Origin of the sequence: Azospirillum sp. TSH58, from assembly GCF_003119115.1 — a bacterium.
GTDB lineage: Bacteria > Pseudomonadota > Alphaproteobacteria > Azospirillales > Azospirillaceae > Azospirillum.
Window position 1 is genome coordinate 2276261 of record NZ_CP022364.1, and the last position, 57335, is coordinate 2333595.

At 69.7% G+C, this 57335-nt stretch carries 47 protein-coding genes and 1 other RNA gene (2 of these 48 running past the window's edge); 19 read left to right on the forward strand and 29 right to left on the reverse strand.

Going from position 1 to position 57335, the window contains the following annotated elements; all coding sequences use genetic code 11:
- A protein-coding gene (locus TSH58p_RS14285) for a DUF3095 family protein (protein WP_109068110.1) crosses the window boundary here: on the forward strand, positions 1 to 56 show its 3' portion. 1102 nt of this gene lie to the left of the window's left edge; the window shows 56 of its 1158 coding nt (coding positions 1103-1158); its start codon lies off the left edge, out of view; its stop codon occupies positions 54 to 56.
- Here TSH58p_RS14285 and TSH58p_RS14290 read toward each other — a convergent pair.
- On the reverse strand, positions 50 to 499 hold the full coding sequence (locus tag TSH58p_RS14290; RefSeq protein WP_109068111.1) for a YccF domain-containing protein: 450 nt from the start codon (positions 497 to 499) through the stop codon (positions 50 to 52). The two genes, TSH58p_RS14285 and TSH58p_RS14290, sit on opposite strands and share 7 nt — an antisense overlap.
- Before the next feature lie 232 nt (positions 500 to 731).
- Between TSH58p_RS14290 and TSH58p_RS14295 the strand changes: the two genes are divergently transcribed.
- Together TSH58p_RS14295 and TSH58p_RS14300 are read left to right on the forward strand one after the other, a co-directional pair.
- Positions 732 to 1292, forward strand: coding sequence for a hypothetical protein (locus TSH58p_RS14295; protein ID WP_109068112.1), 561 nt, complete (start codon positions 732 to 734; stop codon positions 1290 to 1292).
- A 211-nt stretch (positions 1293 to 1503) separates the two neighbouring features.
- Positions 1504 to 2271 carry an alpha/beta fold hydrolase gene (locus TSH58p_RS14300; protein ID WP_146205813.1) on the forward strand — a complete coding sequence of 256 codons (768 nt, stop codon included), beginning with the start codon at positions 1504 to 1506 and terminating at the stop codon, positions 2269 to 2271.
- A 27-nt stretch (positions 2272 to 2298) separates the two neighbouring features.
- Here TSH58p_RS14300 and TSH58p_RS14305 read toward each other — a convergent pair whose 3' ends face one another.
- Positions 2299 to 2988 (reverse strand): response regulator transcription factor, encoded by a 690-nt coding sequence (locus TSH58p_RS14305; protein WP_247873828.1) that lies wholly within the window; start codon positions 2986 to 2988, stop codon positions 2299 to 2301.
- Between the two features lie 218 nt (positions 2989 to 3206).
- Positions 3207 to 3896 (reverse strand): response regulator transcription factor, encoded by a 690-nt coding sequence (locus tag TSH58p_RS14310; protein ID WP_109068114.1) that lies wholly within the window; start codon positions 3894 to 3896, stop codon positions 3207 to 3209.
- 563 nt (positions 3897 to 4459) lie between these two features.
- Here TSH58p_RS14310 and TSH58p_RS14315 point away from each other — a divergent pair.
- The gene (locus tag TSH58p_RS14315) at positions 4460 to 6799 is read left to right on the forward strand and encodes an ATP-dependent helicase (RefSeq protein WP_109068115.1); all 2340 of its coding nucleotides are present in this window, start codon (positions 4460 to 4462) and stop codon (positions 6797 to 6799) included.
- Positions 6800 to 6935: 136 nt separating this feature from the next.
- Positions 6936 to 8132 (forward strand): hypothetical protein, encoded by a 1197-nt coding sequence (locus TSH58p_RS14320; protein WP_109068116.1) that lies wholly within the window; start codon positions 6936 to 6938, stop codon positions 8130 to 8132.
- Between the two features lie 16 nt (positions 8133 to 8148).
- Here the strand turns inward: TSH58p_RS14320 and TSH58p_RS14325 are convergent, their stop codons facing one another.
- The gene (locus TSH58p_RS14325; RefSeq protein WP_109068117.1) at positions 8149 to 9288 is read right to left on the reverse strand and encodes a PDZ domain-containing protein; all 1140 of its coding nucleotides are present in this window, start codon (positions 9286 to 9288) and stop codon (positions 8149 to 8151) included.
- 320 nt (positions 9289 to 9608) lie between these two features.
- Between TSH58p_RS14325 and TSH58p_RS14330 the strand changes: the two genes are divergently transcribed.
- The 10 genes from TSH58p_RS14330 to TSH58p_RS14375 all read left to right on the forward strand — a co-directional run bounded on the left by TSH58p_RS14330 (position 9609) and on the right by TSH58p_RS14375 (position 21562).
- Positions 9609 to 10523: a 50S ribosomal protein L11 methyltransferase gene (locus tag TSH58p_RS14330; RefSeq protein WP_109068118.1), complete on the forward strand. Its 915-nt coding sequence runs from the start codon at positions 9609 to 9611 to the stop codon at positions 10521 to 10523.
- A 67-nt stretch (positions 10524 to 10590) separates the two neighbouring features.
- Positions 10591 to 11052: a TerB family tellurite resistance protein gene (locus TSH58p_RS14335; protein ID WP_014241242.1), complete on the forward strand. Its 462-nt coding sequence runs from the start codon at positions 10591 to 10593 to the stop codon at positions 11050 to 11052.
- 104 nt (positions 11053 to 11156) lie between these two features.
- Positions 11157 to 13202 carry an aminopeptidase P family protein gene (locus tag TSH58p_RS14340; RefSeq protein ID WP_109068119.1) on the forward strand — a complete coding sequence of 682 codons (2046 nt, stop codon included), beginning with the start codon at positions 11157 to 11159 and terminating at the stop codon, positions 13200 to 13202.
- A gap of 367 nt (positions 13203 to 13569) precedes the next feature.
- The gene (locus TSH58p_RS14345; protein ID WP_014241240.1) at positions 13570 to 13935 is read left to right on the forward strand and encodes a chemotaxis response regulator CheY; all 366 of its coding nucleotides are present in this window, start codon (positions 13570 to 13572) and stop codon (positions 13933 to 13935) included.
- Between the two features lie 3 nt (positions 13936 to 13938).
- A complete protein-coding gene (locus tag TSH58p_RS14350; protein ID WP_109068120.1) occupies positions 13939 to 15057 on the forward strand; it encodes a protein phosphatase CheZ in 1119 nt (372 codons plus the stop codon).
- Positions 15058 to 15258: 201 nt separating this feature from the next.
- Complete coding sequence (locus TSH58p_RS14355) at positions 15259 to 15996, forward strand: protein phosphatase CheZ (protein ID WP_109068121.1); 738 nt, start codon at positions 15259 to 15261, stop codon at positions 15994 to 15996.
- Between the two features lie 153 nt (positions 15997 to 16149).
- Positions 16150 to 16968 carry an outer membrane protein assembly factor BamD gene (locus tag TSH58p_RS14360; protein ID WP_109068122.1) on the forward strand — a complete coding sequence of 273 codons (819 nt, stop codon included), beginning with the start codon at positions 16150 to 16152 and terminating at the stop codon, positions 16966 to 16968.
- A gap of 8 nt (positions 16969 to 16976) precedes the next feature.
- On the forward strand, positions 16977 to 18647 hold the full coding sequence (recN, locus tag TSH58p_RS14365; protein ID WP_109068123.1) for a DNA repair protein RecN: 1671 nt from the start codon (positions 16977 to 16979) through the stop codon (positions 18645 to 18647).
- Positions 18648 to 18916: 269 nt separating this feature from the next.
- Positions 18917 to 20779 (forward strand): carbohydrate-binding domain-containing protein, encoded by a 1863-nt coding sequence (locus tag TSH58p_RS33975; RefSeq protein ID WP_247873829.1) that lies wholly within the window; start codon positions 18917 to 18919, stop codon positions 20777 to 20779.
- 108 nt (positions 20780 to 20887) lie between these two features.
- Complete coding sequence (locus TSH58p_RS14375; RefSeq protein ID WP_109068124.1) at positions 20888 to 21562, forward strand: hypothetical protein; 675 nt, start codon at positions 20888 to 20890, stop codon at positions 21560 to 21562.
- A 70-nt stretch (positions 21563 to 21632) separates the two neighbouring features.
- Here TSH58p_RS14375 and TSH58p_RS14380 read toward each other — a convergent pair whose 3' ends face one another.
- Together TSH58p_RS14380 and TSH58p_RS14385 are read right to left on the reverse strand one after the other, a co-directional pair.
- A complete protein-coding gene (locus TSH58p_RS14380; RefSeq protein ID WP_158282553.1) occupies positions 21633 to 22967 on the reverse strand; it encodes a globin-coupled sensor protein in 1335 nt (444 codons plus the stop codon).
- A gap of 379 nt (positions 22968 to 23346) precedes the next feature.
- Entirely contained in the window at positions 23347 to 23889 is a 543-nt protein-coding gene (locus tag TSH58p_RS14385; RefSeq protein ID WP_109068126.1) for a hypothetical protein, read from the reverse strand.
- Positions 23890 to 24136: 247 nt separating this feature from the next.
- Between TSH58p_RS14385 and ligA the strand changes: the two genes are divergently transcribed.
- Both ligA and TSH58p_RS14395 read left to right on the forward strand, forming a co-directional pair.
- Positions 24137 to 26524, forward strand: a complete 2388-nt coding sequence (gene ligA, locus TSH58p_RS14390; RefSeq protein WP_109068127.1) for an NAD-dependent DNA ligase LigA — start codon at positions 24137 to 24139, stop codon at positions 26522 to 26524.
- Positions 26525 to 26647: 123 nt separating this feature from the next.
- Positions 26648 to 27046 carry a bacteriohemerythrin gene (locus tag TSH58p_RS14395; RefSeq protein ID WP_146205814.1) on the forward strand — a complete coding sequence of 133 codons (399 nt, stop codon included), beginning with the start codon at positions 26648 to 26650 and terminating at the stop codon, positions 27044 to 27046.
- A gap of 385 nt (positions 27047 to 27431) precedes the next feature.
- On the opposite strand, the gene lpxC is transcribed toward TSH58p_RS14395, so the two are convergent.
- From lpxC to TSH58p_RS14515, 23 genes are all read right to left on the reverse strand, one after another.
- Positions 27432 to 28376 carry a UDP-3-O-acyl-N-acetylglucosamine deacetylase gene (gene lpxC, locus TSH58p_RS14400; protein WP_109068128.1) on the reverse strand — a complete coding sequence of 315 codons (945 nt, stop codon included), beginning with the start codon at positions 28374 to 28376 and terminating at the stop codon, positions 27432 to 27434.
- A 360-nt stretch (positions 28377 to 28736) separates the two neighbouring features.
- A complete protein-coding gene (gene ftsZ, locus TSH58p_RS14405; RefSeq protein WP_109469233.1) occupies positions 28737 to 30500 on the reverse strand; it encodes a cell division protein FtsZ in 1764 nt (587 codons plus the stop codon).
- A 141-nt stretch (positions 30501 to 30641) separates the two neighbouring features.
- Positions 30642 to 31904 (reverse strand): cell division protein FtsA, encoded by a 1263-nt coding sequence (ftsA, locus tag TSH58p_RS14410; RefSeq protein ID WP_199230260.1) that lies wholly within the window; start codon positions 31902 to 31904, stop codon positions 30642 to 30644.
- An 82-nt stretch (positions 31905 to 31986) separates the two neighbouring features.
- Positions 31987 to 32949 carry a cell division protein FtsQ/DivIB gene (locus tag TSH58p_RS14415; protein WP_109469235.1) on the reverse strand — a complete coding sequence of 321 codons (963 nt, stop codon included), beginning with the start codon at positions 32947 to 32949 and terminating at the stop codon, positions 31987 to 31989.
- A complete protein-coding gene (locus TSH58p_RS14420) occupies positions 32934 to 33881 on the reverse strand; it encodes a D-alanine--D-alanine ligase (protein ID WP_109469236.1) in 948 nt (315 codons plus the stop codon). The genes TSH58p_RS14415 and TSH58p_RS14420 overlap by 16 nt, the downstream gene beginning before the upstream one ends.
- 208 nt (positions 33882 to 34089) lie before the next feature.
- The gene (gene murB / locus TSH58p_RS14430; RefSeq protein ID WP_109469237.1) at positions 34090 to 34998 is read right to left on the reverse strand and encodes a UDP-N-acetylmuramate dehydrogenase; all 909 of its coding nucleotides are present in this window, start codon (positions 34996 to 34998) and stop codon (positions 34090 to 34092) included.
- An 11-nt stretch (positions 34999 to 35009) separates the two neighbouring features.
- Positions 35010 to 36425: a UDP-N-acetylmuramate--L-alanine ligase gene (gene murC, locus TSH58p_RS14435; protein WP_014241223.1), complete on the reverse strand. Its 1416-nt coding sequence runs from the start codon at positions 36423 to 36425 to the stop codon at positions 35010 to 35012.
- Positions 36426 to 36432: 7 nt separating this feature from the next.
- Positions 36433 to 36699, reverse strand: coding sequence for a hypothetical protein (locus tag TSH58p_RS14440; protein WP_109469238.1), 267 nt, complete (start codon positions 36697 to 36699; stop codon positions 36433 to 36435).
- A complete protein-coding gene (gene murG, locus TSH58p_RS14445; RefSeq protein ID WP_109469239.1) occupies positions 36696 to 37835 on the reverse strand; it encodes an undecaprenyldiphospho-muramoylpentapeptide beta-N-acetylglucosaminyltransferase in 1140 nt (379 codons plus the stop codon). Before murG ends, TSH58p_RS14440 begins: the two co-directional genes overlap by 4 nt.
- 5 nt (positions 37836 to 37840) lie before the next feature.
- Positions 37841 to 38962, reverse strand: coding sequence for a putative lipid II flippase FtsW (gene ftsW, locus TSH58p_RS14450; protein ID WP_199230261.1), 1122 nt, complete (start codon positions 38960 to 38962; stop codon positions 37841 to 37843).
- The gene (gene murD / locus TSH58p_RS14455; protein WP_109469240.1) at positions 38962 to 40365 is read right to left on the reverse strand and encodes a UDP-N-acetylmuramoyl-L-alanine--D-glutamate ligase; all 1404 of its coding nucleotides are present in this window, start codon (positions 40363 to 40365) and stop codon (positions 38962 to 38964) included. The genes ftsW and murD overlap by 1 nt, the downstream gene beginning before the upstream one ends.
- A 13-nt stretch (positions 40366 to 40378) precedes the next feature.
- Positions 40379 to 41464, reverse strand: coding sequence for a phospho-N-acetylmuramoyl-pentapeptide-transferase (gene mraY, locus TSH58p_RS14460; protein ID WP_014241218.1), 1086 nt, complete (start codon positions 41462 to 41464; stop codon positions 40379 to 40381).
- A gap of 10 nt (positions 41465 to 41474) precedes the next feature.
- Positions 41475 to 42971 (reverse strand): UDP-N-acetylmuramoylalanyl-D-glutamyl-2,6-diaminopimelate--D-alanyl-D-alanine ligase, encoded by a 1497-nt coding sequence (locus TSH58p_RS14465; protein ID WP_109469241.1) that lies wholly within the window; start codon positions 42969 to 42971, stop codon positions 41475 to 41477.
- Entirely contained in the window at positions 42968 to 44380 is a 1413-nt protein-coding gene (locus TSH58p_RS14470) for a UDP-N-acetylmuramoyl-L-alanyl-D-glutamate--2,6-diaminopimelate ligase (protein ID WP_247874324.1), read from the reverse strand. The genes TSH58p_RS14465 and TSH58p_RS14470 overlap by 4 nt, the downstream gene beginning before the upstream one ends.
- 37 nt (positions 44381 to 44417) lie before the next feature.
- Positions 44418 to 46223, reverse strand: a complete 1806-nt coding sequence (locus TSH58p_RS14475) for a penicillin-binding protein 2 (protein ID WP_109469242.1) — start codon at positions 46221 to 46223, stop codon at positions 44418 to 44420.
- Positions 46220 to 46915 carry a hypothetical protein gene (locus TSH58p_RS14480; RefSeq protein ID WP_109469243.1) on the reverse strand — a complete coding sequence of 232 codons (696 nt, stop codon included), beginning with the start codon at positions 46913 to 46915 and terminating at the stop codon, positions 46220 to 46222. The genes TSH58p_RS14475 and TSH58p_RS14480 overlap by 4 nt, the downstream gene beginning before the upstream one ends.
- Entirely contained in the window at positions 46912 to 47922 is a 1011-nt protein-coding gene (gene rsmH / locus TSH58p_RS14485) for a 16S rRNA (cytosine(1402)-N(4))-methyltransferase RsmH (protein ID WP_109469244.1), read from the reverse strand. The genes TSH58p_RS14480 and rsmH overlap by 4 nt, the downstream gene beginning before the upstream one ends.
- Complete coding sequence (locus tag TSH58p_RS14490; protein WP_109469245.1) at positions 47919 to 48419, reverse strand: division/cell wall cluster transcriptional repressor MraZ; 501 nt, start codon at positions 48417 to 48419, stop codon at positions 47919 to 47921. The genes rsmH and TSH58p_RS14490 overlap by 4 nt, the downstream gene beginning before the upstream one ends.
- A gap of 554 nt (positions 48420 to 48973) precedes the next feature.
- Positions 48974 to 49391, reverse strand: an RNA gene (gene rnpB, locus TSH58p_RS14495) — RNase P RNA component class A.
- A 62-nt stretch (positions 49392 to 49453) separates the two neighbouring features.
- On the reverse strand, positions 49454 to 50164 hold the full coding sequence (locus TSH58p_RS14500) for an N-acetylmuramoyl-L-alanine amidase (RefSeq protein ID WP_109469246.1): 711 nt from the start codon (positions 50162 to 50164) through the stop codon (positions 49454 to 49456).
- Positions 50165 to 50187: 23 nt separating this feature from the next.
- Complete coding sequence (locus tag TSH58p_RS14505) at positions 50188 to 51066, reverse strand: DMT family transporter (protein WP_109469247.1); 879 nt, start codon at positions 51064 to 51066, stop codon at positions 50188 to 50190.
- Positions 51063 to 52886, reverse strand: a complete 1824-nt coding sequence (locus TSH58p_RS14510) for an ATP-binding cassette domain-containing protein (protein WP_109469248.1) — start codon at positions 52884 to 52886, stop codon at positions 51063 to 51065. Before TSH58p_RS14510 ends, TSH58p_RS14505 begins: the two co-directional genes overlap by 4 nt.
- Positions 52887 to 53105: 219 nt before the next feature.
- Positions 53106 to 53843, reverse strand: coding sequence for a TerB family tellurite resistance protein (locus tag TSH58p_RS14515; protein WP_014241207.1), 738 nt, complete (start codon positions 53841 to 53843; stop codon positions 53106 to 53108).
- A 321-nt stretch (positions 53844 to 54164) separates the two neighbouring features.
- Between TSH58p_RS14515 and TSH58p_RS14520 the strand changes: the two genes are divergently transcribed.
- Together TSH58p_RS14520 and TSH58p_RS14525 are read left to right on the forward strand one after the other, a co-directional pair.
- Positions 54165 to 54719: a GNAT family N-acetyltransferase gene (locus tag TSH58p_RS14520; RefSeq protein WP_109469249.1), complete on the forward strand. Its 555-nt coding sequence runs from the start codon at positions 54165 to 54167 to the stop codon at positions 54717 to 54719.
- 125 nt (positions 54720 to 54844) lie between these two features.
- Positions 54845 to 57335: the 5' portion of a hydantoinase B/oxoprolinase family protein gene (locus tag TSH58p_RS14525; protein ID WP_109469250.1), read on the forward strand. The gene runs 1118 nt beyond the window's last position; only the first 2491 of its 3609 coding nucleotides appear in the window; its start codon is at positions 54845 to 54847; its stop codon lies beyond the right edge, outside the window.

Sequence of the window (57335 nt, forward strand, 5' to 3'; positions counted from 1 at the left end):
GGCGGGCCTCGGTCATGCTGAAGCGGATGGCCGGGACGGGGACCTCCGCTCAATAACTCCCACGGCTCAGCAGGCGGCGGCGGGACTCCGCCTCGTCCACCGTCACGATCTCGGTGCCGACCGGCCACAGGGCCAGCAGGGCGAGCTTCAGATGCGCCCAGGCGAAGGGCAGGCCGATGATGGTGATGGCGAGGCCGACCGCGGCCACCAGATGGCCGAGCGCCAGCCACCAGCCGGCCAGCACGAACCACAGGATGTTGCCCAGCGTGCCGAGCAGGCCGGTGCCGATGTCCTCGCGGCCACGGAACTCATCCCGGCGGACGGCGGTTTGTCCAAAGGGCAACAGCGTGTACCAGGCGATCGTGACGGCCGACCGCGCCCACGGAATGCCGACGATGGTGATGACCATCAGGATGGCCGCGAGAAGCCATCCCGCGGCCATCCAGATGCCGCCGGTCACCACCCACAGGATGTTGAGAAGAAGGCTGAGGAAGGGCATCGGGTGTTTCTCCTTTTGCCCGCAGATGTGGGGATGGTGGGTGGCTTCGCCCAGAGGAGGGATCGGCGAAAGTGGCGCATCGAAAGATTCACCCCCTCCCGGCGTCCGGCGGCTTGAATGCCCTCCGGAAAGGCCACAGATCGAACGAGGGACCTTTGAGCAAAAAGCGGTTCCGCAGGGAACCGGGGTCCGCGCCGCACGCCATCCAGGGTATCACCGGATCGGAGGCCGCATGAACGAGGTCCAGAACCACGAAGACTCCACCGACGCCGCCGTCATGGGCGACGACGCCGAAAGCATGGCGCCGGTGGTCACCGCCATCCTTGGCACCGCCATCGCCGCGGCGGCCAAGCGCGCCGGCACCGCCGACGTCGCCCACGGGGTGATCGCGGGCTTGCGCCTGCTGCGCTCCGCGGCGGAGTCGGAGGCCGGCTACACCATGGGGGCGGCGATCGACACCGCCATCCGCACGCGCCTGCTGGTGGAGAACCTGTCGGCCCTGCGCACCACCGGGTCCGCCCCGGCGCCGGTGCCGCTGCCCGCGCCGGGGCCGGGGGTGGCCGTCGCGTCGGCCATCTTCGTCAGCGCCGCGGAATCCTGCCTGACCGTCAACGCCCACGCCGAGGACAACGGGCCGCTGGAGATGGCCGTCTTCGCCTTCTCCACGCAGTTGATCCAGCAGCTCGGCGGGTCGCCGGACTGGCGGGATCTGATGCGCGAACTGCACCGTCCGTCCGAACCGCGCGACGACCGTCCGGTCGAGGCGCTCCCCGACGGCAACACCATCCACTGACGGCTCCCGTTCTTGTGCAGGGTCCGCCGGCAATGGCGGAACTGCACAACAATTGGGGTAAAAACCTGCGATTTTCGGGATTTACGGCCACCGTTCGCGCCATTTCGGGCCTTTTTATGGTACGGGACAAGGCCGCGAACCCTCCATTAGGCTCCCTGTCAATCGGCGGAGACGATCTCCGCGCCATGTTCGGGAATCGGGGAGCGGAGCCTTGACCATACACAGCAGCGCCGGGCGGCCCGCCGGAGCCGCGTTCGGCATCGTGCCGTCGTCGCCCGGCGAGGCGCCAACCGCACGCTGCGGCGCATCGCGGGAGGTGGGGCCGGGCTGCATCGTCGCCGGCGATCCCGCCGGGCGGCGGATCATCCTCGTCCACGCGGCGTCCAGCGAATCCCGGGCCTGGACCCGCCTGTTGCGCGCCGTTCCGGCGGGGCAGGAATGGGTGGCCGTGCCGCGGCCCGATCCGGCGCCGATCAACGGCTCGTCCCGCCTGCGCGGCGACCCGGGCGTGCCGGCGGCGGCGCTGCGACCGCTTCTGGCGCTCCGCCGCTCGCGCAAGCCGCTTCTGATCGGCTGCGGCAGCGGCGTTTCGGTGGCGCTGCGGGCCGTGCTGGATTTTCCGGAGCTGGTCGGCGGTCTTCTGCTGATCGACCCGATGACCGGGGAGGCCGTCCGGCCGGGCGTGTTCCGCCGCATCGCCGCCCGCATCCTGCCGCCGGTCGTCCGCGACAGCGCGGCGGAGCTTCAGGCCATGGCTCCCGTGCTCGACGCGGTCCGCGTGCCGGTCACGCTGGTGCAGGGGAAGGACGTGCCGGACGGCCTGCCGGGCGCGTCCTTCCTGGAGCAGCGCCTGACCGGCTGCCGCAACCTGACCGTCGTGACCGTTCCCGGCCAGCAGGTTCTGCCCGCCAAGCACGAATCGGCCATACGCGGCGCTCTGGCCGCGCTGGTCGCCTCGGTGGAGCGGGGAGGGGCCTGATCGGGAAGGATCGGGGAGGGCGTCCGGTCAGAGACCGTTCGCGGTGATCGCCGCCTGGGTGCGGTTGCGGACGCCGAGCTGGCGCAGGATCGCGGTGACATGCACCTTCACCGTGCCTTCGGTCAGGCCCAGCTCATGAGCGATCTGCTTGTTGGACTTGCCGTCGCGCAGGCGGTTCAGCACGTCGCGCTGGCGCGGGGTCAGCTGGTCGCCCGTCCCGTCGGCCAGGGAGCCCATCGGATCGCAATCGCCCGCCCCGTTGCCGGCCTGCGGCGCGCTGTCGGTCATCCGGTCGCCGCGGATCGCCTGTTCCGGCAGATACACGCCCCCGGCCAGCACGAGCTGGAGGGCGCCCATCAGCACCTTCGCGCTGCTCGACTTCGGGATGAAGCCGGCGGCGCCGTTCTCCAGCGCGGCCAGCAGGTCCGACCGCTTCTCCGATCCCGACACCACGACCAGAAGCGCCTTGGGGAGCCGCTGGTGAATCTCGCCGAGCAGGGAGAAGCCGTTCCATCCCGGCATGCCGAGATCCAGGAGGATCAGGTCGAAGGCGATGGCGCCGTCGCACAGGCGGCGGACATCGTCGAACGTCCCGGCCTCGTGAAACACCATGCTGTCGTCCGACTGGGCGAGCAGACGCCGCAGCCCGTCCCGGAACAGCAGGTGGTCGTCGGCAAGCAGAACGTTCAGGGTCGGCTTTTCCGCGCTGGATTCCATGATGCTCATCGTGTCGGGGCTGCGATCCAACCAAATTCGGAACGTATTGCCGAAATAGCCATCATCATTTCGAGGCGGAAGAGGGCCTTTGGTCCTATGGCGCACCACCTATGGCGTGTCGCCGCACCCAAAACGGGTGCTCCGAACGCCACGACGCCGGCCGCGGGATGGCGCGGCCGGCGTCGTGGGTGCCGGGGAGGCGGAACCGCGGGGATGTATCAGACCACGCCGGCGCTGACCCCGGCGGCTTCCGCCGGCTGATCGCCGATGCCGTTGTTCAGCGCCCAGATCGCCGCCTGGGTGCGGTTGGAGGCGTTGATCTTGCGCAGCAGGCTCTTCAGATGGACCTTCACCGTGGCCTCCGTGATGTGGAGGTGGTTGGCGATCATCTTGTTGGAGTTGCCGTTCAGCAGGCAGCGCAGGATCTGGATCTCGCGCTGCGACAGGCCCTTGCGGCGGGCCGGGACCTCGGTCGCCAGCTCGTCGCTGCGGCCGTTGATCAGAAGCTCGGCGAGGTGGGTGGGGAACACCTTCTCGCCCATCATCACCAGCTTCAGCGACTGCATCAGCGCCTCGCAGGCGATGTCCTTCATCAGGTAGCCGTGGGCGCCGGCGCCGAGCGCGCCCGACAGGCGGCGGGTGCACAGGTCGGTGGTCAGGATGACGACGCGGATGCCGGGGTGCCCGTCGCGCAGGGCGCGGAGCTGGTCGGCCTCGTCCTCGCCGCCGTTGACGAGGTCGATGAGAACCAGGTCGGGCTGGGTGCCGGCCGCCTCGACCGCGGGGACGCCCTCGCGCAGGGTGCCCGCCTCGCCCATCACCTTGAAGGGCGTGTTCTCGAACAGACGCTTCATGCCTTCGCGGAAGAGCTTGTTCGCGTCGATCAGGAAAACGTTCACGGGGTCCATTGTTCCTACCCGCCCTCTGTTTGTTTCAATTCGGTCGTTCGTCTGGCGCCTCCGTGGACATCCGGTCCGGGGGGAGGGCCGCTCTCCGCGGCTGTCCGTTTGGTTCCGGGGTGCCACGATCTGATTGGACCTTACCCCGGATTTGCGGAACAGAAAATTTCCCCAAAGGAAAAATTATGTCTCGCAATGGGCATATGCCCTAAGCCGAAATAAGACAAACCGTCCAACGAACCGTTCACGAATGTCCCGCGTGGAATAATCAATCGGTCAAGAATTCGGATCTGCCTGTGATTTGTCTGTGACTGCGGGTGATTCTTGGGAACCTATGGCCGATGTGACTTCGGGCTATTGTGATAAGACCTGCGCCATGGGGTGGGGCATAGGGCCGGCCGCGGCCATCCTGGCCCATGGGCCTAGTCCCATGCCCATTGGCGGAGCGCCCCGGCCGTTCCGTCAAGGGAAGGGGTTCGATGCGCCGGGGGGCGTGCTATATACGGTGTCCTCTTTTCGATGAAGGGCGTCTCCCGGCCGCGGGGGAGCCCGCCCAGGAAATCCGGTGCCGCATGTCCGATCCCTACGCCTACGACGACCCGCTGGGCCATGATCCCCTCAGCCACGCGGGCGCCCCGGCCCCCGCGCCGGTCCAGCGCTTCGCCTATCTGGACGGGCTGAACCCCGTGCAGCGCGAGGCGGTGGAGGCTCTGGACGGTCCGGTTCTGGTGCTGGCCGGCGCCGGCACGGGCAAGACGCGGGTGCTGACGACGCGGCTGGCCCATCTGCTGATGACGCGCCGAGCCGCCGCCTTCCAGATCCTGGCGGTGACCTTCACCAACAAGGCCGCCCGCGAGATGCGGGAGCGCGTCGCCCATCTGGTGGGGATCGAGCCGGAGGGCTGGTGGCTGGGCACCTTCCACGCGCTGGCCGCGCGCATCCTGCGCCGCCACGCGGAGCTGGTGGGGCTGAAGTCCAACTTCACCATCCTCGACACCGACGACCAGATCCGCCTGATCAAGCAGCTTCTGGAGGCGGCGAACGTCGATTCCAAGAAGTGGCCGGCGCGGCAGGTGCTGGGCGTGATCGAGCGCTGGAAGGACCGCGGCCTGACGCCGGACCGGCTGAACGAGGGCGACGGCGGCGACGTGGCCGGCGGGCGCGTGGTGGCGCTCTACCGCGCCTACCAGGAGCGGCTGCGCACGCTGAACGCCTGCGACTTCGGCGACCTTCTGCTGCACAACATCACGCTGTTCCAGAAGCACCCGGACGTGCTGGCGGAATACCACCGCAAGTTCAAGTACATCCTGGTGGACGAGTATCAGGACACCAACGTCGCCCAGTATCTCTGGCTGCGCATCCTCTCGCAGGCCCACAAGAACATCTGCTGCGTCGGCGACGAGGACCAGTCGATCTACGCCTGGCGCGGCGCCGAGATCGGCAACATCCTGCGCTTCGAGGCCGACTTCCCCGGCGCCAAGGTGGTCAAGCTGGAGCAGAACTACCGCTCCACCGGGCACATCCTGTCCGCGGCCTCCGGCCTGATCGCCAACAACAAGGGGCGGCTCGGCAAGACGCTGTGGACCCAGGCGGACGGCGGCGAGCCGGTGCGCGTGCGCGGCGTCTGGGACGGCGAGGAGGAGGCCCGCTGGGTCGGCGACGAGATCGAGGCGCTGCAGCGCCAGGGCGTCTCGCTGGCCCAGATCGCCGTGCTGGTCCGCGCCGGCTTCCAGACCCGCGAGTTCGAGGAGCGCTTCATCACGCTGGGCCTGCCCTACCGGGTGATCGGCGGCCCGCGCTTCTACGAGCGGCAGGAGATCCGCGACGCGATGGCCTATCTGCGCGTCGTCAACTCGCCCGACGACGATCTGGCCTTCGAGCGCATCGTCAACGTGCCCAAGCGCGGCGTCGGCCCGGCGGCCCTGCAATGCCTCTATCAGGCGGCGCGCTCGCGCGGGATGCCGCTGACCGAGGCCGGCTGGGCGCTGACCGAGACGGACGAGCTGAAGCCCAAGGTGCGCGGCGTGATGCGCAACCTGCTTCAGGACTTCTTCCGCTGGCGCACCCTGTCGGCGACCATGCCGCACACCGAACTGGCCCGCATGGTGCTGGACGAGTCCGGCTACACCCGCATGTGGCAGGAGGACAAGACGCCCGAGGCGCCGGGCCGGCTGGAGAACCTCAAGGAACTCATCACCGCCATGGCGGAGTTCGAGAACCTGTCGGGCTTCCTGGAGCATGTCGCCCTGGTCATGGAGAACGCCGAGGCCGCCGGCGTCGATCAGGTCACCGTGATGACCCTGCACGGCGCCAAGGGGCTGGAGTTCGACATGGTCTTCCTGCCCGGCTGGGAGGAGGGCGTGTTCCCCAACCAGCGCGCGCTGGACGAGACCGGCATCGCCGGGCTGGAGGAGGAGCGCCGCCTCGCCTATGTCGGGCTGACCCGGGCGCGCAAGCGGGCCTACATCAGCCACGCCGCCAACCGGCGGCTCTACGGCAACTGGGTCAGCGCCATCCCCTCCCGCTTCGTCGACGAGATCCCCGGCGGCGACGTCGAGGCGGAGGCGGCGAGCGGCCTCTACCCCGGTGGCAACGCCGGTGGCGGCTTCGGCGGGGGAGGGAGCTTCCGCGACTCGTCGAGCTACGCCGCCTTCCGCGCCGGCCAGCAGGCGGCGGGCCGGCAGCAGCCCCCGTCGCCGCGCACCATCACGCTGGACAGCGGCTCCTATCAGGTCGCCCCCCGCGCCCGCCCGAACGCGCCCTTCCCGAAGGGGGCGCGGGTCTTCCACCAGAAGTTCGGCTACGGCACCGTCACGGCGGTCGATCAGGACAAGCTGGAGATCGACTTCGATCAGGCCGGCAGCAAGAAGGTGATGGACAGCTTCGTGGTGCCGGCGGAGAAGGCGGGCTGAGGGTCATGGGGCGCTGAAGGCGGGGTGACCGATTGCCGCAGCGCCCCGCCGCGGTGACGGTCGTCACAGGTTCGGCGGCGGCGTTCGGCTACTGGTGGGGTTCAGACAGCGCACCCACAGCCACGGAACCCGCCCAGTGTTCGGCAAGAGCAGCACCGCGTTCGAGGTCCAGATCCGCCGCGAGGGACGCTGGACGATCGAGGGGACCTACGACGAGGAGCGGCGGGCTCTCGCCTCCGCCCGCAGCTGGCTGGCGGTCAGCGGGGTGGAGGAGGTCAAGGCCCTCAGGTTCCGCACGCTGGCCGGGCTGTCGCTGGAAACGGTGATCTTCCAGAAGGCCGTTCCGGTGGTGAAGGACAAGCCCATGACGCTGGGCGGCACGGCGGAGGGGGCGCCCTACTGCACGGCGCCCGGCGATCTCGATGAATTCGAGGCGCGGGTGGTCACCGGGCGGCTGCTGCGCGCCTTCCTCGACAAGTTCCGCATCACCCCGACCGAGCTTCTCCACAGCTGGACCTACCTGCGCAAGCTCGACGAGCAGGGCCTGCTGCTGGGCGCGGCGCTCCAGGCGGCGGCTCGTCATCACGCGGACCGCCATGGCGTCGCGGTGCCGGCGCGGGCGCGCGAGTTGCGGGGCTTCGCCGACGCGGCGATGGCCCGCGCCCGCGACTTCCAGGCCGAGCGCAAGGCGCTGCCGGCCTTCGATCCCGCCGACCTGTCCCGGTCGAGCCGGGCCCTGGTCATGGCGTTGGGGGAGGAGGCGCACGATTTCGCCTTCCTCAGCCAACTCACCGTCCATCTGGCCGACCGCAATTCGCTGGCGGGCAAGCTGGAGATGCTGCTCGACCTGATCGGGCCGGAGGTCGAGCCGCGGCACCTCGCCTTGCTGGACGGGGTGATGGCCGACGCGCTGGGCTCCGCCGAGCTGGTGAAGGAGCTTCTCGGCGCGCAGCCGAACCTCGCCCTCGGGCTGTGCGCCCTGGCCGACCTGATCCTGGGCCGCGACCCGCAGCCGAAGAGCGAGCCGGTGAGCCCCCTGCTGGCCCATGTCGGCGCGCTGATCGTCCAGGGGCGCGCGCCGTGCTGCCGCGCCGTTCTGCTGGAGCGCATCCGGCAATCGCTGAACGGCACCCAGCCGCTCGACCGCCGCGACCCGAAGAAGGAGGCGCTGCTGGCCGACCACCTCGCCACCCATCTGCGCGATCCGCAAGGGCGCCTGCTCGGCGGCGCCGAGGTGGAGAAGGCGCTGGCCCGCCGCCTGATCCGTCACCGTCAGGCGATCCTGCGCGAGCAGGGAATGCACGACATCGCGGACCGGCTGTCGGGACGGTGACCCCGCCGGCTTCGCGTCACGACGCCGGCGGCGACCAGGGCAGTTCCGTCAGCGGCTGGCCCTGCCGCAGCGAGTCGTAGATCGCCACACCCTTCTCGCGCTCCGTCTCGCACAGCATCATCAGCACGTCGGAGTCGGCGCTGGCCGATGTGCAGACCTTCGAATCCCGGTTGCAGAGCGGCCGCGCGTGCGGCGCCGTCCATTGGCCGGGTTGAGCCTTCTGCGCCGCCTCCAGGAAGGCCGTCACCAGCTTGGCGCTCTCCGCCTCGCTGCCATCGTTGCGCACGGTGAAGAGCGGCGAGCGCACGCCGCCCGCGAACAGGCCCGAACCGGCCAGCTGGGCCACGCAGAAGCGTTCGCGCACCGGTGCCGCCGCCAGGACCGGCGCATCGGCGTACACCGCGCCCGGCGGCAACGCCGGGGTGTTGCTGACGATGGGGCCGACGATCAGCTCGCGCAGCTCGCGGGCGCGCCACAGCTTCACCAGCACGCTCTGCCCGCTGGGCACCACGCCCAGCGTCCGGCGCATCTGCGCCGCATCCTCCACCGCAACGCCGCGCACCTCCAGGATCACGTCGCCGCCGCGGATGCCCGACAGCTCGGCCGCCTTGCCCGGTATCAGCGCCGTCACCACGAGGCCGCGCGGCGCCTCCAGCCCCAACGCCTGCGCCAGTTGGGCGGTCAACGGGCCCACAGCCGCTCCCATCGCTCCCTGCGGTTCGCTCGCCGGTGCCGCGGCGGGAGCGGCCGTGCCGGCCACCGCTCCGCTGATGCCATTGGGGCCGGTGGTGACGGTCGTCGCCGGTGCGGAGCCCGCACCCGCCACCGCGCCGCCACCCGCCGCGCAGCGCTGCTCCGCCATGACTTGACGCACCGCCTTGATGTTGACCACCACCGCCTCGTGGTACGCCGGGTCCACCGTGGGCAGTTGGTCGATGTACCCTTTCTGGAGCGACGCCAGGGCTTGGCAGCCGGTGCCCCGGTAGGAGGGGACCATATCGGCCACCAGGGACGCTTCCGACGGCATGCTCGCCGCGTTCATCGCCCCGATCGCCAACCCGACCGGATCGAGCGCGCAGCCTGACACCATCGCCGCCCCTGAAACCGCCACCAGCGCGGCCATCCATGCCCTGACCGCCTTGCAAACGCGCTGCATCAAGCCCGTCTCCCCCGTGTGCCCACAAAACAGCCTTTTGCGGACCCCTGGCCCGCTTATCTCCAGGTGCAGTGTGCCCGCTCAAAAGTGGTAAGAAAAGCGGCGGCAAGCCTGTGACGTGCTTTCGCCGGCCGAAATGTCGCACGCCGCGGCCGATCCAGCGTGGCGGACCCGTTTCCGGATGTGGCAGCCCGGTGCCGCGACGGGGGCGTGCGCGCGGTTGCAGGACGTCCCGGCTGCAGGAAATCTTTGTGTCTCCGCGTCTCTGTGGTTAAGTCTCCCACCAGACAACGACCACCCCATCATCGGCGACCTTTCCCATGTCCTCCTCCAAGCTCTGGCGCATCGCGCTCGTCATCCCCGAAGCCCACGCCCCCGCGTTCGCCGAGGCGATTGGCGATCATGCCGACGCGGTGTCCACCTTCGAGCTGGAGGAGCACGGCGACTGGCTGGTCGAGGCGACGGTCTACGGGCAGCCGGACGAGCCGCGGCTGAACGCCCGCGTCGCCGTCCTGGCCGAGGCCGTGGGCATCCCCGAGCCCAAGCTGATCATCGAGGAACTGCCCCTCATCGACTGGGTGTCGCACAGCTACCAGGGCTTCCCGCCGATCCAGGCCGGGCGCTTCTTCGTCCACGGCTCCCACCATGAGGGCATCGTCCCGGCGGGCAGCATCCCGCTGCTGGTCGACGCCGCCACCGCCTTCGGCACGGGCGAGCACGGGTCGACCAAGGGCTGCCTGATGGCGCTGGACCGGCTGGCCCGCCGGATGAGCCTGCCGCGCGTCGGGCGCGGCGGGGCGCTCGACATGGGCTGCGGCTCGGGCATCCTGGCGCTGGCGGTGACCAAGCGCTGGCGGGTGCCCGTCACCGCCGTGGACATCGACCCGGAGGCGGTGCGCGTCACCCGCGTCAACGCCGCCCTCAACGGGGTGAAGGCACGCATCCGCTCGCAGGGCGGCGACGGCTACCACACCGCCATCGTGGGCAGGCACAAGCCCTACCGCCTGATCACCGCCAACATCCTGGCCCGCCCGCTGGCCCGCATGGCGCCGCAGCTGAAGCGCCACCTGCAGCGCGGCGGCGTGGCCGTCCTGGCCGGCCTGCTGAACCGGCAGGAGCGCCACGTCATCCAGGCGCACCGCACGCAGGGCCTGCATCTGGTCGCGCGCATCCCGGTCGGCGAATGGACCACCCTTGTGGTGAAGCGCCCGAAGCGGAAGGCCGTAAAGGGCTGACGCCCCTGGATTTCGGTCCTCCCGTCGCCATCTCCTTCCGGACATGTGGACGACCCGTGGAGGACCGATGCTGAACCGGATCAGGGCGCTGTTCCAGGAGAACGACCCCGGCGACGACCGCCACAGGCTGGAGGCCGCCGCCGCCGCCCTTCTGGTCGAGGCCGCACGCACCGACAACACCATTTCCCAGGCGGAGCGCGAGCGCATCCTCGACGTCACCCGCCGCCACTTCCACCTGAGCGAGGAGGAGGCGCAGGACCTGCTGTCCGCCGCCGTGTTCGACACGGAGGGCGCCTCGCCCTACTACCGCTACGTCACGGTGATCAACGACCACTGCCCGCCGGACAAGCGGCTGTGGATCATCGAGATGCTGTGGGAGGTCGCCTACGCCGACGGCGAGCTGAACGACCTGGAGGCCAATCTGCTGCGCCGCATCGGCGGCCTGCTGCATGTGCCCGACGTCGACCGCGGCCTCGCGCGCAAGCGCGTCCTGGAACGGCTGGGCCTGCCCGACGATTCGGGGCTGTAGAGGGTTCGGCGTTTCACGCGGCTATGCCCTTTCCCGCGCTTGCGCGGTGCGGCGTCCCTGCCTAGCCTGTCGCGGACGGCTTCACCGGATGAGGATCAGCCCCCGTGTCCAGCGCTTACCGCGGCGACGAAACCCTGGCGCAGCTCTTGGCCCAAGCGGGCCTGCCCCAAACCCCCGCGGACATCCGCAGCCTCGTCGCCGGGGTGCTCGCCGCGCCGGAGGGGGAGGACCCCGACGGCTGGATGGTCCTGGTCGGGGCGCGGCTTCCGGACGACCTCGCCACGCAGCTCCGCGCCCTGAAGGCCGACCTCGCGGACAGCCGCGCCGCCGATGGCCATATTGCCGGGGCACCGGATTATGCCGCCCGCATCGCCGCCCTGCGCGGCGTCCTGGCCCGCGCCGATCTCGACGGCTTCATCGTGCCGCGCGGCGACGAGCATCAGGGCGAGTATGTGCCGCCGCGCGCCCAGCGTCTCGCCTGGCTGACCGGCTTCACCGGATCGGCCGGCCACGCCATCGTGGGGCGGCAGCGCGCCGCCATCTTCGTGGACGGGCGCTACACCCTGCAGGTCCAGGCGGAGGTGTCGGGCGATCTGTACGAATACCGGCATCTGGTGGACGATCCGCTGACCGAATGGGTGGCGGAGGCGCTGCCGCGCGGCGGTCGGCTCGGCTACGACCCGTGGCTGCACACCGCCGGCTGGGTGGAGCGCACCCGCCAGCAGCTGGAGCGCATCGGCCTGTCGCTGGTGCCCTGTCCGGACAACCCGGTGGACCGCGTGTGGACGGACCAGCCGCCGCCGCCGCTCGCCCCGGTGGTCGCCCAGGACCTCGTCTTCGCCGGGGACAGCGCCGCCGACAAGCGCGCCCGCATCGCCGGCGACCTGACGCGGAACGGCATCGGCGCCGTCGTGCTGACCCAGCCCGATTCCATCGCGTGGCTGCTCAACCTGCGCGGTGCGGACGTGCCCTGCACGCCGCTGCCCCTGTCCTTCGCGATCCTGAAGGACGACGCGCAGGTGGACCTGTTCATCGACCGCCGCAAGCTGGCGCCGGGGGTGGAGTCCCATCTCGGCAACCAGGTGGCCGTCCGTGCTCCGGACGAGCTGGGCGCCGCGCTCGACGGGCTGGGCCGCGAGGGGCGCAAGGTGATGGCCGACCCGGCGAGCACCTCGGCCTGGATCTTCGACCGGCTGCACATGGCCGGCGCCAAGCTGGAGCGCAACCCCGATCCCTGCGCCCTGCCCAAGGCCTGCAAGAACGAGGCGGAACTGGCCGGCACCCGCGCCGCCCACGCCCGCGACGGCGCGGCGCTCGTCCGCTTCCTGCACTGGCTGTCGCAGGAGGCGCCGTCGGGCACCGTGACGGAGATCGCGGCGGCGGAGCGGCTGCTGGCCTTCCGCCGCGCCAACGACCGCTTCCGCGGCCTCAGCTTCGACACGATTTCCGGGGCGGGGCCGAACGGCGCCATCGTCCATTACCGCGTGTCGGAGGCGACCGACCGCCGGCTGGAGCCGGGCAGCCTGTTCCTGCTGGACAGCGGCGCCCAGTATCAGGACGGCACCACCGACGTGACGCGCACCATCGCCATCGGCGCGCCGACCCCGGAAATGCGCGAGCGCTTCACGCTGGTCCTCAAGGGGCACATCGCCGTCAGCACGGCGCGCTTCCCGCGCGGCACCACCGGGTCGCAGCTCGACACGCTGGCCCGCCTGCCGCTGTGGTCGCTGGGACTCGACTACGACCACGGCACCGGCCACGGGGTGGGCAGCTACCTGTCGGTGCATGAGGGGCCGCAGCGGATCTCCAAGGTGCCGAACAGCGTGGCGCTGCAGCCCGGCATGATCCTGTCCAACGAGCCCGGCTACTACAAGACCGGCGCCTACGGCATCCGCATCGAGAACCTGATCGTCGTCCAGCCGCTCGACCTGCCCATGGCGGAGCGGCCGATGCTGGGGTTCGAGGTGCTGACCCTGGCTCCCATCGACCGCAATCTGGTCGAGCCGGCTCTGCTGACCCAGGCGGAGATCGCCTGGCTGAACGCCTACCACACGCGGGTGCGCGAGGCGCTGGAGCCGCGGCTCGCGGGTGGGGCGGACGCCGCCGTGACGCAGTGGTTGAGGCACGCGACCTCGCCGATCATCGTCTGAGGGAATTGGGCCGGGGTGGACCATTGCCGGCGGGTGGAGGCGCATCGGGCGAGAATCAGCCCGTGCGTTCGCCTGTGAAATCTGGCAAGGTCCCCACCCGGCGCAGGGGTATGCCCGTTCGGACCGCCGCCGGAAGCGCGTCCGTGCCTTCAAGCGATGCCTCATCGCGTCGGGGCGCGGCGGAAATTCGGCGGTCTTGGTAACCCGATATTTACGGGCGTACGTCACTGTGGCCGTGAGGGATGACTTTTCGGCAGACTTAAGGCATCACAGTCGGACCAGACCGACCTCGGCGCACGCCATGCCGCGCCGGGCGGGCTGAACGCCGGGCCGGGGCCTAGCAACGGAAGAATGCGGAGACGCGTAGATGAAGATCCTTGTCGTCGATGACTACGCCACCATGCGGCGCATCGTGCGGAACCTCCTGACCCAGATCGGCTACACGGACATCGACGAGGCCGGCGACGGCGTCTCGGCCCTGCAGAAGCTGCGCGAGAGCAAGTTCGGCCTCATCATTTCCGACTGGAACATGGAGCCGATGACCGGCCTGCAGCTCCTCAAGGAGATCCGCGCCGACGCCAAGCTCGCCTCGACCCCGTTCATCATGGTCACCGCCGAAAGCAAGACCGAGAACGTGATCGCCGCCAAGCAGGCCGGTGTGAACAACTACATCGTGAAGCCTTTCAACGCCGACACCCTGAAGCAGAAGATCCAGGCCGTCATCGGCGGGTAAGGAGTGGTTGGGTTGGATCAGCTTCCGCAGCTTTCCGAGGAAGAGTTCGACCAGATCGAGGAAGCGATCGCCCGCACGACCAAGGGGCGAGCCTTCCTGCGCCGCTTCCACCGCCGGGCCCATGGGGCCGCGGCGGAGGAGGTGCGCAAGATGCTGCTGGAGTTCCGCAGCTCCTGGCATCAGCAGAGCGAGGTGGTGGAAGCCTCCAAGCACGTCGAGGTGCTGCGGCGCGAGCTGATGGAGATGGCTGCCTCCATCGAGCAGGCGCGGCGCGAGGTCGCGGCCCTGCGTCCGCCCGACGCCGGGGGTGACAAGATCACGTCGGCGACCAACGAGCTGGACGCCATCGTCATCTCCACCGAACGCGCGTCCTTCGAGATCCTGAACGCCGCCGAGCGGTTGATGGACCTGTCGGGCAAGCTGAAGGCGGAGGGCGCCGACCCCGGCCTGTGCTCCGAGATCGAGGGGGAGGTGACGAACATCTTCACCGCCTGCTCGTTCCAGGACCTGACCGGCCAGCGCACCAGCAAGGTGGTCAACGCGCTCCGTTACATCGAGCAGCGCGTCAACGCGATGATCAACATCTGGGGCGTCGAGAAGCTCGCCGGCATCCAGATCTCCCAAGAGAACACGGACACCCGGCCGGACGCCCATCTGCTGAACGGCCCGCAGCTCGACGGCCTCGGCGTCAGCCAGGCCGACGTGGACAGCATGTTCGACAGCCCGGCGATGGCGGCACCGCCCCCGCCTCCGGCCCCAGAACCGCCGCCGGCCGCCGCTCCGGCCCCCGCCGCCCCGGCGGCGGCCCAGACCGGGGCCAAGGCGAGCCAGGCCGACATCGACAGCCTGTTCGACAGCCCGGCCCCAGCGCCGGCCGCTCCGGCGAAGGCCAGCCAGGCGGACATCGACAGCCTGTTCGACAGTCCGGCTCCCGCTCCGGCCGCGGCTCCGCCGGATCCCGCCCCGGCCCCGGCCGCCAAGAAGCCGGTGCCGAAGCCGGCCTCGGCGGCCAAGCCCGCCCCGAAGCCGGCCGCCCCAAAGCCGGCGGCCGCCCCGCCGCCCGCGGCGGACGAGCCTCCGGCACCGCTGGATCAGGCGGCGATCGACGCCCTGTTCGGCTGACCCCACGGTCAGGAAGACGGTTCGGCGTCGGATTTGTGAAGAGTTGCCGCCGCGCCAATCGGCGGGCGAATTGGGACCTTGAAGTTTGTTATGACGATCGTCGCCCGCCGGGTCGATGCCGGCCTTGGCGGGCAGTCCTGACCAGACGGGCCGGCGTGCGCGGATGCCCCGGACGTCCACTCGCGAAGAGGCGAAGCCCGCATGAGGAATCTCTCGAAACCCTTCATGGCGGAGCTTCAGAAGGCCCGCCGGACCGGCAATCCCTACCAGTCGGTGGTGGATGACGCCACCGCCCTGGCGCCGGCGCTCGCGTCGCTGCCGTCCGGCCCGGTCACCGTGGACAACAGCGACGTCATCCGCGCCATCAGCGACCTCGGGGCGAAGCTCGACCGCTTCCTGACGATGGACGCCCAGCAGATCGACCAGATCCAGGTCGAGATCGCCGACATCTCGGGCCGGATCAAGGCCACCAAGGTGGAAATGGCGGCGATCCGCCACCCGCTGGCCGGCGACGACAAGTTCCAGCAGGCCTCGCAGGAGCTGAGCGCCGTCGTTTCCGCGACGGAGGCCGCGACCAACACCATCATGGCCTGCGCCGAGGAGCTGGAGGAGGTCGTTCACGAGCTGAAGTCGTCGCTGCCGGAGGGCTACCACGCCGACCGCGTCAACGACATGAACGACGTGATCGTCCGCATCTACGAGGCCTGCAACTTCCAGGATCTGACCGGCCAGCGCATCACCAAGGTCGTCCGCGCCCTGTCCTTCATCGAGGAGCGCGTCGACGCGATGATGAGCCACTGGAACAAGCGCGAGTTCGAGGCGATGCCCCTGCCGCCGACCGTCACCAAGATGGACGAGTCGCTGGAACTGCACGGCCCCGCCGACCATCAGGAGACGGGCAACATCAGCCAGGCCGACATCGACGCGCTGTTCGGCTGACCGGTCCCCCGTTTCGCCCCCTTCCCGGCCCCCGTTCCGGAGCGTCCGGCCGCACCGCGGCGGCGAGGTTCGAAATTTGTTCGCCGAAGCGGCTTGCCGCCCCCGCGCCCCGGCGTGCTATATAGGGCCAACTTCGAAAGCATCGCGACGACCATGCCCCGCCGTTTTACCCGTCTGCCGCTTGCGGCCCTCCTCCTGGCTTCCGCCCTGACCGCCTGCTCCTCGACCAAACCCGAGGACCAGTATGTCGAGCGCCCGGCCGAGCAGATCTACCAAGAGGCCGACGCCGCCATGCGGGAGGAGCGGTTCAAGGTCGCCGCCAAGCTCTATGACGAGGTGGAGCGCCAGCACCCCTATTCCGAATGGGCGGGCAAGGCGCAGATCATGGCGGCCTACGCCCATTACCAGGATCTGAAGTACGACGACGCGATCCTGGCGCTCGACCGCTACATCCAGCTTCATCCGGGCAGCCCCGACGTCTCCTACGCCTACTACATGCGGGCGCTGTCCTATTACGAGCAGATCACCGACGTCCGCCGCGACCAGCGCATGACCCGTCTGGCGCTCGACGCGCTGTCGGAGGTCGTGCGCCGTTTCCCGGACAGCCAGTACGCCCGCGACGCCAAGATCAAGATCGACCTGACCAACGACCATCTCGCCGGCAAGGAGATGGAGGTCGGGCGCTTCTATCTGAAGCAGCGCCAGTACACCGCCGCCATCGGCCGGTTCCGCACGGTGATTGAAAACTACCAGACCACCTCCCACGTCCCTGAGGCGCTGCACCGGCTGGTGGAGTGCTATCTGGCGCTGGGAATCACGGACGAGGCGAAGACCGCCGCCGCCGTGCTCGGCCACAACTTCCCCGGCAGCGAATGGTACACGGACAGCTACGCACTGCTGGTGGACGCCAACGTGCGTCCGGAGCGAAACGAGAAGTCCTGGATCAGCAGAGCCTGGAGCTCCCTGTTCTAGGACGATCCATGCTGGCGTCGCTGACGATCAGGGACGTCGTCCTGATCGAACGGCTGGGGCTGGGCTTCCGCAAGGGCCTCTGCGTCCTCACCGGCGAGACCGGTGCCGGCAAGTCCATCCTGCTCGACGCGCTGGGACTGGCGCTCGGCGCGCGGGCCGATTCGGGCCTCGTCCGCCACGGCGCCGATCAGGCGTCGGTGACGGCGGAGTTCGATCTGTCGGGCGATCATCCGGCGCTGGCCATCCTCAAGGAGCAGGGGCTCGACCCCGAGGAGCGGCTGGTCGTCCGCCGCACCGTCAGTGCCGACGGGCGCAGCCGCGCCTGGGTCAACGACCAGGCGGTCGGCGTCGGCCTGCTGAAGCGGCTGGGGGAGGAACTGGTCGAGGTCCATGGCCAGTTCGACACCCATGGCCTCCTGAATCCGCAAACCCACCGCGGCGTGCTGGACGCCTACGCCGGCCTGTCGGCCCACGCCGCCCAGGTCGCCGCCGCCCACCGCGCCTGGAGGCAGGTCGAGGACGCGCGCGCCAACGCCGCCGCTGAGATCGCCCGCGCCCGTTCGGAGGAGGAATACCTCCGCCACGCCGTGGCCGAGCTGGACGCGCTGGCCCCCAAGCCGGGCGAAGAGGAGGAACTGGCCGAGACCCGCGCCGTGCTGATGCACCGGGAGAAGCTGGTCGACGCCCTGAACGCCGCCTATGGGGAGCTGTCGGGCGACCGCGGGGTGGAGCGCGCCCTGTCCTCGGCCATCCGCACGCTGAGCCGCATCGCCGACAAGGCCGCCGGCAAGCTCGACCCGGTCATCGCCGCCCTGGACCGCGCCGCGACCGAGGCGGCGGAGGCCATCGCCGGTCTCCAGGCCGTCTCCTCCGACGTGGACATGGACCCGCAGGCCCTGGAGAAGCTGGAGGAGCGGCTGTTCGCCCTGCGCGCCGCCGCCCGCAAGCACGGGGTGGACGTGGACGCGCTGGCTCCCCTGCGCAAGGACATGGCCGACCGGCTGCTGCTGATCGAGGACCAGGGCGACCTGCTGGCCCGCCTCGCCCGCGAGGCGGAGGCTGCCCGCGACGCCTACCGCAAGGCCGCCGAGTCGCTGAGCCGGGAGCGCCAGCAGGCCGCAGGCCGTCTGGACACCGCCGTCGCCGCCGAACTGGCCCCGCTGAAGCTGGAGAAGGCGAAGTTCCGCACGCTGGTCGAGCCGCTGGCCGACGAATCGGACTGGACGGCGTCGGGCATGGACCGCGTGGCCTTCCAGGTCGCGACGAATCCCGGCTCGCCGCCCGGCGCGCTGAACAAGATCGCGTCCGGCGGTGAGCTGGCGCGCTTCATGCTGGCGCTGAAGGTGGTGCTGGCCCAGACCTCGACCGTCGGCACGCTGGTGTTCGATGAAGTGGACACCGGCATCGGCGGCGCCGTCGCCGCCGCGGTGGGCGAGCGGCTGAAGACGCTCGGGCAGGGGCTCCAGGTCCTGGTGGTCACCCACAGCCCGCAGGTCGCCGCCCGCGGCTCCATCCACCTCAAGGTGCAGAAGTCGGTGAAGGGCGAGCAGGTGACGACCGGCGTGGTCGAGCTGGACGGCGACGACCGCCGCGAGGAGATCGCCCGCATGCTGTCCGGCGCCACCGTCACCGCCGAGGCCCGCGCCGCCGCCGACAGCCTGATCGCCGGGCGGGGGTAGCGCGGTACCATGATCCCGGCGAGCGGATGAATGGGCTTTCCCTGTTCATCCGCTCGCCGGAGCGCCCGACCGGGCGCCGCGCCCCATGGCGCGAAAAGCCTGCGTGGCGTTTGAACGCAATACGTCAAGCCAAGTCCTTGGCTTGGCGGTATCAGGTCACAGCAATCGCCCGCAGCGGTCATACGGCGGCCACAGCAAAACACGCATAGTCCAGCCTTGCGCGCCCGGCAACGGGCGCCGTTCGCCCAAGAACGAACAAGGTTGGCAAGATGTCGAACAGCTCCGCTTCCGCCGGCAACGTCGTCGTGATCGACAGCGGCCTGTCCTCCGCCTGGAACACGGGCCGGCTGGTCTACCAGTATGACTTCTACGGAAACGACAACGACGTCATGGTCGCCAACGCGAACACGCACGGCGCCCTGGTCACCGCGGAGATCCTGGAGAACGCGCCCGACGTCGGCATCATCGCGCTGAAGGTCATGCCCGACGACGGCAGCGGCGCCAGCGAGGCCAACATCGAGAAGGCCCTGCAATGGGTCGTCGCCAACGCCGACGCCTACAACATCACGGCGGTGAACCTGTCGCTGGGCGGCGGCGCGCAGACGACCGCGGCGACCACCTCGATCTCCGACGAGCTGGCGGCGCTGGCCGCCAAGCGCGTGCTGACCGTGGCCGCCGCCGGCAACAGCGGCGACGGCGGGGTGACGCAGGGCGTCTCCAGCTACTCCGCCGACGTGAACCAGATCTGCGTCTCGGCCTCGACCGGCGACGGCGCCTTTCCGTCCTGGGCGCAGCGCAGCCCGACCCTGACCGACGTCTGCGCCGACGGCACCGACGTGCGCATCACCAACCTCTCGGGCGTCACCTACACGGCCAACGGCTCCTCCTTCGCCGCGCCGGCGGTCACCGCGGCGGTGGCGAAGGCGCAGCAGGCGTGGGTGGAGCAGACCGGCACCCGGCTGACCCAGACGGAATTCCTCGATCTCGCCCGCAGCACCGGCAAGGCCATGGGCACCGCCGGCTACTTCGAGCTGGACACCGACGCCCTGCTGGCCAAGATCGCCCAGTCCGCCCCGGTCCCGACGGCGCAGAGCGCCACGACGATCACAGTCAACGCCTCCGGCGCCGCAGCGGGTGGCGTGAACGCCCATTTCAAGCTGCTGGTGGACGGCAAGACGGTGGGGCAGGCCACGGTGGACTCGGCGGCCAAGGACTACAGCTTCACCACCAGCCTGACCGCCGACCAGGCGCACAAGGTCCAGGTCCAGTACGACAACGACGGCTTCGTGAACGGCCAGGACCGCAACCTGTTCGTCAACAAGGTGACCATCAACGGCACCGCCCACAGCCCGACCGCCGCCAACGTCACCTATGACAAGGGGGCCCTGGACGGCAAGGACGTGGTGAAGGGCCAGTCGTCGATGTGGTGGGGCGGCACGCTGGTGGTCGATGCCCCGGCCAAGGATTTCCCCGCTGGGGCGGCGCCCGCCAACACGACCATCACGATCAACGCCTCCGGCGCCGTGGCGGGGGGGGTGAACGCCCATTTCAACCTGCTGGTGGACGGCAAGGCCATCGGCGGCGCCACCGTCGGCACGGCGGCCAAGGACTTCACCTTCGCCACCAACCTGACCGCCGATCAGGCGCACAAGGTCCAGGTCCAGTATGACAACGACGCCGTGGTGAACGGGCAGGACCGTTCGCTGTTCGTCAACACGGTCACCATCAACGGCCACGCCGTCGCCCCCACGGCGTCGAACGTCACCTACGACAAGGGCGCGCTCGACGGCAAGGACGTGGTGAAGGGGCAGGCCGGCCTGTGGTGGAACGGCACGCTGGTCGTCGACGCCGACAAGTCCTGGTTCCCCTCCGCCGCCGGGACGGGCGCCGTGGCGTCGGCCCTGTCCGCGAGCCAGCCCACCGCCCAACACGCCGCCCCCCAACACGCTGACGGCCAGGACACCGTGTGGCAGCATCTCGTCGCGCAGCGGCTGGAGGCGGCGGCCCCGCTGCACGCCGCCGACCATGCGGCGTCGCTGTACGACGCGGTCCCGCCGCTGGACGCCTACGCCCACGCCGCGTCCCTGGCGGAGCATCACCCCGACCCGCTGCACCCGCTCGACGCCGCCTGAGGGCGGCCCCTTCACGAAGGCCCGCTTCGCCTCGTCCTTTCGGTGGTGCCCGGCCGGCGCGCGTCCTTCGCGGGCGCCGGTGGTGGCGGGACCGATCGAGGAGGAGCGATGCCCAGGGAAAAATTCATCGGAAACGACGGTCACCACGACATGGCGTGCCATGTCTTCGCGCTGTCCGGCGATCCCGAGACGGCCGTGGCGATCAACACACGGTACGCCAGGCTGGGCGATCTTCTCTACGGGGTGGAGGACATTCCGGTCGATGACGAGATTGCCGGCGGGCTGACGGTGCTCACCAACAACGACCTCTGGAAGGGACCGGCGGCCGACCAGCCTCCGGCGCAGGTCGCGCCGCTCAGCCTGCTCCTGCTGTGCCGCGAGTTCGGCTTCACGCCGCAGGAGGGCAGCGGCATCCGCCTGTGGGGCCGCTTTCTTCCCGGGCAGGTGCTGCCGCAGCACATGTATGTGACCACGCCCGACGGCAGGATCTGGGACACCATGCCGGGCAAGCCCATCTACCGCCGCATCAGCAAGGACGGACGGAATCCCGGAGCGGAGGGCGACGCTGCGGACGGGCAGGACACCATGCTGGCCCCCGACGAGGTCTTCAGCATCGAGGTGGCGGCTCTGGCCCCGAAAACCCGGGAGGTCATCGAGACCCCCAACGACCAGTGGCAAAAGGATGAGGAGGACGCCGTCGCGGGCCAGGCCGGACAGAACGGACCGGGAGCCGGCGGCGATTTCATCGGCGACGAGGACGAAAACGCCCTGGGCGATTCGTGATCACCGGCGGCCGGGAGCGGAACGGCGCGCCCGCCGCTCCACGGCCCCGCTTCCGATGCCCGCGGCCGGCTCACGCCGCCACGCGCAGGGACATCATGTGCGACAGGAACTTGTCCAGCGCGGCACGCAACTCGTCCGCCGTCCCGGTCAGCCGCGCGGTGGTGTGGAAGGCGTCCTCGACCGACGTCATGACCGATCGCGCGCCGTCGGCGAGATGCCCCGCCTCCTCGGACATGCGTTCCGCGGAACGGCTTGCCTCGTGGATGTTCTGGGCGATCTCACGGGTCGCGTCGTTCTGCTGGCCCATGATGGACAGGACGTCCTGCGAATGGGTGCGCAGCGCTCCGACCACCGCGCCGATACCGGCGATCTCGTCGCGGGTCCGGCCGGTCGCTCCGTCGATCTCCTGAAGCAGGCGGGTGATGTCCTCGGTGGCTCCGGCGGTCTGCTTGGCGAGCTGCTTGACCTCCGCCGCCACCACGGAGAAGCCGCGCCCGGCCTCGCCGGCGCGGGCCGCCTCGATGGTGGCGTTCAGAGCCAGCAGGTTGGTCTGGTTGGCGATGGCGTTGATCAGCTTCAGCGTCCCGCCGATCCGCCCGGCGATCCCGGCCAGCGCGGTGACCGCCTCGGTGGAGCGCTGGGTGGCGGCCTGGGCGTCGTTGACGATGGAAAAAGCGCTTTCCATGCGCGACACCACGCTGTGATTGGTGGCGGTCAGCTCCTCGGCGGCCGCCGCGATGGCCCGGGCGTTGCTGGCGGTGCCGGAGACCGCGCCGGTCAGATGCTCCGTGCGGACGCCGGTTTCCTGGGCGATGCCGCGCACCGCGCCGGTCGCCGCGTTGACCGCCACCGCCGAATTGCCGACCGTCTCGATGGCGCCCTGCACCGTGTCCCGGAAACTCTCCGCCAGTTCGACCAGCATCCGGTTGGTCATGGTCATCACGGCGGTGCTGTAGGCGTCGAAGGACAGGTCGAGGTCGAGGAAGATCGCGGTCTCCACCGCCCCCATGACCTTCATGGCGCGCGGCGCGTCGCGGCGGTGCCGCTCGCCGACCAGAGCGCCGAGCCGTCCCAGAACCAGCCGGTAGGCCCCGAAGTACCAGCGCGGGTGCAGGCCGATGCGGTAATGCGCCTGGCCCACCGCCTTGACGCGCGTCAGGTAGACATCGTCGAAGCTTCCGGAAAACAGATGCCGCCAGTGGTTGACCTGGGATTCCTTCAACCGCTCGACGGATTTCCCGTCCAGGATCTTCCTGAGTTCGGGAATGGCGAGAAGGTGGTCGTAGAAGTCCTTGAGGATGACGGGCAGGTGAGGCTCGGCGATGCTCCAGGCTTCCTTCAGAAGCGGGGCCGTTTCACCACCAATCCGCAAAAAGGAGAGGCGTTCCTGAATGCCGCTGTCCATGGCGTTCGTCTCTTGGTTCTTGGGTGGCAGGCGTTGAAACACGGCTGCACCGGGGCTCCTGCCGGCTGACCGCCGCTCGGCTATAACCATGGAGACATCATGGACATGACAATTTTAACGATCGGTTTCACACTCGATTGCGGCTTTGTAAAACATTGAACTTATCGAAGTCCGACGATTAAGAAGACAAAACCGAAGAAAGAACATAATTTCCAGCACCTCCCTTTGTCGAGGTCGTAGGAAGTAAGGAAGATTCCCAAGTCTCTGGGAATCTTCGCAAAGATGTTGCGAGGCGGCGCCTGCACGTCATCTGGACATGCGCCGCCGGAACGTTTTAATACTCCGGTATGCGACAACCGGGCGCAGGCCTATGCCGGTTTCAGGCGGCGCGTTTCCAGGGCTGCCAACCGCCCAGGCGAAGTCCAACGGCGATGCCCGTGAAAGGGATTCGCAACTCCAGGTCGCGGGGCTGGAAGAAGGTCAGGCGTTCCGGCGCGCCGGTGGGGCCGTATTCCAGGCGGGCGCCCTTCGGCTCCTCGGCGAACTCGTCGCTCATCACCTGCCAGATCTCCAGGTCGTCGCCGTGGTTGGAGATCTTGTACTGGCCGCAGCGCCAGACCGGGGCCTCGCCGACGCCGCCCTCGACCACCTTCTTGTCGCCGTCCATCTTCACGTCGCCCACGCCGGCGGCCCGTCCCGACATGGACGGCCCCTGGCTTTCCGCGCGGAAGCCCAAGCGCAGCCAGGCGGAGCGGGTGCGCGGGATCATGCGGCGCAGCAGGCGCGCGTCCTCCGTCGCGAAATGGTCGGGATCGTCGTACAGGATGCGGTCAAGCGCCGCGGCGATGACGAATCGATCGTCAATGGTCAGGTTGCTGGCGGTCAGGCTGCCGGCGGTCGCACGGCTGGTCGGCTCGGTCATACAGCACATCCGTTCACGGGCGCCGGCTCATCATACACGCAACCCCGGCGCCCCCGCATCTTTCAAGGGCTGCGGTTTCAAGGGCTGCGGTTTCAAAGTTGGTGCGGGCGGGGCCAAATGCCAGACCGGCTCAAGGCCGGACTCCACGGCACGCCCCCGCGGCGCTATGCTGCGCGCCCGGCGGCGCCCGCCGATCCAGCGTCATCCCCAGCGTCATCCCATAAGCAAGGCATCGAAGAGACCCGCCATGAACGACCTGTTCGACACCCCCGCCGCGCTCCGCAGCATCCCCGTGGAGGAGCTGACGGTGGAGCAGGCGCAGGCGGAACTGGCCGCGCTGGCCCAGGAGATCGCCCACCACGACCGGCTCTATCACCAGCAGGACAGGCCGGAGATCTCCGACGCCGACTACGACGCGCTGGTCCGTCGCAACAACGGGATCGAGGCGCGCTATCCGGAGCTGCGCCGGGCCGATTCGCCCTCGCTGCGGGTCGGCGCCGCCCCGTCGGCGGCCTTCCGCAAGGTGCGGCACGCCCTGCCCATGCTGTCGCTCGGCAACGCCTTCGAGCCGGAGGAGGCGCACGAGTTCGTCGCCCGCGTCCGCCGCTTCCTCGGCCTGTCCGACGACGCTCCGCTGGAGTTCGTGGCCGAGCCGAAGATCGACGGGCTGTCCTGCTCGCTGCGCTACGAGAACGGCCGGCTGGTCCTGGCCGCCACCCGCGGCGACGGGACGGAGGGCGAGGACGTGACCGCCAACGTCCGCACCATCAAGGACGTTCCGCAGACGCTGGAGGCGCCCTATCCCGCCGTCCTGGAGGTGCGCGGCGAGGTCTACATGAACCGCGACGACTTCCTGGCGATGAACCGCGCCTACGCGGAGCGGGGGGAGGATCTGTTCGCCAACCCGCGCAACGCCGCCGCCGGCTCGCTGCGCCAGAAGGATTCGAAAATCACCGCGTCGCGCCCGCTCTGCTTCTTCGGCTACGCGCTGGGCGAGCTGTCGGAGCCGATCGCCGACACCCAATGGGGCATCCGCGAGCGGCTGCGCGGCTGGGGCTTCTCGCTGAACCGCCCGGCCAACCTGTGCGACGGCGCCGAGGCGCTGCTGACCCATTACCGCAAGATCGGCGAGGAGCGCTCGGCGCTGCCCTTCGACATCGACGGGGTGGTCTACAAGGTCAACAGCCTGGAGCTTCAGCAGCGGCTGGGCTTCGTCAGCCGGGCGCCGCGCTGGGCGATCGCCCACAAGTTCCCGGCGGAGCAGGCGCAGACCCGGCTGAAGGGCATCACCATCCAGGTCGGCCGCACCGGCGCCCTGACCCCGGTGGCGGAGTTGGAGGACATCACCGTCGGCGGCGTGGTGGTCAGCCGCGCCACCCTGCACAACGAGGACGAGATCGCCCGCAAGGACGTCCGCATCGGCGATCTGGTGATCGTCCAGCGGGCCGGCGACGTGATCCCGCAGATCGTCGGGGTGGTGGAGGGGCAGCGCCCCGACGACGCCGTGCCTTACGTCTTCCCCGACCATTGCCCGGTCTGCGGCAGCCTTGCCGTGCGCGAGCCGGACGCGGCGGTGCGCCGCTGCACCGGCGGCCTGATCTGCGCCGCCCAGGCGAAGGAGCGGCTGCGCCATTTCGTGTCGCGCAACGCCTTCGACATCGAAGGGCTGGGCGAGAAGACCATCGAGGAGTTCTGGGAGGACGGGCTGATCCGCTCCCCCGTGGACATCTTCACGCTGGAGCGCCGGGTGGCGGCGGGGGAGATCGCCATCCTCGGCCGTCCGGGCTGGAAGGAGAAATCGGTCGAGAACCTGTTCGCCGCGATCAACCAGCGGCGCGAGCGCATCGACCTGCACCGGTTCATCTTCGCGCTGGGCATCCGCCACATCGGCGAGGTGACCGCCAAGTCGCTGGCCCGCCAGTACGGCTCGATCGACGGCTGGCTGGAGGGGATGGAGCGCGCCGTCGCCAACATGCCGGGCGAGGCGTGGCGCGACCTGCACGCCCTCAACGGCCTCGGCCCGGTGAAGGCCGACGCGCTGCTCGCCTGGTTCGCCGATCCGGAGAACCTGCCGAAGCTGGACTTCTACGCCGGGCAGGAGGCGCTGCGGCTTGACAGCGTCATCAAGCTGCTGGGCATCAAGAAGGTGGACAGCCGCGCCGCCCAGGCGCTGGCCGAACGTTACGGCACGCTGGAGGGCTGGAAGGCGGCGATGCTCGCCGCGGTCGGCGCGCAGCCCGGCCCCGGCTGGGGCGAACTGGTCGCCATTCCCGATGTCGGCGAGGTCGCCGCGGAGGAGCTGGCCGGCTTCTTCCAGGAGGAGCGCAACCGCGCCATCATCCACGACCTGCGCGCCGCCGGCGTGCGGGTGGCCGACGCCGAGCGTCCGAAGTCGGCCAGCGGCTCCCCCGTTGCCGGCAAGACGGTGGTCTTCACCGGCACGCTGGAAACCATGACCCGCACCGAGGCCAAGACCCGCGCGGAGTCGCTGGGCGCCAAGGTCGCGGGGTCGGTCTCGGCCAAGACCGACTACGTCATCTGCGGGGCGGATGCGGGCAGCAAGGCCGCCAAGGCGCGCGACCTGGGCGTGACCATCCTCAGCGAGCAGGAGTGGGCCGCGCTGATCGCCGGCTGATCTCCGGCAGACCGGTGGGGTGGAAGGGGAAGGGCGGCGCGGCTGAGTGCCGCGTTGACGCCCCTCGCCGCCGGTTCCATAAAGGGTCGAAGCGCCATAAGAAGAACGAGACGGGGGATCGCCATGGACTCCATTCAATGGTCGCGCTGGATGAGCGTCGGCATCGAAGAACTCGATGATGATCATCGCGTTCTCGTGGATATCGTCAACAAGCTGGGCGCGGATGAAAACCGCACCTCTCCTGACGTCGTCGAAGCGATCCTCGACGAGCTGATCCACTACACCAAGGATCATTTCGCACGCGAAGAAGCGCACATGGCCCAGGCCAACTACCCGACCTTCGCCGCGCACAAGGCCCTGCACGACGCCCTGACGCGCAACGTCGAGTCCTACCGCGAACGCTTCCACGCCCAGCGTGAGACCATCACGGGCGACGAGGTGTTCGAGTTCTGCGCCGATTGGCTGGGCCAGCACATCCTGAAGGAAGACACCCGCTTCGGCGCCTACGCCGCGGACCAGTGAGTCCGCTGAATCGGCCCTCGCCCTCCGGAGAGAGGGAAGGGACCCACGCCGCAGGCGTGGGAAGGGCGAGGGGGATGCGCGTGGTGCCGCGTTCGGCACAAGCGCAACCCCGCCACCCTGACCCTTTCTTCGGAGGGGAGAGGGAATTCGATCGCGCCGTCTAAGCCGGAATCTTAAAAACACCAAATAAAATATTGATATAATTCAATATTTTGAAGATTCTCGCCCTCTCGCGCAAAAGTCACCGCTTTGACTCTTCGGAAGGGGAGGGGAGTGCGCGCGGGACTCGCCTCGCGCGAACCCGAGAGGGGAGGGGGGTGCGCAAAACGAAAATGCCCTCCCCGGAAGGGGAGGGCAGGGGTAACGCGACGCCGTGAGGCGCGTGTCAGGCGACGGCGAGCCGCTCGGTCGCGTGCCAGACGGCACCCGGCAGCGCCGTGCTCGGCGGGGTTTCGTAGCACCAGGCGCTGGCGTCGGCGAACAGCGCGCGCAGCAGCTGGTTGTTCAGGGCGTGGCCGGAGCGCACGCCGTGGAAATGGCCGACGAACATCGCACCGGCCAGATAGAGGTCGCCGACCGCGTCCAGGATCTTGTGGCGCACGAACTCGTCGTCGAAGCGCAGGCCGCCTTCGTTCATCACCTCGTCACCGGAGATGACCACCGCGTTGTCCAGCGAGCCGCCGCGGGCGAGGCCCATCTTGCGCAGCCCCTCGACCTCGTGCAGGAAGCCGAAGGTGCGGGCGGCGCTGATCTCGTCGCGGAAGGTCTCGGCGTCCAGCTCCACCTCGTGGCTCTGCTGGGCGATGGCCTTGCTGGCGAAGTCGATCTCGAAGCTGAAGCCCGTCGTGTGATCCGGCGTGAAGGTGGCGCTCTTGTTGCCCTCGGTCACGGTGACCGGCTTCAGGATGCGGATGGCGCGGCGCGGCGCGTTCTGCGACACGGTGCCGACGCGCTCGATGGCCTCCACGAAGGGGGCGGCGCTGCCGTCCATGATCGGCACCTCGATGTTGTCGAGCGTGACCAGGGCGTTGTCCACGCCGCAGCCGGCCAGCGCCGACATCAGGTGCTCGACCGTGCCGATGGTGGTGCCGTGGGCGTTGCCGATGACCGTGCACAGCTTGGTGTCGACCACATGGTCCCAGCGCGCCGGGATCACCGCGGCGGGGCCGCTGAGGTCGCTGCGCCGGAAGACGATGCCGCTGTTCGGCTCGGCCGGGGAAATCGTCAGGGTGACCGTCGCGCCCGTATGCAGCCCGACGCCGGAGCAACGCACCGGCTTCGCCAGGGTACGCTGCAGCATGCCTTCGGTCTTGATGCGATTCTGAGCCACGGTGTCTGTCCCGTTTCAATCTTGGTCTTTGTGCGGCCGGTCCGCGACTTGCCGCCGGTCTCCGTCGGGAGTGGGGCGGGTCAGCGCTTATGACCGCATATGCTAGGTATCATTGGCCCCTATGGAGGACAAATCACTCTTTGTTACCGTTTGTTGCAGGGCGGTAGAGCACCGTCGCCGGACGCGAAACGGGCGTCCCCCAGACACGAAAAGACCGCCCCCGGAGCGTTCTTGCGAAGCTCTGGAGGCGGCTGAAGTCTAACAGGTTGTGGATACCCGCCGATGCCGCTTCGAAAGAGGCGGCGGCGACCGGCGGGTTGCTGTTGCCCTCAGATCAATTGGGCCAGCCTCGTTGACGCGTCAGTTGGCCTGACGGCGCAGGAAGGCGGGGATGTCCAGCGCTTCCTCGTCGATCTTCTGGGTGGTGCCGTCGCCCATCGCCTGCGGGCGCGGGGCCTGGGTCATCGGCTGCTGCGGGGCGGCCATCGGCGGCTGCGGCATCGCCGGCTGCTGGTGCTGCGGCTGGTGATGCTGGGGCTGATGGTGATGCTGCGGGGCCGGCTGCGGCGCCGGGTCGGCCTTGCGGCCGGCCAGACCGGTGACCAGACCGAACAGGAAGTTCGGCTTGCGGGCCGGCGGCTCCGCCTGGGCGGCGGCGGCGAGCTGGCTCGACATCGGCACGGAGGGCTGGCGCGGGCCGGGATCGGCGGCCTTCGGGGCGATGAAGTGGCCGTCGCGGCGCTCGCTGTGCAGCGGACCGGTGGCGACGTTGCGCGCCGGGGCGGTTTCCATCGGCTGCATGGCGTCGTGGCTCATCGGCATGTGCGGGTGGGGCGCATGCTGCGGGGCGTGCTGGACCATCGGGTCGATGGGATGCTGGACCGGCTGCTGGACCGGAACGTGCTGCTGGACCTCGGCCGGATGGTGCTGGGGCTGGACCTGCGGCTGCTGCTGCGGAACGCCGCCCATCGGGCGCGGGGCCAGACCGGCGCCGGGGATCGCCGGGGCGACCTGGCCGGGGGAGGCGAGCGGCGCCGGGGCGGCCTGGGTCAGGCCGGCCGCGCCGGCGGGCTTCTTGGCGACGCCGCCGTTGCCGCCGTTGCGGTCGGAGACCAGCGACAGGTTGACCGGGTGCAGGGTGCGCGGGTTGGACATGGCCGCGGCGTCGATGCCGGTGGCGACCACCGACACGCGCATCACGCCGTCCAGCGAGCTGTCGAAGGTGGAGCCGAAGATGATGTTGGCGTCCGGATCGACCTCGTCGCGGACGCGGTTCGCCGCCTCGTCGACCTCGAACAGGGTCATGTCGTAGCCGCCGGTGATATTGATGAGGACGCCGCGGGCACCCTTCATCGACACGTCGTCGAGCAGCGGGTTGGAGATGGCGGCCTCCGCGGCCTCGATGGCGCGGCGCTCGCCGCCGGCCTCGCCGGTGCCCATCATCGCCTTGCCCATCTCGGTCATGACCGAGCGGATGTCAGCGAAGTCGAGGTTGATCAGGCCGGGCATCACCATCAGGTCGGTCACGCCGCGCACGCCGGAATGCAGAACGTCGTCGGCCATCTTGAAGGCGTCCGCGAAGGTCGTCTTCTCGTTGGCGATGCGGAACAGGTTCTGGTTCGGGATGATGATCAGCGTGTCGACATACTGCTGCAGCTCGGCGATGCCCGATTCGGCCAGCCGCATGCGGTGCGCGCCCTCGAAATGGAAGGGCTTGGTCACCACGCCGACGGTCAGCAGGCCGCGCTCGCGGGCGGCGCGGGCGATGACCGGGGCCGCACCCGTGCCGGTGCCGCCGCCCATGCCGGCGGTGATGAACACCATGTTGGCGCCTTCGAGGTGACCGATGATCTCCTCGAGCTGCTCCTCGGCGGAGGCGCGGCCGACGTCCGGCTTGGAGCCGGCGCCCAGGCCGCGGGTCATGGTGGTGCCGAGCTGGACGCGCTTCTCGCAGAGCGAGCCCTTGAGGGCCTGCGCGTCGGTGTTGCCCACGACGAAGTCCACGCCTTCCAGGTTGGACTTGATCATGTTGTTCACGGCGTTGCCGCCGGCGCCGCCGACACCGAAGACGGTGATGCGGGGCTTCAGTTCGGGTTCGATGCTGGGGATGGTCACGTTGATCATGTTATGGCCTCCACAACCTTTTGATTGGTTCGATGCTTTGCGTCGCGGGTTCTTGCCCGGTTGGGTCCGGGTGGTGTTTTTAGGCAGGAATGCCGTGGTGCGGCGGGAGCCTTTTTGGGGCCGGGAACCATTTCCGGTGGGTCATAGGTTCTCCCGCAGCCACAGGCCGACGCGCCCGAAGAACCCCGTGCCGGCGCCAGCCTCATGGCCCGTCACGGGAAGTTCCGCCGGATTGCGCACGGCGTGGAGAAGAAGGCCCGCGGCGGTCGAATAGGACGGACCGCCTTGCGCCTCGTTCAGACCGGTGATCCGCGTCGGTCGCCCGATGCGGACCTGTTTGTCCAGGATCAGCTGCGCCAGCTCGCGCATGCCCGGCAGCTGGCTGGCGCCGCCCGTCAGGACGACGCGCCGGCCGACCAGCTTCGCGTAGCCGGAATGCTCCAGCCGCGAGCGGACATGCTCGAAGATCTCCTCCAGCCGGGGCTGGATGATGCGCACCAGATAGGATTTCGGCAGGTTGTTGGCGCCGAGGCGCTCCTCCTCGCCGACCTGGGGGACGTCGATCATCTCGCGCTCATCGGCGGGGCTGGTGATGGCGCTGCCGTGCAGCGTCTTCATGCGCTCCGCATGGACGACCGGCGTGGTCAGCCCGCGCGCGATGTCGTTGGTGACGTGGTTGCCGCCCAGCCGGATGCAGTCCGACCAGACCAGCGTGCCTTCGGAGAAGACGGAGATCGTCGTGGTGCCGCCGCCCATGTCGATGCAGGCGGAGCCCATCTCCATCTCGTCGTCGACCAGACAGGCGAGGCCGGACGCGTAGGGGCTGGCGACCAGACCCTCGATGTCGAGATGGCAGCGGGCCACGCAGGTCTGCAGGTTGCGCACCGCCCCCGCGGGCGAGGTGATGACGTGGGCCTGGACGCCCAGCCGCTCGCCGTACATGCCCTTGGGGTCGCGGATGCCGCGGCTGCCGTCGAGCGCGAACCCCACGGGGATCGCGTGGACCAGCGCCTGGTCGGGGCCGACCTGGAGGCTGCGGGCGTGGGCCAGCGCGCGGCGGACGTCGCCCTCCGTCACCTCCTGGCCGGAGACGGCGACCTCGGCGTTGAAGCCGTGGGAGATCGGGGAGGACACGTTGACGATCACGTCGCGGATCGTCTCGTTGGCCATCTGCTCGGCCGCGTGGACGGCGGCGCCGATGGAGGTCTCCGCCGCTTCCATGTCGATGATGGCGCCAGCGCGCACGCCCGTGGCGATCTGGTGGCCGATCCCAACGATGCGCACGGCCCCCGCATCCTCGACGCGGGCGATGAGGCAGCACACCTTGGTCGAGCCGACGTCCAGCGCGGCGATGATCCCGCCGCGGGTGGCTCGTTTTGGCTTTTTCGCCCCGTTGAAGCCCATGTTCAGCACAACCCTATGGCCTCGATGCGTCCGGTCGTTCGCGTTTCAGAAAGAGGGGTTCAGGAAGAGGGGTGGCGGAGGATCACGTTTTCTTGCCCGGCTTCTTCTTGTTCTCCTCCTCCGTCCAGGGCAGGACGGCGGTGGCGGAGGTCTGCAGCACGGCGCGGTCGTTCTGGCGCAGATCGATGGCCACGATGTCGCGGTCCAGGACCTGACCCGTCGCGTCCAGCTCCGCCAACTGACGCAGCGCGGCCTGCATGCGGGCTTCCGGAAGCTTCACCACGACACCGTTCTTCAGCTTGAGATCCCAGCGGCGGTCGCCGACCCAGGAGGCGGCGCTCACCTTTTCGCGCAGCGCCGGCACGTTGTCGAGGGCCGCGAGCAGCTTCGGCACCTGCATCGGCGCGTTGGCGCCGACGACCTGCGGCAGCGTCTCGATGCGCCGGTTGCCGCGCCGCGCCAGCTCGGTCGCGTCGGCCAGCGGGCGGCCTTCGCGGTCGATGACGGTGAACTTGCGGTCGTGCTGCCAGATCGCCATCGGCTCCCGCTCCGTCAGGCGGACGAACAGGATGCCGGGCAGGTGCCGCTCGATGGAGGCCGAGGCGACCCAGGGCAGGCTTTCCAGCTTCTCCTTGGCGTCGGACAGCGTGACGGCGAGGATCGGGTCGCCGCGCTGCACGCCCAGCACGCGCAGGATGGAGGCCGGGTCGGTCTCGGTGCGGCCTTCGACCAGCACGTCGGCGATGGCGAAGCCGGCGGCGGCGCTGGTCTGGATCAGGCTTTCCTGGAGAGCCGCGGTGGTCTCGGCGAAGGTGCCGCGCTGCCACGCCGACGCGGCCATGCCGGCGACGACCAGGACCGGGGTCAGCAGGATGGCCGCCTTGACCGTGGGGCGGGTCCAGCGCGGCCAGGCGCGGCGGCGGTTGCCTTTCTGCGCCGACTTCGCCATGGCCCGCGGCGGCACGGGCATGTCGTCGCGGGCCCGGTTCGCAGAGCCCCCGAAACCGGCGCGGAACTGCGGATCGATGCTCAGTCGAGTTGACATGCGGCGTTCTCCACCATCCAAGCGACGAGAGCGCCGTAGGTGAGCCCCACGGCAGCGGCCTGTTCGGGAACCAGCGACAGCGGCGTCATGCCCGGCTGGTTGTTGATTTCCAGGAAAAAGAGTCCGTCGGTCCCACTTTTACGATCATCCCAGCGGAAGTCGCTGCGCGAAACGCCGCGGCATCCCAGGGTCCGGTGGGCCAGGACCGCCAACCTCTTGGCTTCTTCCGCGACATGCTCGGGAATCTGCGCGGGCACAGTATGAACGGCATGACCGGCGCTGTATTTAGCCGTGTAGTCATACACCTGTGCTTCGAAGCGGATCTCCGTAACGGTCAGGGCGCGGCATTCGCCGTCCAGCCCGCCCATGACGCCCACGGTCAGCTCGCGGCCCGGAATGAACTCCTCGACCAGGGCGCGCTCGCCGAAGGTCCAGGCGTCGCCGACCGGGCTGTTCTGCCCCTCGCGCACCAGCGTGACCCCGACGGTCGAACCCTCGTCCACCGGCTTGACGATGTAGGGCGCGGGCATCGGGTGGGCGCCGCCGGTCAGCTCGCCCTTGGTGAGGACGAGGCCCTTGGGCGAGCGCACGCCGACCGGGGCGAGCAGCGCCTTGGTCATCGCCTTGTCCATGGCGACCGCGGCGGCGCGCACGCCGGAATGGGTGTAGGGGATGCCGAGGAACTCCAGGACGCCCTGGATCGTCCCGTCCTCGCCGCCGCGCCCGTGCAGGGCGTTGAACACCGCATCGGGGCGAGGGTCGGTCAGGGCGCGCAGCAGCCCCTCCAGGTCGCGCTGCACGTCCACCGCGGTGACGCGGTAGCCTTCCTCCTCCAGCGCTTTGGCGACGCCGGCGCCGCTGACCAGCGACACCTCGCGCTCCGCCGACCAGCCGCCCATCAGGACGGCGACATGCTTCTTGTGCGTCGTCATGCGGACGCTCCTTCATTCCCTCTCCCCCCTGGGGAGAGGGTTAGGGTGAGGGGGTTGCGCGTGTGCCGGACATGCGGGAGCTGCGAAGCCACCCCCTCACCCCGACCCTCTCCCCACTTTCGGCGGACCAAAGGTCCGCCTGTCGCGTCAGCGCAAACTTCGTTTGCGCGTGAGCGGGGGGGAGAGGGAGAAAGATTGCGGTGGATGGTCATGGCACGCCGACCCGCTTGATTTCCCACTCCAGCGTGACGCCGGAGGTCTCGAACACGCGGCGCCGGACCTCTTCGCCCAGCGCCTCCAGCTCCGCCGCGGTGGCGGTGTCCTGGTTGATGAGGAAGTTGCAGTGCTTCTCCGACACCTGCGCGCCGCCGATGGTCAGGCCGCGGCAGCCGGCCTGGTCGATCAGCTCCCACGCCTTGTGGCCCGGCGGGTTCTTGAAGGTGGAGCCGCCGGTGCGCGAGCGGACCGGCTGGGTGTCGGCGCGCTTGCCGGAAATCTCCGCCATGCGCTGGGCGATCTCCGCCGGGTCGCCGGCCGCGCCGCGCAGGGTGGCGCCGGTGAAGATGACGTCCTCCGGCACCCCGGCGTGGCGGTAGGTGAAGCCCATCCCGGCGTTGTCGTAGGACACGCGCTCGCCCCGGCGGGTCACGCCCTGGGCGGCGACCAGCACGTCCTTGATCTCGTGGCCGTAGGCGCCGCCGTTCATGCGCAGCGCGCCGCCGATGGTGCCGGGGATGCCCGACAGGAACTCCAGCCCGGCGATGCCGGCGTCGCGCGCCACGGCGGCGACGTTCAGGTCGAGCGCCGCGGCCCCGGCCTCCAGCGTCAGCCCGTCCGCCGCGATGCCGGCGAAGCCGCGGCCCAGCCGGATCACCACGCCGGGAATGCCGCCGTCGCGGATCAGCAGGTTGGAGGCGACGCCCAGCACCGTCACCGGCACGTCGTCCGGCAGCCCGGCCAGGAAGTCCGCCAGATCGTCAGCGTCCTCCGGCCGGAACATGACCTCCGCCGGACCGCCGACGCGGAACCACGTCACGTTGGCCAGCGGCGCGGCGGCGGTCAGCCGTCCGCGGCAGGCGGGCATCCGGTCGATGAGGGAGGCGGCGGTGGTTGTCATCGGAAGACCCGTCACGCCTTGCCCGACAGCTTGTCCAGCTCGCCCGGCAGGGCGTTGGCCCACTGGGTGATGTTGCCGGCGCCCAGGCAGACCACGAGGTCGCCGGACCGCGCGATCTCGCGGACGAGCTGCGGCAGCTCGTCCGGGCCGTGCAGGGCGAGCACCTGACGGTGGCCGTGCATGCGCAGCCCCTCGACGAGGCTGTCGCGGTTGACGTTCTCGATCGGCTGCTCCCCGGCGGCGTAGACGTCGGCCACGATCACCGCGTCGGCGTCGTTGAAGCAGGTGCAGAACTCCTCGAACAGGTTGGCGAGGCGCGAATAGCGGTGCGGCTGCACGACGGCGATGGTGCGGCCGGTGCCGGCGGTGCGCGCGGCCTTCAGGACGGCGGCGATCTCCACCGGGTGGTGGCCGTAATCGTCGATGACGGTGATGCCGTTCGATTCGCCGGTCTTGGTGAAGCGGCGCTTGACGCCCTGGAACTTCGCCATGCTGTCGCGCATCACCACGTCGGGCAGGCCCATCTCGTTGCCCACCGCGAAGCAGGCCAGCGAGTTCTGGACGTTGTGCGGCCCGTACATCGGCAGGCGGACGCCGATGATGGTCCGGCTCTCCCCGGTGTGGCGGTCGTCGATGACCACGTCGTACTCCGCGCCCTCGGTGCCCAGCCGCATGTTCACGGCACGCACGTCGGCCTGCGGGCTGAAGCCGTAGGTGATGATGCGGCGGTCCGACACGCGCGGGATCATCGCCTGCACCTCGGGATGGTCGATGCACAGAGCGGCGAAGCCGTAGAAGGGGATGTTCTGGACGAAGCTGTCGAAGGCGGCCCGCATGTTGTCGAAGGTGCCGTAATAGTCCAGATGCTCGGGGTCCATGTTGGTGACCACGGCGATGCAGGCGGGCAGCTTGATGAAGGTGCCGTCGCTCTCGTCCGCCTCGACGACCATCCAGTCGCCGGAGCCCAGCCGCGTGTTGGTGCCGTAGGCGTTGATGATGCCGCCGTTGATGACCGTGGGGTCGAGGTTGGCGTGCTCCAGCATGTTGCCGACCATCGAGGTCGTCGTGGTCTTGCCGTGGGTGCCGCCGATGGCGATGGCCCATTTCAGGCGCATCAGCTCGCCCAGCATCTCGGCGCGGCGGACGACCGGGACCAGGGCGGCGCGGGCGGCGACGACCTCCGGGTTGTCGCGCTTGACGGCGGAGGAGACGACGACGACCGCGGCCCCGGCGATGTTCTCCGCGCGGTGGCCGATGCTGATCTGGATGCCCAGCCCGCGCAGGCGCTTGACGTTGGCGCTCTCCGCCAGGTCGGAGCCCTGGACGGTGTAGCCGAGGTTCCTCAGCACTTCGGCGATGCCGCTCATGCCGATGCCGCCGATGCCGACGAAATGGATGGTGCCGATCGAGAGGGGGAGGGCGCGCATGTCTGGATTACTTTCCGCGGCGGAGCATCAGGCTGAGGGTGGCGTCCACGGCCATGTCGGACAGGCCGTAGGGAAGAGGCTGGGCGCCGGTGGCGACGTGCAGACGGTCGCGCAGGAAGCCGGCGCCGGCGCGGGGCAGGAGCGGGCAGTCGGGCCGGTTGCTCCAGGCGCCTTCGGTCCGTGTCATGTCCGCCGGCCAGTCGCCCAGGGGCCGGGACGAGGGGGGCCGGGACGAGCGGGGGCGTGCGATGGTGCTGCGCGTTGCCTTGTTCATTCCGCGGCTTCCTTGGTTCGGGCGTGGTTCGGGTTGGCGATCATGTCGAGCACGGCGTCGGCCAGCCGGCGCGCGGCGTCGGCCATGCCCCAGCCGTGGGCGGCCTGCGCCGCGGCGGTCAGCGCGTCGGGCGACTCCAGCAGCGCCGTCAGGCGGGCGGCGAGCGCGTCGGCGGTGAAGTCCGGCTGCGGCATCACCCAGGCGGTCCCGGCGGCGGCGAGCTGCCGCGCGTTGGCCGTCTGGTGGTCGTCCATGGCATGGGGATATGGCACCAGGATGGCAGGGCGCCCGATGCAGGTCAGCTCGGCGATGGTCGAGGCGCCGGCCCGCGTGATGGCGAGATGGCAGGCGACCAGCCGGTCCGGCACGTCGCGGAAGAAGCTCTCCAGCTCCAGCCCGCCGAGCCCCATGCCGGCGTAAGCGGCGCGGGCGGCCTCCAGATCCTCGGGCCGGCACTGCTGCGCCAGATGGATGCGGGCGCGCAGGTCGGCGGGCAGGCGGCCGAGCGCTTCGGGGATGACCTCGGAGAAGACGCGGGCGCCCTGGCTGCCGCCCATCACCAGGATGCGGACGGGGCCGCCGGGGGCGGGAACGGCGTAGGCGGCGTCGCGCTGGGCGGCGACGGCCGGGCGGACCGGGTTGCCGGTGCGGACGAGGCGCGGGCGATGCTCCTCCTTCACCGAGGCGACCTCCGGGAAGGCGACGGCGATGCGGCGGGCCGCGGCGGCGAGCATCCGGTTGGCGCGGCCCAGCACGGCGTTCTGCTCGTGCAGCATCACCGGCACGCGGCCTTGCGCGGCGGCGTAGACCGTGGGGACGGAGGGGTAGCCGCCGAAGCCGACGACGGCCGCCGGCTTCAGGTGGCGCATCAGCGCGTTGGCGCCGAGCAGGCCGAGGCCCATCTGCCACGCCGCGTTCATCTTGGCCAGCAGGTTGCCGCCGGGGGCGGCGGAGCGGATGCGGTGGACCGTCACCTCCGGCAGGCTGTCGCCGAAGGCCTGGCCGCGCTTGTCGGTGACCAGCGCCACCGCCTCGCCGCGGGCCAGCAGCTCGCGCGCCAGCGCTTCCGCCGGGAAGAAATGCCCGCCGGTGCCGCCGGCGGCGAGGATGATGGGGCGTTGCGTGGTGTCGGCCATGCTCGTCACTCCGCCGGGCCGAAGCGTTTGCGGGTCAGCGCCAGCACCATCCCCATGCCGAAGCCCAGCGCCAGCAGCGAGGAGCCGCCGTAGGAGATGAAGGGCAGCGTCATGCCCTTGGTCGGCATCAGATGCAGGGCGGAGCCCATGTTGATCGCCGCCTGCAGGCCGAACTGGATCAGCAGGCCGCTCGCCGCCAGCAGCACGAAGTAGTTGGTGTCGTTGAACACCCGCGCGAAGCCGCGCAGCACGATGAAGGCGAACAGCAGGATGATGATCAGGCAGAAGATCAGCCCCATCTCCTCGCCGGCGACGGCGAAGATGAAGTCGGCGTGGCTGTCCGGCAGCGAGTATTTCACCGTGCCCTGGCCGGGGCCGGTGCCCATCAGCCCGCCGTTGGCGAAGGCCTCCAGCGAGCGGCTGACCTGATAGGTGTCGCCGCTCGACGGGTCGAGGAAGCGGTTGATGCGGCTGTGGACGTGCGGCAGCGTGAAATAGGCGCCGACGAGGCCGGCCACGCCCAGCACGCCCAGGCCGCCGACCAGCATGATGTTCAGCCCGGCCAGGAAGAACTGCGAGAACCACACCGCCGACACCACCACCGTCATGCCCAGGTCGGGCTGGAGCAGCAGGCCGCCGACGGTCAGGCCGTAGAGCAGGATCGACAGGATCGTGCCGGGAAAGCCGGGGTTGGTGCGCGACAGCGAGAACAGCCACGCCCCGACCACCGCGAAGGCCGGCTTCACGAACTCCGACGGCTGGATCGACAGGCCGGGGACGTGGATCCAGCGCCGCGCGCCCTTGATCTCGACGCCGACGACCAGCGTCGCGTAGACCAGCGCCACCGCGATCAGGAAGACCACCAGAGCCGCCCGCCGCACGCCGCGCGGGCTGAGCAGCGAGACGCCGCACATGATGGCGACGCTGGGGATCAGCATCATCAGGTGGCGTTCGACGAAGTAGAAGGTGTCCTGGATGCCGATGCGCTCCGCCACCGGCGGGCTGGCCGCGGTGATGAGGACCGTGCCGAGCGCCATCAGCACCGCCAGCGCGGCGAGCTGCCAGCGGTCGACCGTCCACCACCAGCGGCCGAAGATGGATTGGTCGGTGCGGTCGAAGGTCATCATCAGGCGCGGTCCCCCGGAACGGCGTTGCCTTCGAGTCGGTTCACGGCGTCGGCGAAGGCCTCGCCGCGCTTCTCGAAATTCGCGAACTGGTCCCAGGAGGCGCAGGCCGGCGACAGCAGCACGCAGGCGCCGGGCAGCGCCTCGGCCAGCGCCAGCTCCGCCGAGGCGTTGACCGCCACGTCCAGCGTGCCGCAGCGGGTGTGCGGGACCTTGTTGGCCTCCAGCCACGCGGCGAAGCGGTCCGACGCCTCGCCGATCAGGAAGGCGTGGCGGACGCGGGGCGCGTAGGCCTCCAGCCCGTCGAGACCGGTCTCCTTCGCCTGACCGCCGAGGATCCAGTAGATCGGGTCGAAGGTCGCCAGCGCCTTTTCCGTGGCGTCGGCGTTGGTCGCCTTGCTGTCGTTGACGAAGCGCACGCCGTCGATGGTCCGCACCAGCTGCTGGCGGTGGGCGAGGCCGGGGAAGGTGGTCATGGCGGCGACGATGGCCGGGGCCGGCACGCCCGCCGCCTTGCAGGCCGCGAAGGCCGCGGCGGCGTTCTGCCAGTTGTGCGTGCCGAGCAGCGCCGGGAAGGCGGCCAGCTCGGCCACGCGCTCCGCGGCGCCGAAGGTGTCGTCGACCAGCCAGCCGTTCTCGGCGTAGACGCCTCCGGGCACCGGGCCCAGGGCGGAGACCGGCCAGATCACCTGATCGCCCTTGGCCTTGAGGTCCTCCCAGATCGCCCGGCAGGTCGGGTCGTCGACGCCGATCACCGCGGTGCGCGGCTTGGTCTGGCGATGGAAGATCAGCTTCTTGGCGGCGACGTAGCCGTCCATGCCGCCGTGCCGGGCCAGATGGTCCGGCGTGATGTTGAGCAGCACCGCCACGTCGAACGTGATCGAGTAGGTCAGTTCCAGCTGGTAGCTCGACATCTCCAGCACGTAGCTGCCGCCGGCCCCCACGGAGGGGAAGGTCAGCGCCGGGGTGCCCAGGTTGCCGCCGACGGCGATGCGCCGCCCGGCGGCCTCCATCACATGGCCGATCAGGGTGGTGGTGGTGGACTTCCCGTTGGTGCCGGTGATGCCGATGTAGGCCGAATCGCGCTCCGACCGGGCCAGCAGCTCGATGTCGCAGACCAGCTCGATGTTCGCGGCGCGGGCGCGCAGGGCCACCGGATGGGGCTTCGGGTGGGTGTGCGGGATGCCCGGCGACCAGACGATGGTGGTCAGCTCGGTCAGGTCCGCCGTGGTCAGGTCGACGACCTTGTAGCCCTTGTCGAGGGCGGCGGCGCGGCTGGACTCGTTGTCGTCCCACACCCACACGTCGGCGCCGCTCTGGGTGAGCGCCTCCGCCGTGGCGAGGCCCGACTTGCCCAGCCCCATGACCGCCACCGGCAGTCCTTCCATGTAGAACAGGTTGATCATCGGGGGGCGACCCTCAGCGGAGCTTCAGCGTGGACAGGCCGACCAGGGCCAGGATGGAGGCGATGATCCAGAAGCGGATGACCACGGTGGACTCCGCCCATCCCTTCTTCTCGAAGTGATGGTGCAGGGGCGCCATGCGGAACACGCGCTTTCCGGTCAGCTTGAACGAGGCGACCTGGACGATCACCGACACGGTCTCCAGCACGAACAGGCCGCCGATGATCGCCAGCACGATCTCGTGCTTGGTGACCACGCTGACGGCTCCCAGCGCGCCGCCGAGGGCCAGCGAGCCGGTGTCGCCCATGAAGACCATGGCGGGGGGCGCGTTGTACCAGAGGAAACCGATCCCCGCACCGACCAGAGCCCCGCAGAAAACGGCAAGCTCACCAGCACCGGGCACATGGTGAATCTGGAGATAGTTGGCGAAGATCGCGTTGCCGGTGAGGTAGGCGATCAGGCCGAAGCAGCCCGCCGCGATCATCGTCGGCACGATGGCGAGGCCATCCAGACCGTCCGTCAGGTTCACCGCGTTCGACGCCCCGACCATGACGAAGGCGCCGACGGGGATGAAGAACCAGGAGAGCTGGATCAGGAAGTCCTTCACGAAGGGCACGGCCAGACCGCCGGACAGCGGCGGCGCCGACACATACATGATGGCGGCGGCGGCGGAGACGCCGATGATGATCTCCCAGGTCAGGCGGAAGCGGCCCGACAGGCCCTTGGTGTTGCGCTTGGTCAGCTTCAGATAGTCGTCGCCGAAGCCGATCAGCCCGTAGCCGATCGTCACCAGCAGCACGATCCAGGTGTAGGCGTTGGTCAGGTCGACCCACAGCAGCGTGCTGATCGACACGGCGATCAGGATCATCAGGCCGCCCATGGTGGGCGTGCCCTTCTTCTTCATATGGCTTTCCGGCCCGTCGGAGCGGATCGGCTGGCCCTCGCCCTGCTTGCGTTTCAGCCACGCGATCAGGCGCGGAAAGAACACGAAGCTGATGACGAGCGCCGTCAGCACCGCGCCGCCCGTCCGGAAGGTCAGATACCGGAACAGGTTGAACGGCGTGAAGACGTCCGCCAGGGGGAAGAGCAGGTTGTAGAGCATCGTGGAGCGGTCAGCCTTTGTGCCCGTGCGCCGCGGCCTGATCCGTGTCAGCCGCGGGCGAGGAGCCGTTGTTGTTCTTTTCGGTTTGCTTGTTGTCTTTGGTGTCCAGGGCGGACAGGGCGTCCACCACCGTCGCCATGCGGCTGCCAAGGGACCCCTTGATCAGCACCACGTCGCCGCCGCGCACCGCGCCGGCGAGAAGGGGGGCCAGCTCGGCGCTGGTGTCCGTCCAGGCGCCGCGCATGGCGGCGGGCAGGCGGTCGAACAGGGCGCGCATGTGCGGGCCGCAGGCGTAGACGGCGTCCACATGCGCGGCGCGCAGCGGCTCGGCCAGCGCGGCGTGCAGGGCGTCGGCGCGGTCGCCCAGCTCCCGCATGTCGCCCAGCACGGCGAGGCGCCGGCCCCCGGCGCCGGGGTCGATCTTGCCGAGCACCGCGAAGGTCGCGGTCATGGCGGCGGGGCTGGCGTTGTAGCTCTCGTCGATCAGGGTGAAGGCGCCCTGCGCGGCCTGGACGCGCTTGCGCGTGCCGCGGCCCTTCACCGGCGCGATGGTGGACAGGGCGCGGGCCGCCGCGGCGACGTCGGCGCCCAGCGCCTTCACCGCCAGCAGCACGGCGAGGCTGTTCATCACCCAATGCCGGCCGGGCAGCGCCAAGCTGTAGTGGATGCGCTCGCCCCGGATAATCGCGGTCACGGCGCTGCAGGTGGCGTGCAGGGAGCAGTCCACCAGACGCGCATCGGCGTCGACGTGGGAGCCGAAGCTCCAGATGCGGCTCAGCCCCTGGGTGCGCGCGGCGGCGAGCAGCCGCCCGAAATGCGGGTTGTCGCGGTTGAGGACGGCGACCCCGTTGGGGTTCATGCCCTCGAAGATCTCGGCCTTGGCGTCGGCGATCGCCTCGACGGAGTCGAAGAACTCCAGATGCGCCGCCTCGACCGTGGTGATGATCGCGACGTCGGGCATCACCTGCCGCGACAGGGGCCCAAGCTCGCCCGCGTGGTTCATGCCCAGCTCGAACACGCCGAACTCGCTGTCCTCCGGCATGCGGGCCAGCGACAGGGGCACGCCCCAATGGTTGTTCAGGCTGCCTTCGGTGGCGAAGGTGCGGCCCTGCGCCGACAGGACGTGGCGCAGCGCCTCCTTGGTGCTGGTCTTGCCGACCGAACCGGTGACGCCCACCACCCTGGCCTGGGTGCGCAGCCGCGCGACGTGGCCGAGATCGCCCAGCGCCGCCAGCGTGTCCTGCTCCACCGCCAGAAGGGAGGCGTCGCCCGGGACGCCGGGCGGCACGGTGCTGACCAGCGCCGCGGCGGCGCCGGCCTCCAGCGCCTTGGCGACGAAGTCGTGGCCGTCGAAGTTCGGCCCCTTGATGGCGACGAACAGGTCGCCCGGCGCCACCTTGCGGCTGTCGATGCTGACCCCGGTCGCCGCCCAGGAACGCGTCGCCTGGCCGCTGGTGGCGGCGGCGGCATCCTCGGCGGTCCACAGGACGGTCTTGGCCTCGCTCATGCTGCTCCAACCTCCGCCACGGCGGCTCGTGCCTCGGTCGCGTCGTCGAAGGGAAGGACCTCCGTCCCGACGATCTGACCATGCTCATGTCCCTTGCCGGCGACGACCAGGACGTCACCGGGCTGAAGGCTGCGGACGGCGGCGCGGATGGCCTCGCGCCGGTCGCCGATCTCCTCCAGGGCCGGATGGCCCGCCAGGACCTCCTTGCGGATGGCCGCCGGCACCTCGGTGCGCGGGTTGTCGTCGGTGACGATGGCGCGGTCGGCCAGACGGCCGGCCAGCTCCCCCATCACCGGCCGCTTCCCGCGGTCGCGGTCGCCGCCGCACCCGAACACCGCGATCAGGCGGTTCCGGGCGTGCTGCTTCAGCGCCAGCAGCACCGTTTCCAGCGCGTCGGGCGTGTGGGCGAAATCGACATAGACCGCCGCCCCGCAGGGGTGGGTGGCGACGTGCTGCAGGCGCCCCGGCACGCCCTCAAGGCGGGTCAGGGTGGCGAGAGCCTCGTCACGGTCCGCGCCGGAGCCGATCACCAGGCCGAGCGCGCACAGCACGTTCCACGCCTGGAAGCGGCCCGCCAGCGGCAGGTCCACGGTGAGATCGCGGCCCAGGACCGTCAGGTCCAGGCGCTGGCCGTGGGCCAGCGGCTCGACCCCGTTGACCCGGATCTCGCGACCGGCCAGACCGTATCCGAAGACGCGGTGACCGCGCTGTGAACAAATCCCGGCAAGCTCGGCGAATGTGCCGCTGTCGGCGTTCAGGACGGCGGTTCCCCCATCGGGCAACACCCGTCCGAACAGCATCGCCTTGGCCTGGAGGTAGGCCTCCATCGTGCCGTGGTAGTCCAGATGGTCGCGGGTCAGGTTGGTGAAGCCGGCGGCCTTGAGGACCACCCCGTCGAGTCGGAACTGCTCCAGCCCGTGGCTGGACGCCTCCATCGCCAGATGCTCGATCCCCTTGTCCTTGACGGCGGCGAGGTCGCGGTGGAGCGACACCGGGTCCGGGGTGGTCATCCCGCCGTAATCGTCCAGCCCCGGCCCGATCAGCCCGAGCGTGCCCAGGCTGGCCGCCTTCAGGCCCATCAGGTCCCACATCTGGCGGGCGAACTGGACGGTGGAGGTCTTGCCGTTGGTGCCCGTCACGGCGACGACGGTGTCCGGATGCCGCCCGTGGAAGGCGGCGGCGAGGCGCGCGAAGAGACGGCGCGGCTGCTCGTCCGCCACCAGGATCGCGGCGCTGCCGGCGGGCAGGACGGTCCCGACCGGCGCCACCACCGCGACGGCGCCCTTGGCGAGCGCGTCGGCGATGAAGGCGCGCCCGTCCACCTTCGCGCCCGGCAGGGCGGCAAAGACGAAACCGGGCCTGACCGCGCGGCTGTCCGCGGTCAACCCGGTCACAGTGATGGCCGGCACCTCGACGGCAGGCCCCCCGATGGAGGAGGGCGCCGCGTCAGCGGGGCTTGTTGCCAGCAGGTGGGACAGAAGCAACGGTGCTGCCTTTCGGTTGCGCGGGCGGAGGCGGCGGTGCGGGTGGGGTCGTCTGACCGGCGGTGTTGATGTAGGTGGCGTTGATGACGTCGGGGGAAGCCTCGTCCACCGGCTGGACGCCGAGCAGCGGGCCGATCTGCTTCACGATCCGGCCGACCGCGGGAGCGGCGACCCAGCCGCCGGTGGCGAAGCCGTAGGTCTTCTTGGTGCCCTTCGGCTCGTCCACCAGGACATAGACGATGTAGCGGGGATCGTGCATCGGGAACGCCCCGAGGAACGACGACATGCGGGAGTTCCGGGCGTAGCTGCGGCCCTTCTGCTTCTCCGCCGTGCCGGTCTTGCCGCCGACGACGTAGCCCTTGGCGTTGGCCGACTTCGCCGTGCCGTCGGTGACCACGAAGCGGAACAGGCGGCGCATCATCGCCGAGGTCTTCGGGCTGATGACCTGCTCGCCCGGCACCTCGACCGCGGGGTCGCGCTTCAGCAGGGTCGGCGGGTGCAGCACGCCGCCGTTGATGATCGAGGCGGCGGCGTTGACCGTGTGCATCGGGCTGACCGACATGCCGTGGCCGAAGGAGATGGTCATGGTGTTGACCTCCCGCCACGGGTTCGGCACCAGCGGCCAGCCGTTCTCCGGCAGCTCCAGCGAGGTCGGGCGGGTCATGCCCAGCTTGGTCATGAAGGACTTCTGGTGCTGCACGCCGAGCGTCAGCGCCATGCGCACCGAGCCCAGGTTCGACGATTCCTGGAACACCTCGGCCACCGTCAGGTTGTGGCGGAAGGGGTGGTATTCGCGGATCGTGAAGCGGCCGACCTGGATGTTGTTGATGGTGTCGAAGGTGTCGGAGACGCGGATCTTCCCCGAATCCAGCGACATCGCCGTGTTGAAGATCTTGAAGGTGGAGCCCATCTCGTACACGCCGAGCGTCGCGCGGTTGAACAGCGTGTCCGGGTCGAGCCCCGTCGGGTTGTGCGGGTCGAAATCGGGCAGCGAGACCATCGACATGACTTCGCCGTTGCGGACATCATAGATGATGCCGGTGGCGCCGATGGCGCTGAACTCCTCGATCGTCGTCTGCAACTCCTTCTTCATGATGTGCTGAAGGCGCAGGTCGATCGAAAGCTGCAGCGGCTTCGGGTCGGTGGTCAGCCGCTTGTTGAACTGCTGCTCCAGCCCGGCGAGGCCGTTGTTGTCCACGCCGGTGAAGCCGACCAGATGCGAGGTCAGGTTGGAGGCCGGGTAGAAGCGGCGCTCCTCCCGTTCGAAATAGACGCCGGGCAGGCCCAGGCGGAACACCGCCGCCTGCTGCTTGGGCGTCAGGTTGCGCTTGATCCAGACGAACCGCTTGTCGCCGCTGAGCTTGGTCAGCAGGTCCTTGTAGTCCAGCTCCGGCAGGGCGGTGGTCAGCTTGCGCGCCACCTCGTCCGGCCGGCTGATCAGCTTGGGGTCGGCGTAGAGCGACTGCGTGGCGAGCGAGGTCGCCAGCAGGTTGCCGTTGCGGTCCACGATGTCGGCGCGGTTGACCGGCGGGGCGTCGACCTCCGCGGCCATGCGCGGGCGCGGTTCCGCCGCGTGGTTGAACAGGGTCGCGTCCACCAGCTTCACGCCGATGGCGGAAAAGACCACGGCGACCATGGCCGCGGTCACCATCAACCGGTTCCGGCTCTGCTCCAGCGCGACCGACAGCGACGTCCGCGGCTTGGAAGCCGGGGGCGGGACGCTGTAGGCGCCGTGCGCGGGATCGATGCCGGGCGGCGGAACGCTCATCGGTTGGCTCCGAGACGGGCGACGAGAAGACCGATGCTGTCATGCTGGGCCGGAGGAGCGGCCGGGGCGGCCGGCGGCGCCAGCGTCCGCGCGGTGACCGGCGGCTTGGTGGCGACCTCCGTCGGCCTGGTCGTCACCACCGGGGCCGGGGCCGACTTGGCGGCGGAGGGCAGCGGAGGGGCCTTGGCCGAGGCCGGCACGATGGCCGAGGGCTTGATCGGGGCCGGCTTGATCGGCGAGGCCGAGGCCGGAATGACCACGCCACCCTGGACGCCCCCCTGGACACCGCGAACGATGGCGCCGCCGCCGACGACGCTGTCCCCGGTGGAGGCCGTCGCCACGTTCGGCGCCTTGCCCGGCGTCTGGTTGCGGACCATCGGCGGCAGCGGGGCCTCCTCCGGCGCGACGGTGGGCGAGGGGCGCATCGGCACGATGTTCATCGCCACGAACTGGCGCGCCTCGGTCGGCTGCAGCGCCAGATGCTCGCGCGACAGATTCTCAAGACGGGTCGGGTCGTTGAGGAAGCTCCACTCGGCCTTCAGGACCTGGATGGCCTCCTGCTCCACCATGATCTTGCGGTTGAGCGAGCCCAGCCTTTCCTCCAGCTCCTGAACCTCGTAGCTGGTCTCGAACAGGACGAAGCCGGCGGCGGCGATCAGGCCACCCCAGAAAAGTGCGGATTTGTATTTCATGCCGCCTCCTTGCCGGGCGCCGGATAGGCCGGCGCCGCCGTGCGTTCAGCCGCGCGCAGCCGGGCAGAGCGCGCGCGTGGGTTGCTGTGGGCTTCCTGGTCCGTCGGCACGATGGGCTTGCGCGACAGGAGCCGGAAGGATGGGGAACGCGCGTCCGCCGCGAGGCTCGGCGCGTGTCGGGACGGGGAGGGCGGGGGCGAGGAGCGTTCCTTCAGGAACGTCTTCACTTCCCGGTCCTCCAGCGAATGGAAGGAGACGACGGCGAGGCGGCCGCCGGGCTTCAGCAGCGATTCGGCGGCGGCGAGGCCGCGGCGCAACTCGCCCAGCTCGTCGTTCACATGGATGCGCAGCGCCTGGAAGGTGCGGGTCGCCGGGTCGATGGCGTCGCCCTTCCCCTTCGGCACCACCGACCGCACCACGTCGGCCAGCTGCTTGGTGCGCGCGAAGGGGGTTTCCAGCCGCGCGGCGACGATGGCGCGGGCCACGCGGCGGGCCATGCGCTCCTCGCCGTAATGGAAGACGATGTCGGCCAGCTCGGCTTCCGAGGCGGTGTTCACCACGTCGGCGGCGGTCGGCCCGTCGCGTCCCATCCGCATGTCGAGCGGGCCGTCGAATCGGAAGGAGAAGCCGCGCTCCGGCTCGTCGATCTGCGGGGAGGAGACGCCGATGTCCAGCGCCACGCCGTCCACCGATTCGACGCCGTGCTCGGCGAGCAGCCGGTCCATGTCGCCGAATCGGCCTTCGACGATCTCCAGCCGGCCCGGATAGGCGAGGGCGAGCTGGCGGCCGCGCCCGATGGCTTCGGGATCGCGGTCGATTCCCCAGACCCGGCAGTCGGCACGGTCGAGAATCGCGCGGGAATAGCCGCCGGCGCCGAAGGTGCCGTCCACATAGACGCCGCCGTCGCGCGGGGAGAGCGCGTCCACGACCTCGTTCAGCAGGACGGAGATGTGCGGCGAGGCCGGGGCGGAGGAGACGGGAGCGGGGGCAGGGGGCTTCACGATCATGCGCCCTCCCCTCCCCGGCCGGCGGCGGCGGCGCGGGACGCCTTGGCGACGATCTGGCTCAGCGAAATGTCCTTGCGCACGACCTGGTCGCGCAGCGTCTGTTCATGGGCCTTCAGGGCGCCGGGCTCCCAGATCTGGAAGGTCTTGCGGCGGCCGATGAAGGCGGCTTCCTCGTCGATTCCGGCGAATTCGGCGAGTTCCTTGGGCAGGACGATCCGACCTTCGGTGTCCAGCGAGACGGGGATCAGCTTGCCGAAGATGAAGGTCTCGATCATGTCGCGCTCGTCCGAATCCAGATCGGGGGATTCCAGGCTTTCGGAAAGCACGTCGAGATAATCCTGATCGGCGCCTTCCAGCGCCTGATGATTCAGCGAAGGCCAGAGATAGACGGTGCCGGGAGCCGAAGTCTTGGCAAGCGACTGCCGGAACTGCGCCGGGATGGAGCAGCGGCCTTTCCTGTCAACTTTGTTGACGTATGTGGACAGGAAAATGGCCATCGGCCTGACGAACGCCCCCCTTATCCCGTTGCCGGACTTCGCCGTCGCGAAGCCCTATCCGCTCTTGCCGCTGAACGCGCCCGGTTTGGCTACCTTGGTTGGGTAGTTCCCCCTCCGAACTGGGCTTTCATGGGATAGCATGGGACAGTTTGGGCGTCAACGCCCCCTCTAGTATTCATATGGTGCTGTCAAGACTTTTGGCCCGATGTGTTGCCAGCGTGCAAATAGGTGAACGGAATCGGCGAGAATCGGCAATATACCAGCGCGCTAATGAGCGATTACGCGGCGTTGCCCCACAGAGTTCGCAGGATGTTCCGTGAGTCCCGCGAATGGTTCCCCCCATGTGGCTTTCCATAAAGGCGAATCGCACCCTACGAATGGTATAGCCTGCTGGGGTAACCTGCCGAGGTGTGGCATGGGACGGCATGGGAATTTGCCCCACAGTTATCCACCGGCTGTGGATGAAGCTGGGGACATCTGTGGACAAGGGGGCGCCATCCCAGGCCCGCGCTGCGGAAAAGGGGTGGTCCGGTGATCCGGAGGTGGTGGGGATAAACGCCAGATGGCCTGTAAGCCGGGTTTTGTCCTCAGGTTACCCTGATGGATGGCCATTCATCTGGGACGCCGGTTGCCCGGCGCCTCACGCAACCAACCCGGGCGGCGGCGCGGAAACGCGCTTGGCCCCAGACCATCCCGACCGATCGAGGATCAGCGGGAATGGCGGGCCGTGCCGCCCCTATTCGGTCTTGCTCCCGGTGGGGTTTACCGTGCCGCCCCTGTTGCCAGGCGCGCGGTGCGCTCTTACCGCACCCTTTCACCCTTACCGCCGGCACGAGGCCGGTGGCGGTTTGCTCTCTGTGGCACTTTCCCTAGGGTCGCCCCCGCCGGCCGTTAGCCGGCACCGTGTTTCCGTGGAGCCCGGACTTTCCTCCCCCGATCCAAAAGGTCGAAGGCGGCCATCCGGCCATCTGGCGCGGCACTGTGTACAGAGTCGCCGTTCGATTCGCAACGGTGTTCGGGGGCGATTCGGATTCTCAGCGCCCGGTCGTCCGCAGCAGGGCGCGCAGGCGGCGCAGCGTCTCCGGGTCGGGCTCCCCGGTCAGGCGTTCGGGGTGGAAATGGCGCTGGAAGGACAGCAGGACCCGCGATTCGGCGGTGTCGTACCCATAGCGTCCCAGAAGCGCCGCCACATCCTCCGCCGAGTCCTCCATGGAATCCGCCGGGTCGTCCGCCGCGGCGGGCTCGGGCCACAGCCCGATTCCGCGCGCGGCCAGCCCCGGCCAGTCGAACAGCTCGCCGGGGTCCTCCTTGCGGGCCGGGGCGATGTCGCTGTGGCCGAGCACGTCGGCGGGCGCGATTCCATGCCGGCCCATGATGTCCCGGCAAAGATCGGCCACGGCGGCCATCTGGACGGCGGGGAAGGGGCGGTAGCCGAACTCGTGCCCCGGATTGACGATCTCGATTCCGATGGAGCGGCTGTTGACGTCGGCCCGGCCCCGCCAGGAGGACAGGCCGGCGTGCCAGGCGCGCCGGTCCTCCGGGACATGGGCGTAGACGGTGCCGTCCTCGTCCACCGTGTAGTGGGCGCTGACCTGGGCGTTGGGATCGCACAGCCGGGTCAGCGCCGACTCGGCGGTGGGCATCCCCGTGTAATGGAGGATCAGCAACTCCACCCCCACACCCTCGGGGCGCGGCCCGTGGTTGGGGGAGGGGCGGTCGATGCATCCGGTGCCCGTGCGCGTCATGGTGTCCTCAGGTCGGGCTTTCCTCAGGTCGGATTCGTCACCTTCTCCGCCAGCGCCGTCGGGCGCCGCTTCACGATGACGGCCATGCCGCCCACGGTCAACAGCCCGCCCAGGACCAGCCGGAGCGTGAAGGGATCGTCCATCAGAAGAACGCCCGCCAGCACGCCGAAGACCGGCACGGTCAGCAGGAAGGGCATGGTCTGGTTGACCGAGTATTTCCGCAGCAGCGGGTACCACATCCCATAGGCGCCCATGGTCACGCCCACCGCCATGTAGGCGACGGAGCCCCAGCCCCACAGGGTGGCGTCGGTCAGGGCGGCCATCTGCCCCTCCTCGAACAGGAAGGAGAGCAGCAGGAGCTGCGGCGCGGCGAACAGCGCCATCCAGCCGTTCAGCGCGAAGCCGTCCACCCCGACGATCATCTTCATCTGGATGCTGGCCACGGCGAAGGCGAAGCTGGCGCCGAGGATCATGAACAGGGGCACCAGCGATCCGGACAGCCGGGGCTCGCCCGCGATCACCGCGACCCCCGCGAAGGCCGCGGCCATGCCGACGGCGCGGCGCCAGCCCAGCTTGTCCTTGAAGATCAGCGCGGCCAGCAGGGAGGAGAAGGGCACCTGCGCCTGCGCGGCGAGCGAGGCGGTGGCCGCGTCGATGCCGTTCAGCCCGGTGAACATCAGCGGGAAATGCACGGTCCCCAGCGTCACCGACAGAATCGCGATGGGCCGCACCGCGCTCCAGGGAATCCGCTTGAAGGGCAGGATCAGCGCCGCCACCGCGATGAAGCGCAGCGCCATGATGAACAGAGGCGGGAACTCGGCCAGCCCCCATTTCGCGACGACGAAGTTCAGGCCCCAGATCGCCATGACCAGGAGCGCCAGCAGCGAGTCGCGCAGACTCATCCGCGGCCGCCTTCCAGCTCCTCGCGCAGGGCCTCCAGCTCCAGCCAGCGCTCCTCGGCGGCGGCCAGCTCGTTCTGTTTCGCCTGCAACTGATCGGACGTCTTCTGGAACTTTGCGGCGTCGCGGGCGAACAGGTCGGGATCGGCCAGCGCGGATTCGAGCTTCGCCACCTCGGCGGTCAGCTTGTCCATGCGGGCGGGCAGGTCGTCCAGCTCCCGCTGGTCCTTGTAGCTCAGCTTGCCCTTCGGCTTGGCGGCCGTGGCGGCGGCGGGCTTCGCCTTGGCCGGTGCGGCAGCCTTTTCCTTGGGCGGCGGGCGCTGCACCAGATAGTCGGAATAGCCGCCGGGATACTCGGCGATCACCCCGTCCCCCTCCACCGCGATGGTGCTGGTGACCAGCCGGTCGAGGAAGTCGCGGTCGTGGCTGACCAGCAGCAGCGTGCCCTGGTAGTCGCCGAGCACGTCCTCCAGCAGGTCCAGCGTGTCCATGTCGAGGTCGTTGGTCGGCTCGTCGAGGATCATCATGTTGCTGGGCCGCGCGAACAGGCGGGCGAGCAGAAGCCGGTTGCGCTCGCCGCCCGACAGCGCCTTGACCGGGCTGTCGAGCTGGCGCGTGTCGAACAGGAAGTCGCGCATGTAGCCGGCGACGTGGCGCGGCTGGCCGTTGACCATCACGCTGTCGCCGCCGAAGGGGCACAGCACCTTGCGGATGGTGTCCTCGGGGTCCAGCCCTTCGCGCCGCTGGTCGAAATAGGCGGTTTCCATGTTGGTGCCCAGCCGGATCGTGCCGCTGTCGGGCTCCATCTGGCCGGTCAGCATCTTCAGCAGGGTGGTCTTGCCGGCGCCGTTCGGGCCGATCAGCCCGACCCGGTCGCCGCGCAGGATGCGGGTGGAGAAGTCGTTGACGACGGTCTTGCGGCCGTCCGCCGTGTCGAAGCCCTTTGAGATGCGCTCGGCCTCGATGACCAGACGGCCGCCGCGCTCGGCCTCGGCGACGGCGAGCTTGGCCTGCTGGCCGCCCTTGATGCGCTCGGCGCGGTCGGTGCGGAGCTGGAGCAGGGCGCGCACGCGGCCCATGTTGCGGGTGCGCCGGGCCGAGATGCCCTCGCGCAGCCACTTCATCTCGCCCTCGATCTTGCGGTCGAGCTTCTGGGCGGCGATCTCCTCCGATTCGAAGACCTCGGCCTGCCAGGTCTCGAACTCGGCGAAGCCGCGGTCGGTGGCGCGCACCGTGCCGCGGTCCAGCCACAGCGTGCGCTTGGCCAGCCGGTTCAGGAAGCTGCGGTCGTGCGAGATCAGCAGCAGACCGCCGCGGTAGGCCAGCAGTTCCTCCTCCAGCCACTCGATGGTGGGGAGGTCGAGGTGGTTGGTCGGCTCGTCGAGCAGCATCACGTCGGGGGCGCCGACCAGCGTGCGGGCCAGCGCCGTGCGCCGCGCCTCGCCGCCCGACAGGGTGTTGGGGTCGAGATGGCCGGGCACCTGGAGCCGGTCCAGCACGGCGTCCACCCGGTGCGCCTCGTCGCGCTCGTCGGCGGGCAGGCCGGCGGCGACGTAGTCGTGCACCGTGGCGCAGCCGGTGAAGTCCGGCTCCTGCGGCAGATAGGCGATGCGGGCGCCGGGCTGGGTGAAGACGGTGCCGCCGTCCGGCTGGATCATGCCGGCCAGCACCTTCATCAGCGTCGATTTGCCGGACCCGTTGCGCCCGACCAGACAGGCCTTGTCGCCCCGCCCGATGGACAGGTCGATGGTTTCGAACAGCGGACGGCCACCGAAGGTGACGGAGACGCCCTGGAGCGCGGTGATCGGAGCGGGAGGAGCCATGACCCAACGGTACGGTGTGCGGAGGTGTGCTTATATAGCGTGCGGTCCGCAGGCCCGCGACACCCGATTGCGCCGGGGCGGGGATGCACGGGGAGGGAAGGGGGACGTGGTTTCGTTGGGCCCCCCTCCCGACCTCCCCCCCGCTTCGCAGGGGGAGGAGCCGTTCCCTCCCCTGCGATAGCGGGGGAGGGTTAGGGTGGGGGCCCGACGAAAGCACCCTCACCCCCGCGCGCGCTCCTTCTCGATCCGGTCGAAGGCGGCGTTGATGGCGGCGACCTTCTGCGTCGCCAGATCCACGAACTCCTGCGGCATGCCCTGGGCGATCAGCACGTCCGGGTGATGCTCGCGCACCAGACGGCGATGCGCCGCCTTGATCGCCTCGTCGCTGGCGCGGCGGGAGACGCCGAGCACGCCGTAGGGATCGGTCTCGTTGGGCGTGCCGGCGATGTGGTGGCCGGCGACGATGCGCTCGAACTCCTCGTCGGTGAAGCCGAAGATGTGGGCAACGGTGCGCAGATACTCGACTTCCGTCTCGTGCAGCTCGTCGTCGGCCTCGGCGATGGCCAGCAGGCTGTCGAGCAGCTCCTCCAGAACGGCGCGGCGGTCCTCGAACAGCCCGGCGATCTGCTGGGCGTATTCCTCGAAGCCGTGGGTGTCCTTGCGGGCGAGGTCGAAGACGTGGCCCACCGTGTCCAGCTCCTCCGGCGGGACGCGGAACAGGCGCTTGAAGGTGTCCACCTCCACCCGCTTCACCACGCCGTCGGCGCGGGCCATCTTCGCCGACAGGGCGATCACGCCGATGGTGAAGGCGATGGACTTGGTGGCGTCCGCCGGGCCGCACAGGCCGCGGATGCCGCGCCCCACCGCATAGCCGGCGGCCAAGCCGATCAGGCCCCCGATCGGGCCGCCGATGGTGAAACCGGCCGCCCCGCCCAGGACGCTGCCCCAGATGCTCATTCGTATCCGCCTTTCGCCCGCGGGAGCAGCATACCGGCAGTCCGGCACCGCGCCAACCGGCCCATACTTTTTCGTTGTTTCCCAGCATCTTCGCGCGCCGCGCCCTTTTCATCCATTGGGGGTATGGGATTTTCCGGCGGGACGGGATGTTGCTGCGCTGCAACAGAGCCATGCCGTTGTCATCAGGGACCTTGCCCTTCGGTCCGGCCTTCGCCATGTTGCGCCGCAACAAACGAAGGCGGCCGGTGCAGGCCGCCGATGGGGAAGCGGACGACGCGAAGCGGTGCGATGTCCCGAATCACCAGCGCCACGAGTCCCCCCATGTCTGCCATCCGCAAGCTTCTCCCCGCCGAACGCGCTCAATACCGGGCGCATCTGCTGCGGCTGGACAAGGCGGACCGCTACGCCCGCTTCACCGGCACCGTCTCCGACGCGGTCATCGTCCAGCATTGCGACTCGCTCGACTGGACGCGGACCACGCTGCTCGGCCTGTTCGACCGCGGCGAGCTGCGCGGCGCGGTCGAGCTGTGCTTCGACCGGCTGCTGTGGCCCGGCGCGGCGGAGCTGGCGATCAGCGTCGAGAAGGGGTTCCAGGGGCGGGGCGTCGGCTCCACCCTGGTCCGCCGGTCGCTGGCCATCGCGGCCAACCGGGGCATCCGGCAGGTCCATATGATGTGCCTGGCCGACAACACCCGCATGCGCGCCCTGTCGCGCCGCTTCGGCGGACAGATGGAGCGCGACGGCGGGGAGTTCGCCATCACCTTCGACCTGCCGCGGCCCTCCCAGGTCTCGCTGGCGCTGGAGGCGTTCGAGGATGGGGCGGGTGCTGTGAATGCCATGCTGGACGGGTTGCCCGCGCTGCTCAAGGCGGCCTGACCGGACGGGCAGGAGGAGGGGGCGCATCCCACCCTTTCGTGCACCCCGTCTTGACCCGCGGCGGCGTATCGTCACACTCCCCGTCAAGACATCAGGCGTCGAGACAAGACATCAGGGAGTGGGGTATGGCGTCCCAAGCGCAGGGCCGGTGGCAGTTCTGGATCGACCGTGGCGGCACCTTCACCGACATCGTGGCGAAACGCCCGGACGGGTCGGTGGTCACGCACAAGCTGCTGTCGGAGAATCCGGAACGCTACCGCGACGCCGCCATCCAGGGCATCCGCGACCTGCTGGGCCTCGCCTCCGGCCAGCCGATCCCGGCGGAGGCGGTCGAGGCGGTGAAGATGGGCACCACCGTCGCCACCAACGCGCTTCTGGAGCGCAAGGGCGAGCGCACGCTGCTGCTGATCACCGAAGGGCTGGGCGACCAGCTCCGCATCGGCTATCAGGCCCGCCCGAAGATCTTCGCCCGCCACATCGTGTTGCCCGAACTGCTCTACGAGCGGGTGGCCGAGGTGCCGGAGCGGGTCAAGGCCGACGGCACGGTGCTGAAGGCCGTGGACCTGCGCGCCGTGCGGGTTCAGCTGGAGCAGGCCTACCAGGACGGCTTCCGCGCCGCCGCGGTGGTGCTGATGCATGGCTACCGCTTCCAGGACCATGAGAAGCAGGTGGCGGCGCTGGCCCGCTCCATCGGCTTCACCCAGGTCTCGGTCAGCCATCAGGTCAGCCCGCTGATGAAGATCGTCGGGCGCGGCGACACCACGGTGGTCGACGCCTATCTCTCCCCGATCCTGCGCCGCTATGTGGAGCAGGTGGCGGGCGAGTTGAACGGCGTCCGGCTGATGTTCATGCAGTCGAACGGCGGGCTGACCGACGCGCGCTGGTTCCAGGGCAAGGATGCCATCCTTTCCGGCCCGGCGGGCGGCATCGTCGGGGCGGTGCGCACCGCGCGCATGGCCGGCTTCGACCGGGTCATCGGCTTCGACATGGGCGGCACCTCCACCGACGTCTCGCACTACGCCGGGGAGTATGAGCGCGCCTTCGACACGGTGGTGGCCGGGGTGCGGATGCGCGCCCCGATGATGCACATCCACACCGTGGCGGCGGGCGGCGGCTCCGTCTGCTTCTTCGACGGGACGCGCTTCCGCGTCGGGCCGGAGAGCGCCGGGGCCAACCCCGGCCCGGCCTGCTACCGCCGCGGCGGGCCGCTGACCGTGACCGACTGCAACGTGATGGTCGGCAAGCTGCACCCCGACTTCTTCCCCCACGTCTTCGGGCCGGAGGCCGACCAGCCGCTCGACGCCGCCATCGTGCGCGAGACGTTCGCCGCTCTGGCCGAGGAGGTGAACGCGGCGCTGGGCACCGACATGACCCCGCATCAGGTGGCCGAGGGCTTCCTGAAGATCGCCGTGGACAACATGGCGAACGCCATCAAGAAGATCTCGGTCCAGCGCGGCTACGACGTCACCCAATACACGCTGAACGGCTTCGGCGGGGCGGCGGGGCAGCATGTCTGTCTGGTCGCCGACGCGCTGGGCATGCGGAAGGTCTTCCTGCACCCGCACGCCGGCGTGCTGTCCGCCTACGGCATCGGTCTCGCCGACACGGTGGCGATCCGCGAGCGCGCGGTGGAGGCCCGGCTCGACGACGCCCTGGTGGACGAGCTGACCGCCACGCTCGCCGCGCTGGAGGCCGAAGGGCGGATGGAGCTGGCCCGCCAGGGCGTGCCGGAGGACCGGCTGGCCGTTCTGCGCAAGGCGCACATCAAGGTGGAGGGCTCCGACAGCCCGCTGGTCGTCGATTTCGGGCCGCTCGACGCCATGGCCGCGGCCTTCGAGGCGGCGCACCGCCAGCGCTACGGCTTCATGATGGAGGGCAAGGCCCTGGTGGTCGAGGCCGTGTCGGTGGAGGCGGTGGGCCGCACCGAGAGCGCCGACGACCAGGACCTGCCCGGCGTCACCGGCGCCCTGCCGCGCCGCCTCGCCACCGTCACCCTGCACACCGGCGGCGCCGACCGCGAGGCGCCGGTGTACGACCGCGACCAGCTCCAGCCCGGCAACCGCGTCACCGGTCCCGCCGTCATCAAGGAGAAGATCGCCACGACGGTGATCGAGCCCGGCTGGATCGCCGAGGTGACCCGCAAGAACCACCTCGTCCTGACCCGCTTCGAGGAGCTGCCGCAGCGCCTCGCCATCGGCACCAGGGCCGATCCGGTGATGCTGGAGGTCTTCAACAACCTGTTCATGTCCATCGCCGAGCAGATGGGCTTCACGCTGGAGAAGACCGCCTATTCGGTGAACATCAAGGAGCGTCTGGACTTCTCCTGCGCCCTGTTCGACGCGGACGGCGGGTTGATCGCCAACGCCCCGCACATGCCGGTGCATCTCGGCTCGATGGGCGAGAGCGTGCGCGCCATCGTCGAGCGGCGCCAGGGGGAGATGAACCCCGGCGACGTCTACATGCTGAACGACCCCTATCACGGGGGCACGCATCTGCCGGACATCACCGTCATCACCCCGGTCTTCGACGAGGCCGGCGAGCGGGTGCTGTTCTACGTCGCCTCGCGCGGGCACCACGCCGACGTCGGCGGGATCACCCCCGGCTCCATGCCGCCGG

Bases quoted from the DNA above. Each gene is read 5' to 3' on its own strand.
- TSH58p_RS14290 (WP_109068111.1), bottom strand. From the start codon at position 499: ATGCCCTTCCTCAGCCTTCTTCTCAACATCCTGTGGGTGGTGACCGGC.
- TSH58p_RS14295 (WP_109068112.1), top strand. From the start codon at position 732: ATGAACGAGGTCCAGAACCACGAAGACTCCACCGACGCCGCCGTCATG.
- TSH58p_RS14305 (WP_247873828.1), bottom strand. From the start codon at position 2,988: ATGGAATCCAGCGCGGAAAAGCCGACCCTGAACGTTCTGCTTGCCGAC.
- TSH58p_RS14310 (WP_109068114.1), bottom strand. From the start codon at position 3,896: ATGGACCCCGTGAACGTTTTCCTGATCGACGCGAACAAGCTCTTCCGC.
- TSH58p_RS14315 (WP_109068115.1), top strand. From the start codon at position 4,460: ATGTCCGATCCCTACGCCTACGACGACCCGCTGGGCCATGATCCCCTC.
- TSH58p_RS14325 (WP_109068117.1), bottom strand. From the start codon at position 9,288: ATGCAGCGCGTTTGCAAGGCGGTCAGGGCATGGATGGCCGCGCTGGTG.
- TSH58p_RS14330 (WP_109068118.1), top strand. From the start codon at position 9,609: ATGTCCTCCTCCAAGCTCTGGCGCATCGCGCTCGTCATCCCCGAAGCC.
- TSH58p_RS14335 (WP_014241242.1), top strand. From the start codon at position 10,591: ATGCTGAACCGGATCAGGGCGCTGTTCCAGGAGAACGACCCCGGCGAC.
- TSH58p_RS14345 (WP_014241240.1), top strand. From the start codon at position 13,570: ATGAAGATCCTTGTCGTCGATGACTACGCCACCATGCGGCGCATCGTG.
- TSH58p_RS14355 (WP_109068121.1), top strand. From the start codon at position 15,259: ATGAGGAATCTCTCGAAACCCTTCATGGCGGAGCTTCAGAAGGCCCGC.
- TSH58p_RS14360 (WP_109068122.1), top strand. From the start codon at position 16,150: ATGCCCCGCCGTTTTACCCGTCTGCCGCTTGCGGCCCTCCTCCTGGCT.
- recN (WP_109068123.1), top strand. From the start codon at position 16,977: ATGCTGGCGTCGCTGACGATCAGGGACGTCGTCCTGATCGAACGGCTG.
- TSH58p_RS33975 (WP_247873829.1), top strand. From the start codon at position 18,917: ATGTCGAACAGCTCCGCTTCCGCCGGCAACGTCGTCGTGATCGACAGC.
- TSH58p_RS14375 (WP_109068124.1), top strand. From the start codon at position 20,888: ATGCCCAGGGAAAAATTCATCGGAAACGACGGTCACCACGACATGGCG.
- TSH58p_RS14380 (WP_158282553.1), bottom strand. From the start codon at position 22,967: ATGGACAGCGGCATTCAGGAACGCCTCTCCTTTTTGCGGATTGGTGGT.
- TSH58p_RS14385 (WP_109068126.1), bottom strand. From the start codon at position 23,889: ATGACCGAGCCGACCAGCCGTGCGACCGCCGGCAGCCTGACCGCCAGC.
- ligA (WP_109068127.1), top strand. From the start codon at position 24,137: ATGAACGACCTGTTCGACACCCCCGCCGCGCTCCGCAGCATCCCCGTG.
- TSH58p_RS14395 (WP_146205814.1), top strand. From the start codon at position 26,648: ATGGACTCCATTCAATGGTCGCGCTGGATGAGCGTCGGCATCGAAGAA.
- ftsZ (WP_109469233.1), bottom strand. From the start codon at position 30,500: ATGATCAACGTGACCATCCCCAGCATCGAACCCGAACTGAAGCCCCGC.
- ftsA (WP_199230260.1), bottom strand. From the start codon at position 31,904: ATGGGCTTCAACGGGGCGAAAAAGCCAAAACGAGCCACCCGCGGCGGG.
- TSH58p_RS14415 (WP_109469235.1), bottom strand. From the start codon at position 32,949: ATGTCAACTCGACTGAGCATCGATCCGCAGTTCCGCGCCGGTTTCGGG.
- TSH58p_RS14420 (WP_109469236.1), bottom strand. From the start codon at position 33,881: ATGACGACGCACAAGAAGCATGTCGCCGTCCTGATGGGCGGCTGGTCG.
- murB (WP_109469237.1), bottom strand. From the start codon at position 34,998: ATGACAACCACCGCCGCCTCCCTCATCGACCGGATGCCCGCCTGCCGC.
- murC (WP_014241223.1), bottom strand. From the start codon at position 36,425: ATGCGCGCCCTCCCCCTCTCGATCGGCACCATCCATTTCGTCGGCATC.
- TSH58p_RS14440 (WP_109469238.1), bottom strand. From the start codon at position 36,699: ATGAACAAGGCAACGCGCAGCACCATCGCACGCCCCCGCTCGTCCCGG.
- murG (WP_109469239.1), bottom strand. From the start codon at position 37,835: ATGGCCGACACCACGCAACGCCCCATCATCCTCGCCGCCGGCGGCACC.
- ftsW (WP_199230261.1), bottom strand. From the start codon at position 38,962: ATGATGACCTTCGACCGCACCGACCAATCCATCTTCGGCCGCTGGTGG.
- murD (WP_109469240.1), bottom strand. From the start codon at position 40,365: ATGATCAACCTGTTCTACATGGAAGGACTGCCGGTGGCGGTCATGGGG.
- mraY (WP_014241218.1), bottom strand. From the start codon at position 41,464: ATGCTCTACAACCTGCTCTTCCCCCTGGCGGACGTCTTCACGCCGTTC.
- TSH58p_RS14465 (WP_109469241.1), bottom strand. From the start codon at position 42,971: ATGAGCGAGGCCAAGACCGTCCTGTGGACCGCCGAGGATGCCGCCGCC.
- TSH58p_RS14475 (WP_109469242.1), bottom strand. From the start codon at position 46,223: ATGAGCGTTCCGCCGCCCGGCATCGATCCCGCGCACGGCGCCTACAGC.
- TSH58p_RS14480 (WP_109469243.1), bottom strand. From the start codon at position 46,915: ATGAAATACAAATCCGCACTTTTCTGGGGTGGCCTGATCGCCGCCGCC.
- rsmH (WP_109469244.1), bottom strand. From the start codon at position 47,922: ATGATCGTGAAGCCCCCTGCCCCCGCTCCCGTCTCCTCCGCCCCGGCC.
- TSH58p_RS14490 (WP_109469245.1), bottom strand. From the start codon at position 48,419: ATGGCCATTTTCCTGTCCACATACGTCAACAAAGTTGACAGGAAAGGC.
- TSH58p_RS14500 (WP_109469246.1), bottom strand. From the start codon at position 50,164: ATGACGCGCACGGGCACCGGATGCATCGACCGCCCCTCCCCCAACCAC.
- TSH58p_RS14505 (WP_109469247.1), bottom strand. From the start codon at position 51,066: ATGAGTCTGCGCGACTCGCTGCTGGCGCTCCTGGTCATGGCGATCTGG.
- TSH58p_RS14510 (WP_109469248.1), bottom strand. From the start codon at position 52,886: ATGGCTCCTCCCGCTCCGATCACCGCGCTCCAGGGCGTCTCCGTCACC.
- TSH58p_RS14515 (WP_014241207.1), bottom strand. From the start codon at position 53,843: ATGAGCATCTGGGGCAGCGTCCTGGGCGGGGCGGCCGGTTTCACCATC.
- TSH58p_RS14520 (WP_109469249.1), top strand. From the start codon at position 54,165: ATGTCTGCCATCCGCAAGCTTCTCCCCGCCGAACGCGCTCAATACCGG.